General features: G+C 36.1%; 53 protein-coding genes and 3 pseudogenes (1 of these 56 running past the window's edge). 14 read left to right on the top strand and 42 right to left on the bottom strand.

Translation table 11 applies throughout. The features are described 5' to 3' along the window. On the top strand, window positions 1–218 hold the 3' portion of the coding sequence (locus IPM92_10060; protein MBK9108685.1) for a DinB family protein. It extends 295 nt beyond the left edge of the window; only the last 218 of its 513 coding nucleotides appear in the window; its start codon lies off the left edge, out of view; its stop codon occupies window positions 216–218. An 86-nt stretch (window positions 219–304) separates the two neighbouring features. Beyond that, window positions 305–673 carry a hypothetical protein gene (locus tag IPM92_10055; GenBank protein MBK9108684.1) on the top strand — a complete coding sequence of 123 codons (369 nt, stop codon included), beginning with the start codon at window positions 305–307 and terminating at the stop codon, window positions 671–673. Between the two features lie 65 nt (window positions 674–738). On the opposite strand, the gene IPM92_10050 is transcribed toward IPM92_10055, so the two are convergent. After that, window positions 739–1,416, bottom strand: coding sequence for a response regulator transcription factor (locus IPM92_10050; protein MBK9108683.1), 678 nt, complete (start codon window positions 1,414–1,416; stop codon window positions 739–741). Between the two features lie 7 nt (window positions 1,417–1,423). Next, the gene (locus IPM92_10045) at window positions 1,424–2,842 is read right to left on the bottom strand and encodes a HAMP domain-containing histidine kinase (protein ID MBK9108682.1); all 1,419 of its coding nucleotides are present in this window, start codon (window positions 2,840–2,842) and stop codon (window positions 1,424–1,426) included. 148 nt (window positions 2,843–2,990) lie between these two features. Here IPM92_10045 and IPM92_10040 point away from each other — a divergent pair, with 148 nt between their 5' ends. Both IPM92_10040 and IPM92_10035 read left to right on the top strand, forming a co-directional pair. Continuing rightward, window positions 2,991–3,743: a GLPGLI family protein gene (locus tag IPM92_10040; protein MBK9108681.1), complete on the top strand. Its 753-nt coding sequence runs from the start codon at window positions 2,991–2,993 to the stop codon at window positions 3,741–3,743. A 42-nt stretch (window positions 3,744–3,785) separates the two neighbouring features. Further along, window positions 3,786–6,557 carry a TonB-dependent receptor gene (locus IPM92_10035; GenBank protein ID MBK9108680.1) on the top strand — a complete coding sequence of 924 codons (2,772 nt, stop codon included), beginning with the start codon at window positions 3,786–3,788 and terminating at the stop codon, window positions 6,555–6,557. 335 nt (window positions 6,558–6,892) lie between these two features. Here the strand turns inward: IPM92_10035 and IPM92_10030 are convergent, their stop codons facing one another. From IPM92_10030 to serC, 3 genes are all read right to left on the bottom strand, one after another. After that, window positions 6,893–8,005, bottom strand: a complete 1,113-nt coding sequence (locus tag IPM92_10030; protein ID MBK9108679.1) for a hypothetical protein — start codon at window positions 8,003–8,005, stop codon at window positions 6,893–6,895. A gap of 305 nt (window positions 8,006–8,310) precedes the next feature. After that, window positions 8,311–9,006, bottom strand: a complete 696-nt coding sequence (locus IPM92_10025; protein ID MBK9108678.1) for a M48 family metallopeptidase — start codon at window positions 9,004–9,006, stop codon at window positions 8,311–8,313. 48 nt (window positions 9,007–9,054) lie between these two features. Then, window positions 9,055–10,122 carry a 3-phosphoserine/phosphohydroxythreonine transaminase gene (serC, locus tag IPM92_10020; GenBank protein MBK9108677.1) on the bottom strand — a complete coding sequence of 356 codons (1,068 nt, stop codon included), beginning with the start codon at window positions 10,120–10,122 and terminating at the stop codon, window positions 9,055–9,057. Window positions 10,123–10,536: 414 nt separating this feature from the next. Here serC and IPM92_10015 point away from each other — a divergent pair, with 414 nt between their 5' ends. Further along, the gene (locus IPM92_10015; GenBank protein MBK9108676.1) at window positions 10,537–11,430 is read left to right on the top strand and encodes a hypothetical protein; all 894 of its coding nucleotides are present in this window, start codon (window positions 10,537–10,539) and stop codon (window positions 11,428–11,430) included. 3 nt (window positions 11,431–11,433) lie between these two features. Next, entirely contained in the window at window positions 11,434–11,970 is a 537-nt protein-coding gene (locus tag IPM92_10010) for a dCTP deaminase (protein MBK9108675.1), read from the top strand. A gap of 96 nt (window positions 11,971–12,066) precedes the next feature. Here IPM92_10010 and IPM92_10005 read toward each other — a convergent pair whose 3' ends face one another. From IPM92_10005 to IPM92_09985, 5 genes are all read right to left on the bottom strand, one after another. After that, entirely contained in the window at window positions 12,067–12,432 is a 366-nt protein-coding gene (locus IPM92_10005; protein ID MBK9108674.1) for a four helix bundle protein, read from the bottom strand. Between the two features lie 335 nt (window positions 12,433–12,767). Next, window positions 12,768–13,262: a hypothetical protein gene (locus tag IPM92_10000; protein MBK9108673.1), complete on the bottom strand. Its 495-nt coding sequence runs from the start codon at window positions 13,260–13,262 to the stop codon at window positions 12,768–12,770. 89 nt (window positions 13,263–13,351) lie between these two features. Beyond that, on the bottom strand, window positions 13,352–16,771 hold the full coding sequence (locus tag IPM92_09995) for a T9SS type A sorting domain-containing protein (GenBank protein ID MBK9108672.1): 3,420 nt from the start codon (window positions 16,769–16,771) through the stop codon (window positions 13,352–13,354). A gap of 105 nt (window positions 16,772–16,876) precedes the next feature. Further along, window positions 16,877–17,959, bottom strand: coding sequence for a flippase-like domain-containing protein (locus IPM92_09990; GenBank protein ID MBK9108671.1), 1,083 nt, complete (start codon window positions 17,957–17,959; stop codon window positions 16,877–16,879). Beyond that, entirely contained in the window at window positions 17,952–19,337 is a 1,386-nt protein-coding gene (locus IPM92_09985) for an alkaline phosphatase family protein (protein MBK9108670.1), read from the bottom strand. Before IPM92_09985 ends, IPM92_09990 begins: the two co-directional genes overlap by 8 nt. A gap of 1,675 nt (window positions 19,338–21,012) precedes the next feature. Here IPM92_09985 and IPM92_09980 point away from each other — a divergent pair. Next, entirely contained in the window at window positions 21,013–21,348 is a 336-nt protein-coding gene (locus tag IPM92_09980; GenBank protein MBK9108669.1) for a T9SS type A sorting domain-containing protein, read from the top strand. 109 nt (window positions 21,349–21,457) lie between these two features. Here IPM92_09980 and uvrA read toward each other — a convergent pair whose 3' ends face one another. Further along, window positions 21,458–24,274, bottom strand: coding sequence for an excinuclease ABC subunit UvrA (gene uvrA / locus IPM92_09975; protein ID MBK9108668.1), 2,817 nt, complete (start codon window positions 24,272–24,274; stop codon window positions 21,458–21,460). Between the two features lie 259 nt (window positions 24,275–24,533). Here uvrA and IPM92_09970 point away from each other — a divergent pair, with 259 nt between their 5' ends. After that, window positions 24,534–25,115 carry a sigma-70 family RNA polymerase sigma factor gene (locus tag IPM92_09970; protein MBK9108667.1) on the top strand — a complete coding sequence of 194 codons (582 nt, stop codon included), beginning with the start codon at window positions 24,534–24,536 and terminating at the stop codon, window positions 25,113–25,115. Window positions 25,116–25,864: 749 nt separating this feature from the next. Here the strand turns inward: IPM92_09970 and IPM92_09965 are convergent. After that, window positions 25,865–27,277 carry a VWA domain-containing protein gene (locus IPM92_09965; protein MBK9108666.1) on the bottom strand — a complete coding sequence of 471 codons (1,413 nt, stop codon included), beginning with the start codon at window positions 27,275–27,277 and terminating at the stop codon, window positions 25,865–25,867. Window positions 27,278–27,769: 492 nt separating this feature from the next. Between IPM92_09965 and IPM92_09960 the strand changes: the two genes are divergently transcribed. Then, complete coding sequence (locus IPM92_09960) at window positions 27,770–30,103, top strand: TonB-dependent receptor (GenBank protein MBK9108665.1); 2,334 nt, start codon at window positions 27,770–27,772, stop codon at window positions 30,101–30,103. Between the two features lie 829 nt (window positions 30,104–30,932). On the opposite strand, the gene IPM92_09955 is transcribed toward IPM92_09960, so the two are convergent. The 13 genes from IPM92_09955 to IPM92_09895 all read right to left on the bottom strand — a co-directional run bounded on the left by IPM92_09955 (window position 30,933) and on the right by IPM92_09895 (window position 42,811). Next, complete coding sequence (locus tag IPM92_09955; GenBank protein ID MBK9108664.1) at window positions 30,933–31,382, bottom strand: DUF4348 domain-containing protein; 450 nt, start codon at window positions 31,380–31,382, stop codon at window positions 30,933–30,935. Further along, window positions 31,354–31,995, bottom strand: a complete 642-nt coding sequence (locus tag IPM92_09950) for a 4'-phosphopantetheinyl transferase superfamily protein (GenBank protein ID MBK9108663.1) — start codon at window positions 31,993–31,995, stop codon at window positions 31,354–31,356. The genes IPM92_09955 and IPM92_09950 overlap by 29 nt, the downstream gene beginning before the upstream one ends. A gap of 12 nt (window positions 31,996–32,007) precedes the next feature. Further along, window positions 32,008–32,616 (bottom strand): UbiX family flavin prenyltransferase, encoded by a 609-nt coding sequence (locus IPM92_09945; protein ID MBK9108662.1) that lies wholly within the window; start codon window positions 32,614–32,616, stop codon window positions 32,008–32,010. Between the two features lie 86 nt (window positions 32,617–32,702). Continuing rightward, window positions 32,703–34,022 carry a bifunctional folylpolyglutamate synthase/dihydrofolate synthase gene (locus tag IPM92_09940; protein MBK9108661.1) on the bottom strand — a complete coding sequence of 440 codons (1,320 nt, stop codon included), beginning with the start codon at window positions 34,020–34,022 and terminating at the stop codon, window positions 32,703–32,705. Window positions 34,023–34,057: 35 nt separating this feature from the next. After that, a complete protein-coding gene (locus IPM92_09935) occupies window positions 34,058–36,007 on the bottom strand; it encodes a T9SS type A sorting domain-containing protein (protein MBK9108660.1) in 1,950 nt (649 codons plus the stop codon). Beyond that, on the bottom strand, window positions 36,004–38,058 hold the full coding sequence (locus IPM92_09930) for a hypothetical protein (protein MBK9108659.1): 2,055 nt from the start codon (window positions 38,056–38,058) through the stop codon (window positions 36,004–36,006). Before IPM92_09930 ends, IPM92_09935 begins: the two co-directional genes overlap by 4 nt. A gap of 30 nt (window positions 38,059–38,088) precedes the next feature. Continuing rightward, window positions 38,089–38,814 (bottom strand): leucyl/phenylalanyl-tRNA--protein transferase, encoded by a 726-nt coding sequence (locus tag IPM92_09925; protein MBK9108658.1) that lies wholly within the window; start codon window positions 38,812–38,814, stop codon window positions 38,089–38,091. A 154-nt stretch (window positions 38,815–38,968) separates the two neighbouring features. Beyond that, on the bottom strand, window positions 38,969–39,289 hold the full coding sequence (locus IPM92_09920) for a T9SS type A sorting domain-containing protein (GenBank protein ID MBK9108657.1): 321 nt from the start codon (window positions 39,287–39,289) through the stop codon (window positions 38,969–38,971). Between the two features lie 446 nt (window positions 39,290–39,735). Next, complete coding sequence (locus IPM92_09915) at window positions 39,736–40,380, bottom strand: hypothetical protein (protein MBK9108656.1); 645 nt, start codon at window positions 40,378–40,380, stop codon at window positions 39,736–39,738. A 231-nt stretch (window positions 40,381–40,611) separates the two neighbouring features. Further along, the gene (locus IPM92_09910) at window positions 40,612–41,481 is read right to left on the bottom strand and encodes an IS66 family transposase (GenBank protein ID MBK9108655.1); all 870 of its coding nucleotides are present in this window, start codon (window positions 41,479–41,481) and stop codon (window positions 40,612–40,614) included. A 39-nt stretch (window positions 41,482–41,520) separates the two neighbouring features. Beyond that, window positions 41,521–42,150 (bottom strand): IS66 family transposase zinc-finger binding domain-containing protein, encoded by a 630-nt coding sequence (locus IPM92_09905; GenBank protein MBK9108654.1) that lies wholly within the window; start codon window positions 42,148–42,150, stop codon window positions 41,521–41,523. Continuing rightward, window positions 42,147–42,527, bottom strand: coding sequence for an IS66 family insertion sequence element accessory protein TnpB (gene tnpB, locus IPM92_09900; GenBank protein ID MBK9108653.1), 381 nt, complete (start codon window positions 42,525–42,527; stop codon window positions 42,147–42,149). The genes IPM92_09905 and tnpB (IPM92_09900) overlap by 4 nt, the downstream gene beginning before the upstream one ends. After that, a complete protein-coding gene (locus tag IPM92_09895; protein MBK9108652.1) occupies window positions 42,524–42,811 on the bottom strand; it encodes a hypothetical protein in 288 nt (95 codons plus the stop codon). The genes tnpB (IPM92_09900) and IPM92_09895 overlap by 4 nt, the downstream gene beginning before the upstream one ends. A gap of 215 nt (window positions 42,812–43,026) precedes the next feature. Here IPM92_09895 and IPM92_09890 point away from each other — a divergent pair, with 215 nt between their 5' ends. Continuing rightward, a complete protein-coding gene (locus IPM92_09890) occupies window positions 43,027–43,953 on the top strand; it encodes a hypothetical protein (protein MBK9108651.1) in 927 nt (308 codons plus the stop codon). Between the two features lie 321 nt (window positions 43,954–44,274). Here the strand turns inward: IPM92_09890 and IPM92_09885 are convergent, their stop codons facing one another. The 9 genes from IPM92_09885 to IPM92_09845 all read right to left on the bottom strand — a co-directional run bounded on the left by IPM92_09885 (window position 44,275) and on the right by IPM92_09845 (window position 50,167). Next, the gene (locus tag IPM92_09885; GenBank protein MBK9108650.1) at window positions 44,275–44,988 is read right to left on the bottom strand and encodes a thiopeptide-type bacteriocin biosynthesis protein; all 714 of its coding nucleotides are present in this window, start codon (window positions 44,986–44,988) and stop codon (window positions 44,275–44,277) included. A 1-nt stretch (window position 44,989) separates the two neighbouring features. Next, window positions 44,990–46,666, bottom strand: coding sequence for a lantibiotic dehydratase (locus IPM92_09880; protein ID MBK9108649.1), 1,677 nt, complete (start codon window positions 46,664–46,666; stop codon window positions 44,990–44,992). 65 nt (window positions 46,667–46,731) lie between these two features. Then, a complete protein-coding gene (locus IPM92_09875) occupies window positions 46,732–47,388 on the bottom strand; it encodes a lantibiotic dehydratase (protein MBK9108648.1) in 657 nt (218 codons plus the stop codon). Between the two features lie 76 nt (window positions 47,389–47,464). Beyond that, window positions 47,465–48,142, bottom strand: a complete 678-nt coding sequence (locus tag IPM92_09870) for a hypothetical protein (protein ID MBK9108647.1) — start codon at window positions 48,140–48,142, stop codon at window positions 47,465–47,467. Beyond that, window positions 48,135–48,428 carry a hypothetical protein gene (locus IPM92_09865; GenBank protein ID MBK9108646.1) on the bottom strand — a complete coding sequence of 98 codons (294 nt, stop codon included), beginning with the start codon at window positions 48,426–48,428 and terminating at the stop codon, window positions 48,135–48,137. Before IPM92_09865 ends, IPM92_09870 begins: the two co-directional genes overlap by 8 nt. Window positions 48,429–48,785: 357 nt before the next feature. Further along, window positions 48,786–49,034 (bottom strand): hypothetical protein, encoded by a 249-nt coding sequence (locus IPM92_09860; GenBank protein MBK9108645.1) that lies wholly within the window; start codon window positions 49,032–49,034, stop codon window positions 48,786–48,788. A 42-nt stretch (window positions 49,035–49,076) separates the two neighbouring features. Beyond that, entirely contained in the window at window positions 49,077–49,310 is a 234-nt protein-coding gene (locus IPM92_09855; protein ID MBK9108644.1) for a hypothetical protein, read from the bottom strand. 241 nt (window positions 49,311–49,551) lie between these two features. Then, window positions 49,552–49,881 carry a hypothetical protein gene (locus IPM92_09850; GenBank protein MBK9108643.1) on the bottom strand — a complete coding sequence of 110 codons (330 nt, stop codon included), beginning with the start codon at window positions 49,879–49,881 and terminating at the stop codon, window positions 49,552–49,554. A gap of 67 nt (window positions 49,882–49,948) precedes the next feature. Further along, the gene (locus tag IPM92_09845; protein ID MBK9108642.1) at window positions 49,949–50,167 is read right to left on the bottom strand and encodes a helix-turn-helix transcriptional regulator; all 219 of its coding nucleotides are present in this window, start codon (window positions 50,165–50,167) and stop codon (window positions 49,949–49,951) included. A 509-nt stretch (window positions 50,168–50,676) separates the two neighbouring features. On the opposite strand from IPM92_09845, the gene IPM92_09840 reads away from it, so the two are divergent. Continuing rightward, window positions 50,677–50,955, top strand: coding sequence for a hypothetical protein (locus tag IPM92_09840; GenBank protein ID MBK9108641.1), 279 nt, complete (start codon window positions 50,677–50,679; stop codon window positions 50,953–50,955). On the opposite strand, the gene IPM92_09835 is transcribed toward IPM92_09840, so the two are convergent. From IPM92_09835 to IPM92_09800, 8 genes and pseudogenes are all read right to left on the bottom strand, one after another. After that, the gene (locus IPM92_09835) at window positions 50,948–51,106 is read right to left on the bottom strand and encodes a transposase domain-containing protein (protein MBK9108640.1); all 159 of its coding nucleotides are present in this window, start codon (window positions 51,104–51,106) and stop codon (window positions 50,948–50,950) included. The two genes, IPM92_09840 and IPM92_09835, sit on opposite strands and share 8 nt — an antisense overlap. Window positions 51,107–51,121: 15 nt before the next feature. Further along, window positions 51,122–51,481, bottom strand: coding sequence for a transposase (locus IPM92_09830; protein ID MBK9108639.1), 360 nt, complete (start codon window positions 51,479–51,481; stop codon window positions 51,122–51,124). After that, the gene (gene tnpB, locus IPM92_09825; protein MBK9108638.1) at window positions 51,457–51,714 is read right to left on the bottom strand and encodes an IS66 family insertion sequence element accessory protein TnpB; all 258 of its coding nucleotides are present in this window, start codon (window positions 51,712–51,714) and stop codon (window positions 51,457–51,459) included. The genes IPM92_09830 and tnpB (IPM92_09825) overlap by 25 nt, the downstream gene beginning before the upstream one ends. An 899-nt stretch (window positions 51,715–52,613) precedes the next feature. Next, the gene (locus IPM92_09820; protein ID MBK9108637.1) at window positions 52,614–53,003 is read right to left on the bottom strand and encodes a T9SS type A sorting domain-containing protein; all 390 of its coding nucleotides are present in this window, start codon (window positions 53,001–53,003) and stop codon (window positions 52,614–52,616) included. Window positions 53,004–53,425: 422 nt separating this feature from the next. Next, window positions 53,426–54,043: a hypothetical protein gene (locus IPM92_09815; protein ID MBK9108636.1), complete on the bottom strand. Its 618-nt coding sequence runs from the start codon at window positions 54,041–54,043 to the stop codon at window positions 53,426–53,428. A 917-nt stretch (window positions 54,044–54,960) separates the two neighbouring features. Continuing rightward, window positions 54,961–55,264, bottom strand: a pseudogene (locus IPM92_09810) (ATP-dependent Clp protease adaptor ClpS). 7 nt (window positions 55,265–55,271) lie between these two features. Continuing rightward, window positions 55,272–55,739, bottom strand: a pseudogene (locus IPM92_09805) (redoxin domain-containing protein). 367 nt (window positions 55,740–56,106) lie between these two features. After that, window positions 56,107–56,271: a hypothetical protein gene (locus IPM92_09800; protein ID MBK9108635.1), complete on the bottom strand. Its 165-nt coding sequence runs from the start codon at window positions 56,269–56,271 to the stop codon at window positions 56,107–56,109. Between the two features lie 74 nt (window positions 56,272–56,345). On the opposite strand from IPM92_09800, the gene IPM92_09795 reads away from it, so the two are divergent. The 3 genes and pseudogenes from IPM92_09795 (at window position 56,346) to IPM92_09785 (ending at window position 57,552) form a co-directional block, all read left to right on the top strand. After that, on the top strand, window positions 56,346–56,690 hold the full coding sequence (locus IPM92_09795) for an EamA family transporter (GenBank protein ID MBK9108634.1): 345 nt from the start codon (window positions 56,346–56,348) through the stop codon (window positions 56,688–56,690). Window positions 56,691–56,765: 75 nt separating this feature from the next. Continuing rightward, window positions 56,766–57,369: pseudogene (locus tag IPM92_09790) on the top strand (superoxide dismutase). Window positions 57,370–57,384: 15 nt separating this feature from the next. Next, window positions 57,385–57,552 carry a hypothetical protein gene (locus tag IPM92_09785; protein MBK9108633.1) on the top strand — a complete coding sequence of 56 codons (168 nt, stop codon included), beginning with the start codon at window positions 57,385–57,387 and terminating at the stop codon, window positions 57,550–57,552. Window positions 57,553–57,671: the final 119 nt, after the last annotated feature.

Here is a 57,671-nt window from a genome sequence, read left to right as displayed (position 1 = left end):
ATAATTCAAATTCAATACCTGAATTGATCGAAAACTTCAATAATACCCGAAAAGTATTTATTCAAAGTCTCAGAAAATTGGATGACGTTAGAATGTCGTTTCACTCCAGACATCCACGTTTAAAAGTTCCAATGAAACCCGTTGATATGGCCTATTTTGTGGCGGAACACGACGACCATCATCTTGCCAGTATGCGCGAAATATTAAATAATTTATGAAGCTTATCATTATGCCTTTAATAATAAACATATTACTATTCATTTTTAGCCTTTACACTTCAGTTTGTTTCTCGCAAATAAGTTTGATGATCGAATGGCCCCCTACTCATCCCTCCGGATGCATGCAACGCATTATTGCCAAAGATGATTCCTTAGGTACTATTCGCAATCATGCTTGCGAAAAAATTTCACTTGATCAAACGATTTCCAATTATACCAGTGCTCTTGCAATTATGGATTTCAAATATTGTCCGGAAAATTTTACAAATGCCTTTACCACTCACCGCAAAGCCTGGGAGGCACTTATTCCCGTCGTCAAAAAATATGAACATCAACGCGGAGAAATGCATGACTTATTTAAAATACTCGAACAAAGCGAAGACTCTAGTCTTTTTAAACAGAAGTTAAAATTAGTTTGGGATACCTGGACTGATGTGGAAAAAGCTACTCAATAATGAAGTTTAATTTATCCCTCAAACACAATAGTTTTTATATTAAATCAAAACTCAGCTCCGAATACCTAGCTGTCTACCAATCTATATCCAACCGCTTTAAGTGTAATGATCTGCACCTTTTCATCCTGCCGGAAGTATTGCCGCAATTTGGTGATATAAACATCTAAATTGCGCGAATTAAAAAAATTATCATCTCCCCACAAACTATCGAGGATGTGTTTTCTATTGACTACTTCATTTTTATTCCGGACCAATTCATGAAGCAGCTGTCCTTCCCGATAGGAGATTCGGCGAACTTCACCATTAAAATTTAACTCCAATTTTTCAGGCCAAAACTCATATTTTCCAATCTTAAAAACTTTAAGATCCGTTGCATTGAGATTGCTGGTCAATTTATAAAGATTATTGATTCTGACAATGAGCTCTTCGAGACTGAATGGTTTTTTAATATAGTCATTTCCCCCCACACCAAAACCCTTCAGCACATCGTTGGTTTGCACCTTAGAAGTAATGAAGATGATAGGAATTTCAGGATTGATCGCCCGAATTTCCTTAGCCAGAACAAATCCATCTTTTACGGGCAACATAACATCAAAAAGACAGATATCAGGTTTGAATTGTAAATAGTGTTCCAATAGACCAACACCATCCTGAAGGTGCAACACCTCATACGTTCTGCTCTGCAAAGACTCTCTCACTACTTTGGCCAGGGACATTTCATCTTCAACATAGAGTATCTTCATCGCGCAACTAAGTCTTTGGAAGTTTGAGCACAAATTCGTTACCTGATGGTGTTACATTCAAGGAGATTTCAGCTTTTAGCGTTTTAACAAGCTGCCCAACGATATAAAGCCCCAAACCATGACCTTTGACATCGTGAACATCTCCGCTTGGTATCCGATAAAATTTATCAAATATCTTTTCTCTAAACTCAGCTTCAATCGGACTACCATTATCTCTAATTGAAATTTGAATTTTCGAATCGTACTCAGCCAATAAGACAGCAACAACTGCTGCATCACTTTTCACATATTTTATGGCATTATCTAAGAGATTGTGTAAAACCATCACGAGGATTTGCTGGTTTACCTGTATGGTTTCTGAATACATGGCGTTCTCCAAATTAAGCTGGACATTTTTTTGCGCTGCTCTCATTTTGAATGAATCCATAACGTCCGAAACTAGCATAGGTAAATTTAACTTTTGCTGAAAAGATTGCGACTCATCCATATGCTGAGCAATGGACAGGACTTTTTCAACCAAAGCATTTAATTTTTGATTTTCACTTTCTGCAATTCTGAAATATTCCTGCCGGACAGCTTCATCTTTTCCTGCAGGAAAATTTTGCAAAGCCTCCAAAGTCACTCCTATTGTAGCAATAGGAGTTTTTAATTCATGAGTCATGTTTCGCATAAAGTCCTCCTTCATATCAAATAATTCTTGTTCCTTCTGGTGAGAGGAGATGATATGATAAAATGCAAACAAAACCGTAAGAAATAACAAGATCGATAATACAATTTCAGGAAGCATCTGATTGATCAGGTAAGATTGGTTTTTGCCCTGAATCAAAAAATACTTTTTCCCTGAAAAATTGTCCCTATAAGCAGGCTTTTCCTTTTGATGAAATAAAGCAGAGTCAGATGATATTTCATAATTAATGCTGAGCTGCGAGTTCTTCAAATTCTCCTTAAATATACTGTCGACCAAAACTATTACGGCCGAAGGTGGGCCTATCATATTTGTATCTAAACAGAACGAATCACTTTGAAATTCAATTTTTAAACTTAGCGATTGATCGCCTGAGATTTCCTGGCCCAAGGTTTTCAACACCATCGTTTCAGATGCTTGCGCAACACCTAACATTTTTTTCTTTGTGAACACGGTATCCGAAGTTATAAAACTAGCATGGTGATTTACAATTCGTATATTTTTAACGACCGAATCTTGATGCATCCATGAAGCTCCACTCATTTCAAAAATCATTTTATCCAGCATTTGATTTTCTGCTGTTTTAAATGCATTTTCCAGCAAATAATTGACCTCCCGCTTGAGATCATTTTTTTCTATTTGATAGACCGACCATAAATAGAAGCTGAGGAACACTGCAAGCAATATCAAGCTGATGGCCATTGGTGTATGATGATACCCGATTGTTTTTCTAATTCCCATTTTTATATTACAGCCACCAAAGTACTAAGTTTATAAGAATACCAAATACTCTTTTAACCATAATTAACTTTAGATAAACCTTGTTTAACCTGGAATTTCAATTGGCCATCATACTTTTGTGACCTTATTCACCATAAATTATACGATTATGAAAATTTACTTTAGTCTTATTTGTTTAATGTTTATCTCCATTGGAAATAGCCAACCCATGACCTCCGGAAAGATCACTTACAAAGAAACCATTAAATTAAATATCGATATCGGCGATAACAATCCGGAGATGGCTAAAATGATCCCATCATCCCAGTCAGCAGAAAAGGTATTGTATTTTACGGCAAATGAGTCCTTATACAAAAATGAGGAAAAACCTAAAGATGTCGAAGTGAAACATGAAGAAGATGGAAATGATTTCCAATTAGTCATTAAAATGCCTGAAACGATTATTTATTCAAATAAAAAAGAAGATCAGTATCTGCAGTCACAAGACTTGATGGGCAAAGAATTTTTAATTTCAGATAAAATTGACAAACTGCAATGGAAAGTTACACCTGAACAAAAGAAAATTCTGAATTATGTCTGTCAAAAAGCTGTATTATCAGATACTTCAAAAAATTTAGCTGTTTGGTTTACAAATCAGCTTCCCGTATCAATTGGACCTAACGGACTTTCAGGATTACCAGGATTGATTCTGGCTATAGAACAGGATAACGGTGATCGTATGACCATCGCAACGGCTGTTGATGCACTACCTGAAGCCTTTGTTTTTACAAAACCATCCAAAGGTAAAGTGGTAAAGAGGGTTGAATACGAACAAATCAGAGAAGATAAAATGAAAGAAATGGGAGCTATCAATGGGAAAGGATCTGGTATAAAAATGATCATCCGCGAGGAACGCAATTAAGATTTTCCCTGATAAACTCTTTTACGCTTATCAACTTCAACTATGAATACAAAAGTAGTCTTTGTTTTAATATTACTAACGTTTGTTAGCCGAACATATACACAAAGAATATCCGGCATCATCCTCGATGAAAATAAAACTCCAATCGAATATGCCACAGTTATCCTTATGCTGACTTCAGATTCAAGTATGGTTGAATTTACCAATTCTGCCCGGAATGGTTCGTTTGAGGTAAATCTTCCCAAATCAGACCAATACTTCCTTCAGATAAATTATCTTGGATACGAGAATTACTATAAACTCATAGGTAATCCTGAAAAAGACCTTTTATTGGAAACGATTCAACTCAAGCCGGGAAATCAACTCCTCGATGTCATTGAAGTAAAAGATTATGCTAGTCCGATGACTTTTGGCAAAGATACAATTCAATATAATGCAGCAGCATTTAAAACACAGCCCGGCGACATGGCAGAAGATCTTTTGAAAAAATTGCCGGGTATTGAAGTTGAAAGAGATGGTTCCGTGAAAGCGTTAGGCGAAAAAGTTCAGAATGTATTGGTGGATGGCAAAGAATTTTTTGGCAAGGATACCAAAATTGCAACCAAGAATCTCGATGCAGATGCGATAGACAAAGTTCAGGTATTTGATAAAAGATCTGACAGAACGGAATTTACAGGAATAGACGACGGACAAAGAGAAAGGTCGATAAATCTAAAGCTGAAAGAAGATAAAAAAATAGGCTACTTTGGTACCATAGAGGCTGCCGGAGGAACAGAAGAAAGATTTAAAGGAAGAGCCAATATCAACAGATTTACGCCCAACTTCAGAACATCATTTATTGGACTTGCCAATAATATCAATGAACAAAATTTTTCAATCAGCGACTATATCGATTTTATGGGTGGCATAGGGGCCATGATGAGCGGAAGCGGAGGTGGAAGTTTTGCAATAAATCTTGATCAATCCTCCGGTTTACCGCTGGGCCTCAGCAACAATCAAGGCATACAAAAATCATTTGCTGGCGGACTGAATTTGAATACTTATTTTTCTGCAACAACATCTTTAGAAGCATCCGTTTTTGGAAATCACTTCAACAATAAATTGTTGCGAAATTCCATACGCGAAAATCTTCTCCCGGAAAGCAAGTTCTTTTCCAATACAATTGAAGACCAATTGTCTGAAAATACTTCCGGAAGTTTCACCCTTAAGTTTAAAACGAAGTTGGATTCAACACAAAATCTGGTGATCAGGGCAAATGGTTCCGCAGGAAAGAACCAATTGTTATCGCAAGAAATGAATCAGGTTTTTGATAAAAATCGCCAAAGCCTAAATGACAACGTCAACCGTTATGACATGCAGGGAAATCAATTAAAATTATCGACTGATTTATTATGGCAGAAAAAGACGAGAAAACCCGGAAGAATTTTTACCCTAAACACAGGACTGAATGTTTCCGATCAAAATTCTGATGTCGATTTAAATTCATACTACCAAATATTTCAACCATTAGCCGATTCAAGCAAGCTCTTTCAAAATCAATTAGGCCAACAAGATGGATGGTACTATAGAGTTCTTGGATCCTGGACTGAGCCCCTTAAGAAAAAGCGATATCTTGAATTGATGAGTTCCATTTCGAATCAAAATTATAAAGCAGGTACAGATTATTTTGACATCATCAATGATATTCCAATTCCAAATATGCTGCTCTCACATTTGTATCAAAACGATTATACACAGCACCATACCGGATTGAATTTTATTGTTAACAGGGAAAAATACAATTTAACAATAGGGAGCAAATACCAGTTCTCCACTTTGAGCGGAAAAACGAATCAAGACCAGAATGGCATCAAAGATCACTATCAGGCCTTACTTCCAAGTGCATTTTTTACTTATCGCTTCGGACTCTCTGAACATTTGAATTTTAATTATTTCAGTGAGTTACGCGAACCCTCGATCAACCAACTTCAGCCTAATATCAACAACAGCAACCCACTGGCTGTTTATACCGGTAACCCCAACTTAAACCCGGAAAGAAATCACAACGCCAGTTTTTCTTATATGCGTTACAATGCATTCGACTTTACCATGTTGTACCTGAGTTTACAAAGCAATTTTACATTTGATAAAATAACAGAAGCCTTGTATATCGACAGTGCATTGGTCAGATATTATACCCCAGTGAATATCAAACATGAATCTACGAGTTCTGGCAGAATTGAATATGAGACCCCGATCAGACCATTGAAATTAAAAGCAAGAGCTGTATTGAAAGGAAATTATAACAAAGGTCTTACCGTCATTAATGAGCGCAATAATACCGTCTCCAGAATGGGCCATGGATATAATTTCTCATTAGAAAACAGAAATAAAGATTTCATTGATTTATTAGTGGGCTACAAAACAAACAAAACAGAATCTGACTTCAAGGATAACAACTCCTTAAACCAGTCCTATACACAAAGCAGCTGGTACACTGCGTTGGAAATGAATTTTGGAGAGAGGCTGCACTTTAAATCAAGTTTTGATTATTTGCAAGTCGAATCATCTTTCTCACCTGAAAAGACGAATATACCACTATGGACTGCAAGTATAACAACATTTATCACGCAGGATAAAAAATGGCGTATGAGTTTATCATGTTTTGATATTCTGAATAAAAATAAAAACGTGATGACCTCATCACAGAACAACTACTCAGATGTCACTGTAACAAATGTGCTTAACAGGTACTTGATGTTAGGTCTTTCGTACAATATTAAGGGTTTCAAGAAAAAGGGCGGAATTGAAATCAATATGGGAGGGAGGGAATGAGAGGGAGGAATGTAGGTATGTAGGCATTTAGGTATTTAGGTATTTAGGTATGTAGGTATTTAGGTATTTAGGCTTTTAAAATGCATCATGTACTAACATATGTTAGTACAAATAATAATGTAAATTTTTTCAATTATTTTTCTTAGCAGCTCTGCGTAGTCTCTGACTACGCTGGGGCGACAGGAAAACTCCGTTTTCCGGACGGATGATGAATTGGAGGTATTTTTTTTGTTCAACGAAGAGCAACCAAACAACTGTTATTGCTTTACAAACCTCCAATTTGTACCTCAACTAACAACTAACAACTAACAACCAGCAACTAAAAACTGACTCCCTTAGTTCCCTCTTTCCAACTGCTTCCAATTGCCGATCCACATTTGATTTGGATCGAATGCATTAGTTTCACCTAATAAATATTCTCCGCGATCGTTGATCCAGGCGTTGGAGTAACCGGCAGGTAATTGGATCTGGATCGTACCATCCTGATAAGTATCGACGCCTCGGATGTGATTGCTGAATTGTTGATTACTGCGATCATAACTACGCTGAGTTTGCCAGTAGCTGTCGGAAATGGATTTGGAGATCTGGTCATTGGTTTGACTGATGATCCTGCTGATTTGTCCGGCGGCATAAATGCGTTGATACACTTGATCAGAAAGCAGTTGCACAACTTGTGTGAACTTGTTATAGAACGGTAGCGTCATTCTTGCTGAAGATTTGAGCGTCAAAGCAATTTTACGACAAGCCTCCAGTTTGCCGGCAGGCGCTTTGCAACTGTACATTCCGGAAGCCGACCAGATAACGCTCGTTAGTGTGACAGCTCCTTGTGAAATAGAATGCGTAATTTCCAATTGCCCGTAAAATTCCTCTTCTACCGCTTGTTGATTTTCTGTATATGCTATTCGGAGCAAGGCTGTTTCACCAGCTGTTTGAAACGCAGTACCCTGGATATAGTTTTGAGTAGGTCCGCTTCGCATCAGGGATTTCGCTTCCAGAATTTTAAAGCCGTATTGGCCCCGTTGCTGTTGCACAAAATCCCGAAGTCCGCTGACGGCATCTCTGGGTGGAGGATAACCGCTACTTCCCATAGGCCCAGTACTATATACCGCCCGGACATCCGGATAAATTTCAATAACCAGATCGCCATTGCCAGAGGTATATTGCCCTTTATAGCGAATTGGCAAAGTTGCATCGTTATATTCCCAATATAATTGATCTCTGACTTTCCAATCTTCCGGAATCAGTCCGGTCATCGCCACCATCTGCGACCCCTCGCGATCGATGACCTCGTGTTTGCGGAGTTTGAGATAAGATCCAGACTTTGTTTTTCCCGAAGGCTTTGAATTTTTATCCGATTGTTGCCCAGAATGGTCGGAAGAACTGTTCTGGCAACTGATCGAAAAACACAGACAACATAAAATCGTGAATGAAATACAGCGGGGATGCATACGAAATGTTTTTATAAAAATAGGGAATTTGATTGAAACATTGAAATTAAAGACAAGAAAATTGACACGACATTATTTTACTTACTAAATAATATCCATTATTTTAATTCTAAGGCTCGACAATCCGATGATGTGTCAGCTAAGTTTGTTTAACTAAAAGAATAAGAAGAATTATGATGTATTTAAAACGGGGTTTTTCAATCAGAATATAGCATCCAGTTTAAAGACATCCATTGTTTTAAAAGACATCAAATAATGTAAGTGGAAGCTAAGCTAGTTCTGTCAAATGAAAAATTAAGAACTTTTCAAAACGTACACTCATCGCCATTTTTCTTTAACCATTCTTCGGCCTTTCTGTATTCTGGCATGACACTTTCTACAAGTTTCCAAAACCGATCTGAATGATCCATGTGTGTAAGATGTGAAAGTTCGTGTATGATGATGTAATCGGTAATAAAATCAGGAGTGAGGAGGAGTTTTGTTGAAAGGTTGATATTTTTTTTAGAACTGCAACTTCCCCAATTGCTGGCATTGTGTTTAAGGCGAATGCCTGAGATTTCTTTTTGAAAAAATCTTTGATTCAGTTCGTGCACACGCCCAGATAGTTCTTTGTGAAAAAAGTTACCCAGGATTCTGCTGATGATCGTACTGCATAATTGTTGTTTCTGAAACGCATCGATTCCTAAGGGCAGTCTGATGTGAATCACATAATTTTTAAGTTGACCAGCTGCAGATTTCTGTTCAAGCCCTTCCTGAACATTTAGTACAAATTCCCTGCCGCGAAGTTGAATGATCTGACCGGTACGGTAATCTTTGGGCAGATACTTGCTTCGAAGTTTGGTATCTGTTTTGAGTTTATTGTGGATCCATTCATACGCCCATTTCAGCAATTCCTCTTTCTGTGTTGCATTCGTGAGCAAAGGCATTCTCAAAATAGCTTTGTGCTTGGCAAAAGAAACTCTAGCACTCCGGCGATGCTCATAAACGATTTCCAATTGCAAATCGAGCCCGGAAAAATTTACTTTTTAAATTCTGTAAATGCTACTGCTTTAGCCATGCTTCTTTTCAAACTCCTGCATTAATCCGGTAAGCACTTCTACACTTTCCAATTCCAATGCATTGTATAGAGATGCTCTGAATCCGCCAACAGATCTGTGTCCTGCCAGTCCGACACATTCAGCAGTTTTGCACATCTCCAGGAATAAACTTTCGTGCGCAGGATTTTTAGGAGTAAATATTACGTTCATCCAACTTCTGTCTTCTTTAACTACTGGACATTCAAAACAACTATTGCGGTCAATTTCGCGATAGAGCGTTTCTGCTTTTTTGGAATTATGTGCTTCCATTTTATCAAGGCCCATTTCTTTTAGCCAACGGAGTGTGAGCATGGTGACATAAATTGGAAATACCGGCGGTGTATTGTACATACTTCCATTTTCAGCATGTGTTTTGTATAACAACATGGCTGGCAATTTTCGCTTCACAGTATCCAGTAATGATTTTTTCAAAACGACCAAAGTCACTCCTGCGGGTCCCAGATTTTTTTGGGCACCGGCATAGATGAAAGAAAATTTTGAGAAATCCAGTTGTCGGCTGAAGATATCACTGGACATATCGCAAAATAGTGGAATGGGAGAATCCGGCCACTGATGGTATTGAGTTCCGTAAATGGTATTATTAGACGTGATGTGCAAATAGTTGGCATCTTGAGGGATCTCAAATGTTTTTGGGATATGTGTAAATTTATCCTGCTCAGAGCTGGCCAGGACATTAACATTGCCAAACAATTTCGCTTCTTTGATTGCCTTACTGGCCCAAACTCCGGAATTTACATAACAAGCAGTTTCTCCTTCATTTAAGAAATTCATGGGAACCATATAAAATTGACTGCTCGCACCTCCCGACAAAAAAAGTACTGTGTAATCATCACCGAGGCCCATCAATTCGAGTGTCAATTTGCTGGCTTCGTCAATAACAGCTTCAAATTGTTTACTGCGGTGGGATATTTCCAATAAGGACAAACCCATTCCCGCAAATTCATGAATGGCATTAGCTGCTTGTTCCAAAACAATCTTTGGTAAAATGGCAGGTCCGGCGTAAAAATTGTGTTTTTTCAATGGATGAATGTTTGTAGCGTAAAGTTAAGGATTGGATTGCAAATGGGGTTTGTGTACTTAATTGTTATTTCATTTATAAGCATCTGAATTACATAAAGGGATGTATAGCCACAAAGGCACGAAGACACGAAGTTGCACAAAGAAATTCTTCGTGGTCCTTTGTGTCTTTGAGCCTTCGTAGCAGCATAACGGAATGCCCTTTTTTTGAAAAGGTAAATAAGGAGTAGGATTGCAACTTAACTAAATGCTTGTAGGGACGTATAGCCACCAAGGCACGAAGGCACGAAGCTGCACAAAGAAATTCTTCGTGGTACTTTGTGTCTTTAAGCCTTCGTGGCAGCATAACGGAATGCCCTTTTTTTAAAAGTAAAGTAAGTTGGAGGTTTTCAATCAAATTAAGCTATATTGCTATCGATGAATATTCAAGCCATTCACATTCTTGAAGGTCACACATCAGCCATTTATGCGATGACGACCGGTGCAAATAAGCAACTTCTTAGTGCAGGAGGTGATGGTTGGATCGCAGCGTGGGATCCCAGCATTTCCGGAAATGGCCGGCTGATTGCTAAAACGGAATCGAGGATATTTTCACTTTTATTTCTGGAAGCTGAAAATATTTTAATAACCGGAAGTATGGAAGGAGAATTGTTTTTCATTCCAATGGGAATTCCGGACTCAGTGCGCCGATTGAAAGCACATCAGGGGTCTATATATAAAATCATTGCCATCGGAGAATCCATTGTTAGCATTGGTGGAGATGGAATCATTAGCATTTGGGATCCGGTGCAAGTAAAATTATTGCATCAGTATCAACTCAGTCAAACACGGCTGCGATCTATGAGTTATGATGGAGCGCTTTCAAAACTATATGTTGGAGACCATTTAGGCGATGTGTATGCTATGGATGTACCCGGTTTTGATCATATTGAAAAAATGGCATCAAGACATAAGTCGGCTGTTTTTTCAATGTGCCTGGATCATTCAAATAGAAGGCTCATCACAGGTGGCCTTGATGCGCAATTGAAAATTTCCACTGGTTTTACAGAAGCATTTCAATCACTGGAAGCCCATTGGTTTTGTGTGAATGAAATTTGTTTACTCACCGGAACGCCCTGGTTAGCAACGGCAAGCAGGGATAAATCCATCAGGATTTGGGATTCTGAAAAATATGATTTGGTCAAAGAACTTTCCAGACCTAATTTTGCGGCCCATCAGCACTCGGTAAATGCCTTAGTTTGGTATCCACAACTTCAAATATTGTGTTCCGGAAGTGATGACCAAAAAATTATTTGTTGGAAAATTGAATAAACCATGATCCTAAGCGATAATAAAATACTAGAAGCCATAGAAACCGGCGACATCGTCATTGAGCCCTACCGTCAAGAAAACCTGGGTACCAATTCATATGATGTACATCTTGGCGATACCCTGGCAGTCTATGATGCCCGAGAATTGGATGCTAAAGTTCACAATACCATTACTTATATCAAAATACCTGACGAAGGATTTGTAATACAACCTGGAACACTTTATTTGGGTGTCACAGAGGAATATACTGAAACTCACCATGCTGTGCCTTTCCTCGAAGGCAAATCCAGCGTGGGCAGACTTGGCATCGACATTCATGCAACTGCGGGTAAAGGTGATGTGGGTTTTTGCAACAACTGGACATTGGAGATCAGCTGCGTACAGCCGGTTCGCATTTATGCAGGCATGCCCATCGGACAATTGATTTATTTTGCGGTAGAAGGAGATATTTCAAATTATTACAATAAAAAGTCGAATGCCAAATACAATCACCGCACTCGGCTTCCGGTGGAGAGTATGATGTGGAAGAATCAGTTTTAGGCGTTTAGGCTGGTAGGCATATAGGCTGGTAGGCATATAGGCGTTTAGGAATGTAGGTGTAAAGGAAAGTAGGAATGTGGTGGTGGGGGGATTGATTCATAATTGCTTGTCATTTTTATGGAATTTGTAATAAGAAGCTAATACTTTTTCTGCTTCATTCATTTTTTTGTCTATCAGCTGAAAAGTAATTGAATCGATATACCCTAATCTATTGGAAATATTTATTTGATAATGGGATTCCTTAAGTGATGCAAAAGCTATTTCAAGAAATCTAATAAATTCATTTTGACTTTGTCGATAGCATCCTTCTACAATATTGGAAGCGACCGAAATTATAGCGCGCCTTATTTGTTGTACAAGTCCAAATTTTTCTTCGGTTGGAAAATTCTTTGTGACCCGATAAACAAGAATAACCAGATCATCAACTAATAAAAATGCTTTAATTTTAGTATAATCTCTCATAGTATAATATTGAATTTATTCAAAATACAATATTACAGTTTTAAAATACATTTAACCGAAAATATACTTCAAGATATTTGAGTCATTTATTCAATAACTCTATACTTTGATTGAATGCGCCAAAGTACTTCATGGTTGTTGGTTTTGACGTACAGACTGGGGCAATAGTCAAGGGTCAGGGATCAAGGCTAAGGAGTCAAAGAAACAATTTTTCTTACTTCCACTAAATACACACTCACAACCTTCTTCCTACATGCCTAAACCCCTATATGCCTACATGCCTTCCTCCTACATGCCTAAACCCCTAAATGCCTACAGGCCTAAAAGCCTAATCCTCAATCCCCAGCCTGGTACCATCGATATCCCTTTCCATCCCAGTACACAATCGCACTTGCCGATTCCGATTTTTCAATCCATATTCCTGCACCTGAAAGGACAATTGGTTTTAATTTTTTCCCAATTTGTTTTTGACGATACACTTTCCAGATATCCATCCATGCAAAATCATCTCCACCATTACCCAATTCTTTCCCTGCACCAAGAATGTGATACGATTTGCTGCCACCGTGGATGATCATGATTCCAATTTTGCGATTTGTTTTTTCCTGAACCACAATGGCTGCATCTATTTTTTGATCGCCGTTAAAATCTGCTTCCAAATAAAATGGATTGAGATGATCTGATATCTGATATTGATTGGAAACATTTGATGATTGCAGAATTTCCCGACAGACATCGGGCAGTGATTGCTCGAGAAGGTATTTTTTGTTGGCGTCCATTTGCGCAATCAATGGTCGGATAAAAATAAATAAACACACGATTGTTTTCAACAAATGTGAATTTCTGATTCTTAAAAAGCCATTTACATTTCAATATTCTGATGAACAATATACTTGTTTGCAATAGGTTTATTGAATAATTAATCGAGGATCAGTTTTCTTATTAAGATTTTATCATTCAACTGAATATGCATAAAATACATTCCTTTAGCCAAACCCGCTAATGAAAATTGTTTTTGAACACTGTTCCCATCTTGTGGAATGCTGTGCATTAAAACCTTTTGACCTGCTGCATTCAATAAATAAATAATGGCTTCCTGGCCTTCTGCCCCCAAAACTTCCAGATTCACCAAATCGTTGACCGGATTGGGATACAGACTTACGACATAAGAAGTCGACTCGTCATCAGTTGCCGTTACTTTATTCACAATAAAATCATACTTGAAACCGGCACCAAAATCGGGTTTAAAACTGACCATGGGTATTACGTTGTTATTCACTCTGCGTTTGATACTTGAATTTCCGCTCCCATAGTTGGGGTAATACCAAAAAGACAATCCGTCTTGTGCCTGATCATCGACTTCGAGGGTATAACAACCGTTAGGAACATTCAAATTTTCCTGTGTAGTTGTAGCTGCAGGTAAATTTTTCTTCTCAATCAGTATATTTCCATTCATGTCTTTGATGCGATAACTATTATCACCGGCAATATTATTGGTCCTTATTTCAAAAATGGGATCAAAATCAAAAATGCGTACCAATTTAAAATTGCTGGACATTTTATTATTTCTAGAATTTTCATCATTTATATCATTTACTTTCAATATTTCTACCTCAAATAAAGTAGTAGTTGCGTTGGTCCAAAAATCAAAATGATCTACCGGAAGATCGATCGTTTTAATTTCAAGAGGTTTGATCTCTCCCTGATAAAGAAACTCCAGCGTTCTTCCTCCTAAAACATTGTACCTGATCAATAGACTTCGAATATCTTCGGAACCAAAATTTTTGACTTGAATTGCAGGTCTGCTGCACGCCGGATTGAATCTTTCGAATTCCACGCGACCCACATTCGGCCGAATGACAGCTTCAATGCCGGCGTCCTTTGCATAGGCTGCAGCGCCGTAACTTACCAATTGACAACTGACCAAATAATTTGCAGCATCCATATTGGCGCCATTCAATCCATAATCAATCCTCACTGGACTACCGGGGTCACCCAATGAAGTAATATCAAACTGATGCACATCAGATGCAGCACCCGGACACCAACCTGCACGATCAAAGATCCATGTACCTCCCTGAGGAAATATGGGATTGTCGGCACATTCTTTCCAAACTGTAAAATCAAATTTCCTAAAAGATTTATTACCATCAACGCGCACAAAATGACTGCGGCTGACAAACTCCCCGTTTTGTTCGTGACCCGTCACTGTTGTTCTGATTTTATAAGAATTCGCATCCGGATGTAATTTCAAATTACGAGGTTCAAAAACTTCATTGTTGAGGATGTTGCCAATATATCCTCGCTGGAAAGCATATATATTTTGAATTTCTTTTACTTCGCGTGCCGGTTTCCCCTTTATAAATTGAAACTTAAGATCCATTTCTTCCTGCCATGCACCAAATTCTACGCTGATCTTTTTTGATCCCCGCAATACCGGCGCATAATCGGTAATATCAAATACAAACGTTTTTCCGTCTTTGGTAAGATCCAATCCATTGCCATATGGAGTTACCAGAGAAAGTATTTCGAATTTTGCCGGATCGTAACGCTGATATTTTAGATCCTCCATCACAAAAATTCCATCTTCAGGAACAACTTTAAAATCAACAGGAGTTCCGTTTTCGTCTTTGATGATAAAATCGCCGGCAGGATAAACAAGGAATTTGTTTTTTACAACAGGTTTGCCATTCAGAATTTCGTATTCGGTAACCGGAGTTTTTACAGTACTAAATTCTTCCAAGGCAGAAATCGTTTCCAAGTTGAAGGTATTTATGGTTCCTTGAATAAAAGTAGTAACAGGCCTGGCTTGTAAATTCTGAAATCCACTTACTATATTTCGACCTTTCTCTTCATACCAGTTTAATTCAGTAGCAACCGGAATAGTTGCCGGATTTGGTGACAAATCATTTAACTTATTTTGATCGCCATCGTTGAGCGGTAAATAATAAAGTAAAGAATTGTAAGCAGGATGTGCATTATTACCCGGATCGAACATAAAATTTCTAATGGTAAGGGAATCCAATTCCTTATTCCAGATCGCAAAATGTGAAATTCTTCCGAAGTAGGATAGTTGATTGTTGATGTCAGACGCCAGTTTCATTTTATCCACTGTGATAGCTTTTCTTTTTCCGCTACCAGAATGCCAAAGAATTCCATTTTTATAAATTTGCATCACACCAGTACCCACATTTTTAGTAAAGGCCCAATGCGTCCATTGCCCCTCATAATCTTTTGCTTGTGCTGCTTTTTCAATGCGGTCGTAACCAGTGCCATCATTCCCGCAATCCCAATACACTGAGCCATTGCTCCAGGGTAGGTGAACATTAAGTTGTCTGTTATTCTGCGCATCAGAAGCCTCCAATATAGAAGAATTGACAGGCATGATATCCGGATCACCATAAGCCCAAAAACCAATGGAAACTTCATTTGAAATCTGTTTTAATTTCTGAGGTTCTAATTCAAATCCCGCAGCTCCAAATTGATAGAGACTGTATGATTTTTCATTTGCTCCCACAGAAACATTTTGAATGGTTTGTGAACCGAGTTCAATTTCACCTGCTGTTGGATTTGCATTATAACTCATTTCCACCAGTATTTGAGATGTTCCATCCCAGTTAAAACTATTGTAAAACATCAGTGTTTGCAATCCATTTGCCGGTACAGGCGTGTTTAAAAAATAGACTTCCGTCAAATTATCTAAATCAAAACCTGTTGACTGTATTGAAGTTGCCCGGGTATTCTTCATTTTAATTTTCAAAAATGACAATTCACCCGGCGATTTTACAATATTCCATCTTAAGCCATGAATTTTACCTGCTTTCAAATTTGCATTACTTAGTTCAGCAGCTGTAAATAGAAAATAAAATTTTCCTGTTTCGCTTTTTAATTTCAAGTTCTGGTCAAGAGTACCAATGGTGCCATTGATCTCATTAGATAAGCCACTATAAATTCCCCTTTTCTGAAAATAGGAAATACAGTTGCTGGTTGGATTGTTCGAATAATAAAATTCCGAACCTGTAAAATTAGGTATTACAAATTTGCGCTGTATCTGCAAAACGGAATCCTTTCGAAAAGTATCTGTAACAAATGTATTGCAGCTATAATCCCACTCGCCGCAGCCAACGCCACCATTACCTACTTGTGCATTTTTACAGCGAATGTTATAGATCAGATTAATCCTTTCAATCTCCGAAGTCTGTAAATCCGGAAATGTGTACCAGCCTTCGCGACCGGCAGAATCCCATGTAATTGTTTGCACAGTGATGGTGTCTTGGGATTGCGCGTTAAAACTTAGCAATGAAATGGCAATTAAAAATAATTGTAAACTTAATTTCATATCTGAACTCTTTTAGTGAGGGGTCACAAATTTATAAAATTATCCCAAATCTTAACAGCTTTATCTTGAAGCTTAACGATGCCCTTTGGATTTTACATTTGTTACTTAAGCAGTTGCCTCCTGCTTCAATTGATGCAGCAATACATAGGCCCCCATCATTGCCGGAACAAATACAAGAAAACTTCTGTAAAGCAATGCAAACGAAGCCAAATACTCTTCATGTAAAATACTGGCCATTAAAACCCCAATACTGATCTCAGCAATTCCACTGCCGCCCGGGCTCGGACTAAAATACAAGAGCAGATACAATACAGCTTGAATGGAAATAACAGTCCAAAAATCTGCCTGAACTTCAAAGGCCAATAAAAGTATATATGCCAAAGCGTATTTATTAAAATAAAGGATAATGGTTAGTAAAAAACTGTACAAGAACAAATGAGGTTTTTGCCTAAAAAAAATGCGATATCTATTTTGATAATCCTTTAAGGTTGTGGCCGCTTTCATTCCCCACAAAGAAATCTTGTGTCCTGTGTTTCTAAAAACATATTTCAAACTTCTTCCAATGAACGAAATAAATGAGCCCAGAAAATTTGGAGCCAATAGTCCGATGAGAACCACAATAAATAATGTCGCAAAGACCCGAAATCCAAAGTGGGTGAGTTGCAGGACCAAACCATCAGGTATCGTATCTTCCAGGATGTAGATGGCCAAGGCTCCTGAAAGTGGAAAAAAAATCAGAGTGGAAATCCAGTTAAACAAACTATTTGAAATATTATCCGCCAGTGAAACCCCGTATTTATGAAAAATATAAATTTGTGCTGCTCCACCACCGGTCTGGGTTGGAGTTGCAGCCCCTAAAAAAATATTTGCGAGATTGGCTTTAACACTGGCTATTATGGAAATACCCGGTACGAATTCCCGGATAAAAATATGGTTTCGCAAGCCGCCTAAATACAGATCATTGAAAATAAAAACACAGCCAAGTGCCAGGTAATACCAATTGACTTCAGACCAAACTTCAACAATTTTTCCAGTATTGGTATAAAAAAATAAAGCAGCAAAAGAAATGACCGAAATGAATATAAAAATCAGAACGCCCCGCCGAATTAATGTTGTGTCAACATTAAGCTTATTCCAATTCTTCGGCGTATTGCCTTCGTCAATTTTATTTGAATTTTCCTTAGTCATTTATCATTCCTTTAATCCCGAGCCAGTTCTTAATGGTCGGGTGCAAATCACTCGTCCTACAATATTGTGGCAAGATCCCTTCTTTATTCGCAAATACAGGAACCAACATGTGTTCTTTATGTAAGGATCCGTGCGAACCTTTATGCTCGGGAATTTCCCAATAATCCCGCAGGTCATAGCCTGGTTTTGCACTCACGATAAAATCGCCGGCACGATGACTATTCATGATCTGTGAAATTTGAAACAAGCTATCCGGATAATTCGTCTGTATGGTAGTTTCTAAAGAATTTTCCCTGCTCAAGGTCAATGGTGAATTGCCGAGGCCCAGAACATCAAACGTTTCCTGTTGATAGAAAAATGAACCATCGGGATTGGCTTCCACCAAGGCATATCCAAATTTATTATGAACCACTAACGAACGTTCGTTATTTCTGTAAATAATAAAATCTATTGCATCATTCGCCAGCAGTCTTTCTATAACGGAGCCATGATTGCGCAACAATTGATCTTTCCAGTAAATCTCCTTTTGATCTAAAAAATGAATACTCGCAAAGGAATTTCCTGAAATAAAAACCGCTACATTTGGATAAAGGGTGGCAATCGCCGGATATTCCAGAACCCGATATCCCTGATTTTTAAAAAAACTTCCGAGATCAAAATGCGTATGTGTTGAGCTCAAGCCATGATCGGATGCAAGTATCATTAAAGTATCTTCATAGATTCCCTTTTCTTTCAAGCGATTAACGACTTCTGAAATGCTTTGATCGGCTATTTCATAAGCCCTAATAGTGCGTTCATCTGCATAGTGATAGGTATGTGAATCCCAGTCCACGCTGGGAAATACTGCAAAAATAAAATCGAACTCCTGATCCAGACTTTCCAAAAGTTTGCGGCTTCCCAATAGATCCACAGGATGATGCTCGTGATAAAAATGTGCCCTAAAATACAATCCCGTTTTTTCTTTTCTCGTCACATCAAATTTTGGATCGACGCCTTTAGTGATCATGTTGTAGATATTGAATCCATTGCTGACTTCTTCAAACAGCGAGGGATATTCAGGATTCATATCATCATTAAAGTATTTTGCCTCGTATCCACAATAAGAACGCATGGCATTTCTCGACCATCTGCTTTTTTCAAAATAGGCCTGCTTATCAAACCAACGGATACCTGTGATGTGATGAGCTGCCGGATGCTGGCCCGTTAAGAATGGCAAGTAGGCCGGACCAGTGGTTGAAGGCAAACAGGTCGTTGCCAAACACATCCCACAAACATCGTAAAAAAATTCTTTGATAGCAGGCAGTTTACCCTGATCAATTAGGATTTTCATGATATCCGGACGGGCACCGTCGATCAGATAGAAAATGACCTTTCGCAAGATGTTTGTTTTTAAGAATGATAAAGATAATCAGGATATTCAATTGGCTATAAAGTTGTTATTGTCTGGCTTTTGACAAAGCTTAAAGTTTTACAAAGGGGCACTGTTATTAATTGGGCATAGTCAAGAAAACGGTAGCCGTTTGTGTAGACTTTTGTAATAATGAATCAATTGAAAAAGAGGACTCTTCTTAGGGAAAGGTTTCCCTTTAGGCCCGAAGACCCGGCCGGGCCTGCGCTGTTCCTTTGGCCAGCACACAAAAACAACCACCGGGGTCTTGCTGTTTCCTTCCCCCCCCCGGGCGCCCCCCTTTTCCAATTTTAATTTGGAATTATGATTATTAAAAATACAAATACAAAGAGGGTGGGTGGGGGGGGAAAAAAAAAAAAATTTTTAATCCCCCCTCCCCCCCCCCCCCCCCCGGTCTTCATGCCGACACCAACTAACAAATTTTGTCCCTCGCCTCTCCTTTTAAATTTTTTTTATTTTTTTGGGAAAAATGCGTTTTTTAAAATTTTTTTTGTTTTTTTTTTTCCCCCTCCCCCCGGCGCCGCGGGCGGGGGTATAATTGGGGGGGGGGGACCCCTCAGGTTTTGCGGGTGATTTTCAGAGGGAAAAAGGGGGATATTTTTTGGGGGGGGGGCCCCCGAATCCGCAATTTTAACCAGCCAATCCCGTTTTTTCCCAAAAAAGGGGAAAATTTAATTTAAAAGGGAACCTTGGGAGTTCTTAACTGTGGCATTGGTATTATGATTTAGATCCAACAACACTTTAATTTAGATTGTTCCGTTTCAAAATTTATATAGCAAAATATAATAGTTTAGGAGCGTTAATTAAGCGCGTATAATCCCCTCTTATTCACCAACTCCATATAATTTATTTCATCATACTGATGTAAAATTAATAATTGATTTAGAAAATATGTATTTACTTATTCCAAAGATACTCTTTCAAAGTTTGATAATCATTTAAATTTACTTTGGGCTAAACCGATTGTCGGCAAACCTGAGATGGATATTAATGGAAATATTTATGCAATAAGTAAATTTAAAGGTCCATTGTTCTACACAGACTTTTCTCAATATGACTTAATATTGAATAAGTATGATAAAAATGGTAATATTTTACTTACTAATCATAGTGCCCATTCTTTGTTCGGTTTTGTTAATGGCGGATTTATAAAGAATATACAGAATGGTACAAATATTGTTTGTGGCAAATTTTATGGTAAGTTAGCTTTTTATGGCAAAAATGACACCTTAGTGATTGTAAACAACGAAATGCTGGTACTTATGGTGTTGTTTACCCAAAAGAACACGATTTCATTGCTGCGCTCGATTCATTAAACAACATTATTTGGGCAAAATCATTTTCATTAAGCAGTCCGACTCCAAGTATTATTGAATCTGATTATAACGGAAATATCTATACTCTTGGCTATATACATTCTTCTGCAAATTTTGATCCAGATGGGAAGGCAATAGTTAATAATTTTGGCAATGGACAATATATTGCAAAATATGATAGTGGTTTAAAATATAAAGCCATATCAACATTTGAAGGTGGAACTGCATACAACAATATTGGGAATTTTAAATTATATAACGATACTGCTTTGATTTGCGGGCATTTTTTTAATGCAATAGACCTGGATCTTACTGATACAAGATATAATTTGTCAACTAGTCTAGGCCCAGATATTTATGTCGCCAAGTACTCCGATTTTAATATAAATTCTAATACAGTAAAAAGTTTAGAGTTTGAAGGCAATACTTTTACAATTAAAGCATATCCCAATCCTTCCAACGGCGTTTACAATTTAAAACTAGATGAAATTACAAATAATTCATATATTACAATCTATAATAATATGGGAGAAAAAATTCTGCGTAAAAAACTAGACTCCAATTTATTTTCAATCGACATTTCGGAGAAAATGCCTGGTCTGTACTATTTAATTTTGTCACATGGCAAAAAGAAGTCTTCATTAAAACTATTAAAAACGAATTAAGAACTTCAAATATCAAGACTTGGACTCTTCATCAGCCAACAGATTCATAAGATGTGTGGCCAATTGTTCAAACACATTTACAAAATTTAGTCAATTTGAATTTTACCTTTCACTTCAACTTCACACTCAAATAACCAGCCGTCAAAGATTCCTTGTGCCCCACAATTCCTTCCGGTGGCCCTTGATACAATAATCTACCACCATGTTTGCCGCCACCCGGACCGAGATCGATGAGCCAATCTACGGTTTTAAGAACATCCATATTGTGTTCGATGACCAATACGGTATGCCCCTTTTCTACCAAAGCATGTAAGGCGAACAATAATTTTCGGATATCGTCAAAATGCAATCCCGTTGTGGGCTCATCAAAAATGAAAAATATATTTTCTGCCGTGTTTTCCAAACCCAGGTAATAAGCTAATTTGAGTCTTTGTGCTTCACCGCCAGATAAAGTTGATGACGACTGCCCTAGCTTCAAATAATTCAAGCCGACATCCTGCAGCGGTTTTAATTTTTTAACGATGTCTTTTTTATCGGAGAAAAATGCGAGCGCTTCTTCTACGCTGAGTTCGAGGATCTCGAAAATATTTTTGTCTTTGTATTTAACTTCTAAAATTTCATTCGTAAATCGCTTTCCATTGCAGTCTTCACATAACAATGCAACATCCGCAAGGAACTGCATTTCCACAACTATTTCACCTTCACCTTTACAAGCTTCACATCGACCGCCCTCTACGTTAAACGAAAAATGTTTTGGTTGATATCCACGCAATTTTGAGAGACTTTGCAGGCGATAAATATCTCTGATTTCGTCGTATGCCTTTACATAGGTAGCAGGATTGCTTCGAGATGACCTTCCCAAGGCTTGTTGATTCACGAGTTCGACTTGGGTGATTCTTTGCAGATCGCCTTCCAAAACTCCAATACTTTGTAAATCCTGTCCTTCAGCTTGCAGTGCTGCCTGTAACAAAGGAAATAAAACATGTTTGACCAGGGTTGTTTTTCCGGAACCTGAAACGCCCGAAACGCCAATCATGCTGCGAAGGGGAAATGTAACTTCGAGATCTTGCAAATTGTGCAACGAAACTTGCTTCAACATGATTTTATCAGGATGAATTTTTCTGCGAATAGGAATTGGTATGGTTTTTTTCCCAATCAGATATGCCGCAGTTAAATTTTCAGATCCCGATTTTAGAAATTGCTCAAAACTCCCATTAAACACGACATTCCCGCCGTGGATACCGGCTCCCGGGCCAATATCAAGGATCTCATCTGCTTTTCGAATAACTTCTTCCTCGTGCTCAATGACGATGACCGTATTGCCAAGATTGCGCAAATGGATCAAGGCTGCGACGAGTTTTGTTGTATCTCTGGGATGTAATCCAATACTTGGCTCGTCCAAAATATATAGAGATGAGGTTAAATTCGATCCGAGTGTTCGGGTCAAATGTATTCGTTGTGATTCGCCGCCACTCAGCGTTGAAGCAAGACGGTCGAGATTTAAATAACCAAGGCCAATATGATTGAGTACGTCTAGTCTGTTAGTGATTTCCAGTAATAACCTTTTTCCAACTTCCATTTCGTATTCAGTGAGTTCAATGTTCTTAAAAAAATGGAGCAGTTCTTCAACAGGCACAAACATTAAATCCACAAAACGCTTTCCTGCAAGTTTGACAAAATTTGTTTCATTCCTCAAACGGCTACCCCGGCAGGTACTGCAAGTCGTCTTCCCCCTATATCTCGCCAGGAAAATTCTGTTTTGAATTTTATAAAGTTGCGTTTCCAGTTCTTTGAAATATGCGTGAATTCCCAAGAATTCTCCTGAGCCATACCAGAGTATTTCTCTTTGTTGCTCTGAGAGCTTTTTGTAAGGAACATGCAATGGAAACTTGATCGATTCAGCTATTCTATACAAAGGCGTCAACCATTCACTGCTCTTCTCACCTTTCCAACAAACTATGGCTTCATCGTAAATCGTTTTGTTTTGATTAGGAATAACTTTATGTTCGTCGATCCCAATGATCCGTCCGTAACCTTCACAGACAGGACAGGCTCCATATGGATTGTTATAGTTAAAAAATTGAGGTGTGGGTTCTAAAAATAGCTGGCCATCCAATTCAAAACGATTGGAGAAATAAACGACTTCCTCGTCATTTACAATCAAACTACAATTGCCATGGCTTTCCGCAAAGGCCGTAAGAATGGAATCCGCAACTCGTTTTTGGAAATCTTCATCCATTTCTTGAGTTTTCAAACGATCCACGACTACATAACATTCTTTTAAAGCTTTGTCATCGACTTTTTTCTTCAGGAGCGCTGGTTTTAAATCTTTTAAAGCATCATCTATATGTAAAAGTTGCTTTTGAAAATAGATTCTGGTAAAACCCTTTTGTTGCAGAATTTGAAATTCCTGCTGCAAACTTCGTTCGGGATATTGTTGTTGTAGCGAAAATGCGACGTAAACTTTGATGTCCTTAGGTAGATTCAAAAGTTGATCTACAACATCCTTGACTTCATGTTTTTTGACTTCCATTCCGCTTTTTGGGGAATAAGTTTTTCCAAGGCGGGCATAAAGCAGTCTTAAAAAATCATAGATCTCGGTAAGTGATCCAACAGTAGATCTGGCATTTGAACTGCCCACCTTTTGTTCTATAGCAATGGCCGGACAGAGACCTTTGATATAATCGACATCGGGTTTTTTCATCCGATTGAGGAATTGCCTCGCATAGGCAGATAAGCTTTCAACATATCGCCTTTGGCCTTCTGCATACAAAGTATCTATGATCAGAGAAGATTTTCCGGAACCCGACACACCAGTAACAACGATGAGTTTGTTTTTAGATAGGCTTACATCTATATTCCTGAGATTGTTGGAGCGTGCTCCTTTAATTTCAATAAAGTGCTGAATTTTTTGTTGAGTGCTCATGTTATTAAGAGAGTGCAAAAAGAATAATTTTTCAAGATTTGGGGAAATAATTAGTAAAAATCATTGCATTTGGCACCTTATTTGATATTTTTGCCTTAGAAACAGCCATTTTTGCGGTTAAAATTTCGTTAAAACAGAAATTTCAATCGGCAAAATCGGTCTGTCATAGTATCTTTAAGCCGTTAATCAAATCTAACAACTAAACTAAGCCTATAGATTAAAACTTCTACACTTTATTTAAATTTTAAATAATAAGGGTATGCAAGTAACTAATCTAACTGATCAGGCCTTAATTGATCAGTATCTTCTGGGCGATGAAAAAGCTTTTGCAGAATTACTCAACAGACATCAGCAAAAGATTTACACATCCATTTATCTATTTGTAAAAGACCGCGAACAAGCTGAAGACTTGTTTCAGGATGTCTTTATCAAAATTATCGACACATTAAAGCGCGGAGGTTATAACCATGAGGGCAAATTCTCTCAATGGGCTATCCGGATTGCTTACAATATGTGCGTAGATCAGTTCCGCAGGAACAAACGTCGCACAAAAGTGAGTGGAAACGATGAATTTGACATTTTTGACGTTCTGGAACTTCCCGATGAAAACCGGGAAGATCAGATGATTCGTTCTGAAATGCATACAAGAATCAGAAATTTGGTGGACATGCTTCCGGAAGAACAACGCGAAGTGGTTATCCTAAGACACTATGCCGATCTGAGTTTCAAAGAAATTTCTCAGTTGACCCGAGTAAGTATCAATACGGCACTGGGAAGAATGCGATATGCCTTAATAAACATCCGCAAAATGATGGAGGAGCGTTCTGTCGTTTTACAGTAAAATCATTAGGAAAACCTTAACGAAAACCAAAAACCATTTGGCAATTCGTGGCGTTTAAGATATTAATGAGAGTTTTTTAGGCTTCGTTTAAAATCGGGATTTGTTTTCCCACAGGGATTAGGGGGGCCGCATCAACGATGCGGCCTTTTTTTATTTTACAAACTTCCAAAGTCTTCTAAATTTATACAACACATTAAATTTGTTCCTTATAACTGCAAGGAACAGCCTGCCACCATAGCTCAGCTGTTAGAGCAACGCATTTGTAATGAGTGGGTCCGCAGTTCGAGTCTGCAATGTGGCTCCAAAAGCACCCTTAAAAAATGAGAAATTTTTATTCAAACACACCCATATTCTCATGCATTGACTCTCGCAAGCACATCCCATACGCTGCTCTGCGTAGTCTTCATCCCGCTTTGAGAAACTCTAATTATTTAAAATAACTATATCAAAGCGGGATACGCTGGGGCGATAGGAAAACTCCGTTTTCCAGACGAAATGTTGATATTTAACGCATCGTTGTATGCTCTGGCTACATCAGTGATGTTCCTATTCCAATCAAATCCCGTTCGCAAAACTAAGTTTTGCTATCACTCGAACAGAGTCTGAAGACTCTGCTCAGCTTTCCTTTTATTAAATTATGAAGCTCTGCGTAGTCTCCGACTACGCTGGGGCGTTAGGAAAACTCCGTTTTCCAGACGGATGATAAATAGAAGACATATTCGTATAGCTCGCGCTCAGCAAGTAGCATACTACCAACTACCAGTCACCTCAACACTTCCACTTTCTGTTATTTTTGCCAACAGGGTTTTCTTTCCAAGTCCGGCAGGTTTGACGGCATTTAGCCGAATTTCGTATTCTCCGGGTTCGAGTATAAAAGTTTTCGGATTGGAATTAGCAGTTTGATAAGTTCTTCCATTGGCTAAATTAATTCCTGTTTTTTTAGAGTAAATTCCAACTGTTGCGTCTACTAATTCATTTCCTTTTCGTGCGCCTACCTTTAATTCACCGGATTTCCATGCATGCGAAAGAGAGACTTTTGCGCCACCTGCCAAGCTGTGTTTTTCCATTCTGATTTCCGGTTTTCCGTCGATCTCCACGGAGCTTATTTGCACATCGTATAAACCCGGCAAAACCTGAAATAAAACCGGATTGTTTTTAGCATCTTTATAAGATCTGGTTTGGGCTGCTACTTTTTTGGTACCGGAGTGATAAAGGATGACTACAGCATCTGACAACACAGAATTTCGGGTAACTAAGATTTCAAATTTTCCATTTGTAAAATCTACCACGCGTTGAAGCGTATCATTTGATGTAACTTTCAGATCGATGATGCGTTGGACCGGCCTCCCATCAAGTGTAATGGCGCAAACTTCCACTTCATAGTTGCCATCGGGCAACAAAAATATACGTGGATTTGTCTCGGCTCCGGTATATGTTCTTCCAAAAGCAGTTTCCTTTGCTTCCCCTTTTCTAAAAACCTTTACAGTAGCATCTACAGGTTTCCCATTGAGAGCCACATTAACAGAAAGGTAACCTCCATTGAGCACCGGAACTTCCACAGACTTTTTAAGCGCAGCAGCTAATTCCTCTTCATTGTTAGCGGGAAAATATTGCCCACCACCGGCTTGAGCAATGCACTCCAAAGGTGAAAGATCTTTTTCTTCCAAACCGAAACCAACTACATGCAAAGTGATTTTTGTTCCCTGTGCTTTCGCTTTTTTTACAAGTTCGCAAGCATTGCCCTCGCATGTTTCTAAACCGTCGCTGATGAGAATAATGTTGATTGGTTTGTTTAAGGATTTGATAAAGTCCAATGCTTTTGCGATGGAATTTGCAATCGGCGTTTTACCCTTGGGATTGATGCCATCCAATTTATTTATAAAGTCGGTACGATCCAACGGCCCCAGTGGGACGAGCATTTCGATATCATTACAATCGCTTTTGCTTTGATGGCCGTAAACAATAAGTCCAGTCTGAGCTCCATCGGGTAGAGACTGCACGATTTTTTTCATCATTCTTTTAGCAACGGCAATTTTATATTCTTCCCCGAGTTTTTGCCACATGGAGCCGGAAGCATCAAGAATGAATAGATTTTGCTGGCTTTGAGCAAACAAGCTGAAGTTTAATCCTAAATAGAATAAAAAGAAAAATATTTTTTTCATGGAGCATTTAGTTTTGATGGTGACTCTTCATCGAAAATTATTTGTTTAGTTTTAAAAGCATGGGATTCAATCTCTCTAAATCAAACATTTCTCAAAAATTTGTTAAAGATTAAAATATCTCATAAAATTAGGAAATTATCAAAGCCAATTTTAGTTTTATTTCAAAAAAATGATGGTGGTCAATTTTTAGTTTGCACAAAAAATTCTAAGAAAAAATTGATGCACAAAAAATATTCATTAACCGCTGAATTTAATATTTAGTCATTCCTTTAACAGGATCCCCAAATCAACGAAATGTTCACAATTCATTAAGTAACATTTCGTGCTATTATACGTTTAAAAAGGCAACAGTATAATCCCAATTTTATGCTGGACTTCTGCCTGTAAAATCCTGGATCCACATATAAAGTTAATCTAAAGAAATTGTCTATGCCTTATCCAAATAATAATTTCAGTTATTTCAAATTGCCATTTGCCCTTTTAGGGCTTTTAATGACCAATAGTGTTTCTTTGGCTCAAGATCGAGGAATTGAAATTTTTGGCAAAGTGCTTGAAAATGAAACTGAGTTATCTATTCCTTATGGAACTGTCGTTGTATACGACAAAAACACCAAAGAAATAATTACAGGAACGACTACAGATGATGCGGGCAATTTTAGCATTAATTCCCCTAAGGCTGATTTTTATGTTGTTGTGAGTTTTATGGGATACCAATCAAAAACAATTGAAAATTTTTTAGTTCACAATTTAAAAGCAGATTTAGGTAATATTATACTCTCTCCGGATAGGCAATCACTCGAAGAAGTGGTTGTAACCGGGGAAGTATCACGTACTATTTTTAAATTGGATAAACGAATATTCAAAGTGGGTAAGGATATCAGCAGCACAGGTGCCAGTGCCCTTGAAGTGCTCAACAATGTCCCATCTGTAAATGTCAGCATCGAAGGTGAAGTGAGCCTGCGCGGAAGTACTGGTGTACAAATTTTGATCAATGGAAAACCATCAGTACTTGCAGATCAATCCGGCAATGCATTGGGAACGATAACGGCAGATATGATTGAAAGCATAGAAGTGATCACCAATCCTTCAGCGAAATATGAAGCATCCGGGACAGCGGGTATTCTGAACATTGTGCTTAAAAAAGAAGAGAAACAAGGATTGAATGGTTCCATTTCGGTCAATACGGGATTGCCGGACAATCATAGTATTGGTGGGAGTCTAAATCGCAGAACAGAACACTTCAATTTATTTACTCAGTTTGGGGCTGGCTATAGATCCTTGCCAGATGATAAGGAATCGATCAACAGGAATCTGCTGAATGGCGAGACTATATTGAGCACAGGCGAAGAATTTAGAAATGAAAAATTTTACAACATCACTCTGGGTACTGATTACCACTTAAATGAATATAATGTATTTACACTTTCCGGCAATTTTGCCTATGAGGTAGAAGACCAGCCTTCTGAAATCGAATATCGTTTTTTAAACGCGAGTGATTTGATTTCCCGTTGGCAACGAAATGAAATCACAGAAGCTACCAATCCTAAATGGCAATATGAGTTCAACTGGAAAAAAACATTTCAGGATCATGAAGACCATAACTTTCAATTCAGCGCATTAGGAAGTTTTTTTGGTAAAGACCAAACGTCTTTATTCACCGATATCACACTCGAAGGAGAAAATAGGGATCTGCATCAGCGCACCGCTACTGATTTTAAACAAGAAAATTACAGTTTAATGGCAGATTATGTTAAGCCAATTTCAAAAGTATATACAATTGAAACCGGTGCTTTATACATCATCAATGATGTGGGTAATGATTTTAAAGTTGAGGATTATATAAATGGAGCATATCTGACCAATCAAAACCTTACCAATAATTTTGAATACAATCAAAAAGTCTTTGGTGCTTACGGTACTGCTGCTTATGAAAATGATAAATGGGGTATTAAGTTTGGTATGCGAATTGAAAATACGGACCTCGAAACATTTTTGACCAATACCAACGAAAAGAACAATAATAATTTCACAAATTTTTTTCCAACTCTTCATACAACTTATAAACTTGGAGAACGATTTTCGTTACAAGCGGGATACTCAAAACGCATTTTTAGACCCAGGTTATGGGATTTAAATCCTTTCTTTAATATCAGAAACAACTTCAGCATCAGCACAGGAAATCCAAATCTGCAAGCTGAATTTACAGATTCTTACGAGTTGACCGGAATCTATAAAATTGGCGAAGCAGCTATAAGTTCAAGCCTGTACCATAGATATATAGTAGATGTGGTTGAACGCGTCACGCGATTTGAAGATAATGTGAGTTATTCTACACCACAAAATATAGGAACAAATTCAACTATTGGATTTGAAACAAACGGAAAGTACAGTCCTACAAAATGGCTCAGCCTTACCGGTGATTTCAATTTTAATTATTTTGACCGGAATGGAAATTTTGAAAACCAGGTATTTGATTTTAAAGGTCAGCAATGGTCAGCTAAGCTGGGTTCGAAAATTGGCTTGCCCGCAGATATTGATATCGAGCTCAATGGAAATTTCCGTTCAGAATTTGAAACGCTGCAAGGCAAAGAAAGCGGATTTGCTTATTTAGACCTTGGAATTCGCAAGAAATTCTTCAAAGGGAAAATTGTTGCTGATCTTGGCATAAGAGATGTATTTGCATCAAGAATCCAGGAGCGTTTTGTAAACCAAAACAGTTATGAAACTTATAATTTAGGGAATCGCGGCCGCTTTGTTACTTTCGGTTTAAGTTATGGTTTTGGAAAAGGAGAGGCTATGACGTATAGTGGAAGGAGACACAGATAGGTCTGATAGTAAGATGCCTAGGAAATTGGAATATAATTAGAAATCATATTTGGAGTTATTGGATTTTAATTCGCTTTGCCGCTTGCTCCATAATCCAATCTCACTGCTTCGTGGTACTTCGTGCCTTTGTGTCTTTGTGGCCTCGCTTTTCGAAATCATGATTTTATTCGATATTCATTTCATGATCAGGAATACTATTGGCCCTTTTATTGCCTCTAAGGAGCGAAGACACTAAGGACCACAAAGTATTTCTAATTTCTTCTTCGTGCTACTTCGTGCCTTTATGTCTTTGTGGCCTCGCTTTTCGTAATCATGATTTTATTCGATAGTCATTTCCTGATCAGGAATACTATTGGCCCTTTTATTGCCTCTAAGGAGCGAAGACACTAAGGACCACAAAGTATTTCTAATTTCTTCTTCGTGCTACTTCGTGCCTTTGTGTCTTTGTGGCCTCGCTTTTCGAAATCATGATTTTATTCGATATTCATTTCATGATCAGGAATACTATTGGCCTTTTTATTGCCACTAAGGCGCGAAGACACTAAGGACCACAAAGTATTTCTAATTTCTTCTTCGTGGTACTTCGTGCCTTTGTGTCTTTGTGGCCTCGCTTTTCGAAATCATGATTTTATTCGATATTCATTTCATGATCAGGAATACTATTGGCCCTTTTATTGCCTCTAAGGAGCGAAGACACTAAGGACCACAAAGGAAAGTTGATGGATTATAGATTAAAATTTATGGAGAAAAGATTTTAAATCAAAGACAATTGATTGATGACCTCTGACTATTGATTAAAATTCTGTAAATTACTTTAATCCTGTATATCCTAGTTATCCGTCCATTTATTCAAGCCTGCATAATAAATCAAACGCCAACCCTGAGAGCCTTTTGCAAAGCGTCGGATGATCATAAGTTGATATTTTTTTTCAGTGATGCGCTCTTCGATCAGAATGTCTGCTAAGATTAAAAATTCGCTGTTAAACAATTGCGGATTGAAGGTTTTGTGCATGACCCAATTGTCGGATGTATAATAGAAATCATCAAAATTCTTTTCCTCAGGATCTGCTCCATCCGGTAGTCCTTTTAAGGGAAAATCGATGTGCTGCATCTGGAACAAACTATCCTTATGAAACTGTTCATAGAATGCCGTGAAATCTTCGGGAAGTCCTGAAATTGTATTTTCAACAGGAGCCTTTTTCTTTTGGCACGCGCTCACAAAACATAAGAGCAGTAATAGTTTACTTAATTTAATATTCAACTGCGACAGCACATGCATAGTGTTCGTTTTTTTCATGCCAAAGTTCGTAATCTTTTTGGTATTCGGAGGTGATCATTCGCGCTTTATGTCCCAGACCAGGTTTGGGTTCCGCTTCAAACTCCATGAGAATTTGTTCAGAGAATTGAATCCCCTTTTGCCCATGCACCTTATAAACAGCCTCTTTGATCGTCCAGGCGAGACTTAGATCCCAAATATTGTCCAATTTTAACTTAAGAATACTCTGCTTTTCATCTGCAGACAAAAACCTGTTACTTATATCCCTGATTTTTTCTTTATAAACTTGTAAATCAAATCCAATGGGTTTTTCAGATATTGCAACACCCGTCCATTCAGCAGAATGTGATACAGAAATAAACTTGTTACTTTCCCTGATGAATAATTTACCAGCTTCGTCTTTATACAAATGTGAATCGGTCTTATCTGTGCACTGATAAATTAAAAAACGGGAAGCGAGGTATTCTCTTCGCTTTACAGGATGAATTCCTTCGAGCCATTTTACTTGTTTTGCATCCCAATCCATCGAATTTAAAAAATAGGCATCTTCTTCTTCGATGAACCAAATATAAATTTCAACATTTGGAAGCGGCTTGATCAATTCAAATAATGGCATAATGCTCCATACTTATTTACGCCCCCATTGATACGATTGGGTATCTATACCCACCAACTCGAGAGCGCGGAGACTTACCGTTTTGGCAACATCATCCATCGTCTGCGGGTTGGAATAAAAAGAAGGTATCGCCGGACAAATAATCGCACCGGCCAAAGTGAGTTGCTTCATGTTTTCGATATGGATCAATTGGAGGGGAGTCTCTCTTAATACAATGACTAGTTTTTTTCGTTCTTTCAACATAACGTCGGCAGCGCGGGTCATCAGATCATCGGAAATTCCATTTGCAATGCGGCCCATCAATCCGGCCGAACAAGGACATATAATCATCGCATCAAATTTGCCGGAACCCGATGCAAATCCTGCCGTGAAATCTTTATTCTGATAAAATTGAAATGGGTAATGGGCGATATCATGTCCCGGATTTTCGAGCTTCCAGTTATACTCCGCATTTTCGCTCATGACCACATGTGTTTCGAGTTCCAATTTACTTTGCAGGAATTGGAGTAAAACTCTTGCATAAATGGAGCCGCTTGCGCCGCCGATTCCGATAACGAGTTTCATTTGTGGATTTATGGTTTTCTTATTCTTAACAACATCATGACTTTGAGATTGTTGCATCTATTTCTACAATCTAATATCAAATTCCATGTTTACGATTCTCCTTAAAAAATGAATTTATAGAATACTCCGTTAAATTTGAAGACCTATAATTGATTTCTCACACTTCCATTATACTTCTCCAACACCTCCGCCACAACAAATACACTACCCGTTACCAAAATGAGATCTTCAGGTTCTGCAGTCTTTATTGCTTGCGATAGACCTCTTCTAACAGATGTGTAGGCTTTTCCATCCAGTCCGAATTCACTTGCCTTTTCCTTCAAAATATCCGCATCCAATGCCCTCGGAATTTTAGCCTTTACAAAATAATACCGTGCATGTTTTGGAAAATAGGGAAAAACTTTACTCAGATCTTTTTCTTTTACAAATCCACAAACGATGTGCAACTTGTGGTAGCTCATGTTTTGCAATTGCTTTTCTAAAAACTTTATTCCGTCTTCATTGTGCGCACTTTCGCATACGAGCAAGGGCTTCATCGACACAATTTGCCAACGGCCCATGATGCGCGTCAATGAAGTGACTTGTTCAAAAGCTTTCCTTATGGCTTCCTGATTGATCTCAAACAATTTTATATCATGAAGTATTTTTACAGCAGCACATACCAATCTGATATTCTCCGCCTGATAAATTCCTTTGAGCTGAGGCCTTATGTCATAAGTTTTTCCATTTAATGTAGTGATTATTTCTTTTAAACCGAATGCATCAAATGTGGTTTCAAAATCCGGGATCACTTTTTCAGCAAGAAATAATTCAGAATCCATTTCTATTGCTTTCTTATGGAATACCGGCAAACATTCCTCTTGATTTCTTCCAATGAGCACCAGTGTATTCGATTTGATAATACCAGCTTTCTCAAATGCAATTTTTTCCAAAGTGTCTCCCAGCATATCGCTGTGATCCCAACTGATGTTGGTAATGATACTCAGTATTGGATTTATAATATTCGTTGAATCCAGGCGGCCACCAAGCCCTGTTTCAATAACAGCAAGATCTACTTTTTGATCTGCAAAATATTTAAATGCAAGGGCCACCGTCATTTCAAAAAACGAGGGTTTGATTATTTCCAATAATTCTTTGTTCGCTTCAATAAATCTGCTCACATAAGATCTCGGGATGTATTGTCCATTAATTTTAATACGCTCTCTGAAATCGATGTAATGGGGAGAAATGTACAAACCTGTTTTAAAACCATGCGTTTGCAATACTGCTGAAAGCATATGCGAAACACTTCCTTTGCCATTCGTACCGGCAATATGCAAACACTTGAAATGAGTTTGCGGATTGCCCAATGCCTCACACAATTTCTGAATATTGGTAAGGTCTTTCTTATATGCCGTGGCGCCTTGTCTGTGAAACATCGGCAATGCATCAAACATGTATTGAATGGCCTCCGAATATTTCATAAAATCGACTTTATCTTTCTTAAATAAAAGCTCAATTATTTAGTAACCATCAGTTTTAAAAAAGATAATTTTTGATCCGTTTCAAATATGCAATGATAGCTTCCAACCGGCAAATCCGTTAACTCAAACTCACTATGTCCGGAAAAAGTTTTTCTGATCAAAACTCTCCCGTTATTATCCAAAAGTTTAAAACGGACCGGCTGAGCTATATTAGAATGGAGTGTACACTTTTGATTTCCCAAACTTGGGTTGGGATAAATCATTATAAAGTATTCCTTCGATGGACTTCCCTTTTGTGTTGTGCTAACGATAACAGTATCATGTGCTGATTTTGTAAGCAAGAACTGACCTTCTTCCTGAACACGCGAGGGCTCAAAAACAACATTTCCATTAGACGATGGAAAGAGTAAACTGGCCTGACTTGAAAAATTCCAGGAAGCCGTATCCGCATTCGGATTTCTTTTATAAAGCGCATAGTCGGAGATTGGAGATGCATTTGAAATAAAACCGATGCTATCAAATTTCATACTTTTAAAAGATGAAAAACTTTTCTGCGCCCCATAATTATGTAAGATCCAATAAGAAGGCGAAGTTGGGTTTCCATTGGGATCAAAGTTGTTTTCCGGAATGTAGTTGATTCTGCTCAAACAAAGTTCACCATTTGGAAAAACTCCACCATCTTCAGTTGTGATTTCGACTCCCGTTTTATCAAATGTGTAGACTCCTCTGGACCGAATATCTAATCGCTGGCTCCGACCGGGTCCAACAGGCGCGGTAGAAGGAAGACGTTGTGCTGTTGCATTGAGGGACACGTGAGAAACTCCCTGTCGATCCAGTACCAGACCTTCGTTCTCATTAAATTGATAATAACGTTTGAGGCCACTTTCCTGGGTGTGCGTTCGCGTCAGGTGCATGATTTCTCTGATTTCACTTTGACTTAGGGCACGATCATAAAAACAAACTTCGTCTATTTGTCCATTGAAATAGCGATCTGTGCCATTTAAATCAGCACCGATTGCAAATGGACTAACGAACGTATGTTCGTTAACCGTTGTAACATGTTTGTACGCGGTTCCATTTTTGTATATCGTAACGGAACCCGGTTCAACCACCATCGCAACATGCGTCCATTCGTTTTGATCTAATCTGGCTTGCGAACTCCAATTGTATCCGCCTGAATTCCAATGATAGCGCAGTTCACCGTTACTCAACACACTTAATCCTGCGGCTTGACTATTGTCTCTCGAAAATAAAATACCGGCCCAGTTTTTTTGCACTGATGTAGACTTGACCCAGGCCATAAAACTGATGTTGTTTGTTGAAACATCCAATGCCGGAATTTGCGCATGTGCAGCGACTCCATCCAATTCCAATGCATATCCCGGCAAACTGTCTTTCTCACAAGCACTTCCGACTTCCACATATAAACTGTCTGTGAAAACTCCAGATGGATTGTCAATCTGCATCTTAATTTTTTTCAATCCCGGAGATTTAAAAACTACTTTCGGGGTTCGCGTGTCCATCCCTGATTGATATGCAACATCTTCAAAATTCCACATCCATTGGGTATTCGCATGATGCAATACCGAGTAATCGTCAAAATAAAACGTATCTCTCAGGCATGCAGAACGCAATTTATCAGCCATGATTTTAGGTAAAGTTCTTGAAGATTCGAATAAATCAATTTCCCAAACTCCAAATCCCCAACAACCATTGCGTAGTTTTCCCTCCTTATAAAAAGGCTTCAACCTGTTGGTCTCCGCACTGAAAGGCAATCCTTTTGAATACGGAAACCAATCGCTCATAACATTGTTCCGATAAAAAACACCGCGATGTGTACCGAGATAAATTCCGCCATCTGTACCATAAGCATGAAGTATATCTGAAATCCTTACATCATTTAAAACGGCTGTGGTCAGATTGATCCAGGACACACCTCCATCAATAGTTTTATATATTTTTTTACCATTGGACCCATACGTCACAGCAACCCATAAAACATTTGGATCTTCAGCACTAGAGACATTTTTACGCGATCATTATTATTGGGTAATGGCAATGAAGTTAATTTTTTCCAACTGCTTCCACCATTTTCGCTTTTCCACATCGAATCATCTGTTCCATCCCATTGACTGCAATACATCACTTCTGGATGTGAGCGCGAAATTTCAATTTCATAAACTTTATTATCGGCATTTCCTGGAAATGCATATAATAGATTGTAGGTGCCCCCGCCATCTTCACTTTTCCAAATTTTATTTTCATAACCCAAATAAATAATATTCCAACAATTCGGATGCCAGCTCATTTGGCTGTTTGCATAATAGGCATAAGATTCATTTGGAAATAAACCAATCGGAAAATATCGCACACCGTTGTTGAAATTTCCATTCAATGCATAACCACCAATATCTGAAAAATAGGTTTTGCGACCCGGACCCGGATTCACATATCCGGTTGGAGATTCTGCGCCACCCATTCTGAAAAATGTTTGAGATGGAAAATTTTCATGCCAGGCCATATTGCCATTGTGATACCTTCCGCCTACCAGTATGTCTTCATTCCAGCCCGAATCAAATCCCCATAAGTCTGCACCAGAAATTCCATCCATCCTTGCCTCCATGCTGGTGGCAAAATTGTTTGAATAATTGAGACCACCGTCGCTGCCAATCCACAAATCATTTCCATTGGCTTCCAGGCATTGAATGTCTGGATGACTCCAGGGCAATCCTCCTACATAGCTTCCCAATGCATTCCAGGTTTTTCCGCCATCATTACTCTTGAACCAAGAGGTTCCGCCGGCGATTAATTGATCTTCATTTTTTGGGTTGACGATAATAGCCATATCGTAAAATCCCTGATCAAATCCATCAGTACCATTGTGTGCCATCAGATTGGTATGGTTAGGTATACTGTATGTTCCCCCAATAGCATTGCCCGGATTGGTGTTGTTCCAGGTAAGTCCGCCATCATCACTTATAAAAACACCTATATATCCATTCAAGCTGCCTCCTTGTCCGCATAAGTAAGCATACAGTTTAAGAGCGTTGGTCTGACAAATGGCAAGGATGGCTCCGGTTACACTGTTGCCTGTTGCAGGAGTGTACCAATTGAAGGCATTTGAATTCCAATTCGTTCCCGAATTTTTTGTATTCATGAATTCAGAAGAATTTCCCTTTTGGCGAATGCAATAAAATTCACTGGAGATTTCAGTATTGGATTTTATTGTCCAACACAATTCGGTCCATTGTTTATTCCATGTTTTTCCTCCATCACTGCTTTGCAATAAACCTTTATTTCCTGCGGCAAAAATGATCTGGGGCTTGGTTCGGTGAATTTCAAAATCAAAAACATTCAAACCACTCTCTGAATATACGGTGGACCAGGACTGGCCACCGTTTACGGTTTTAATAATTTTGCCCGAAGTAGATGCAAATGCGGTATCGTGATTCGAAGGGTGGATGACAATGGCATCAAACGAACTGTGCAACACTTCTTTGGTTGTTAAGGTCCAGTTTATTCCTTTGTCGGTCGTTTTCCATAATCCACCTGATTCTCCACCCGCATAAAGCACATTCGGATCAGATTTTGAAATGTCGAGGCTATAAATATTGGTCTGCCAGGTCACCTTGGTTAGTCCATCGGTATGATAGGTCTTTGATGGGCCCAGAAAGCCCCATTCGAGTGCATTACGGATTTCGTTATTGTTTGAAGAACGCAATTCCCTGATTAAAATTTCTTCCCTATTCCATTCGTCTGCCGACATCTCCCGCACATAGCCCTGGTTATCCATAAATTTCCTGGCCCAAAGCATCCACCTCTTATAATATTGGCTGTAAGTATTCTTAGTAAACGGAAGGTTTTCATAGTATAACTTATAGGCGCGCTCCACTTCAAATACATTGGGAAGCTCTTTGTGCATAAGTTGTATGTAATGTGGAGCTTGGCGGTCATCCTTCAAAGCATCGGGTCTGAGCTGTGCGGTTAATTTGAAGGCGGCAACAAAAAAAATTAAGAAAACGAAGTATGCTTTCATAAGCTTATTCAATTGATATTGTGTACAAAATTAAGTGAATTGCATCAGATCATCTGAAGTAATAGGACGAGGGTCTTGTTTCCAGGATTGTCCGATAAGGGCATGCTTTTTATTCTGTTCCAGCAGATTTTGAAACTCTTCCAGTTCAAGGAGTTCAGCACCCATTGATTTCATATGTGGTGTATCCTGTTGACAATCGATAAACTTAAATTTCCGTCTGATGAGTTCGATACATAATGCAGCCAAAGCAATTTTGGAAGCATTACTTTCTTTGAAAAACATCGATTCGCCACAAAACATATTTCCAAGCGCCAGACCATACAAACCTCCAACCAAATCGCCGTCTTTCCATATTTCTAGGGAATGCGCCAAACCCTTTTCATGTAAATCTGAAAAAGCTTGAATGATATCGCCGTGGATCCAGCTTCCGTGTTCACCATGCCGGGCCACCGTTTTGCATTGAAGCATCACATCCAAAAAATTGCAATCCACACTGTATTGAAAAATATTTTTCTTCATCAATAATTTCAAACTCTTCGCGATCTTCAGTTTCTTTGGAAACAGCACCAGCCTGGGAATGGGAGCAAACCACATGATTTGCTGGCCTTCATTGTACCAGGGAAAAATTCCATTGAGATAAGCCACCAGCAATTGTTCAAACTCCAGACTCCCGCCTACCATGAGTAAGCCGTCGTAAATGCCATCTGCAAGGTCCGGAATTAAATAATGACTTTCGTTGAGTTTGTATTCCTGCATGTTGATTGCAAAGATGGGGTAACAAAGTGAATTTAGGGGGGTAGGGGGGTAGGGGGGTCCAATAGTCTGTAAGTCTGGGAGGCTTGTAAAACTTCAACCTTTGAAAATGTTGATTCTTGTCCAATAATTATTGATTTATTTTCAACAAGCAAGCTTATATCTTAATTACTCTTAATGAATTGACGAACCCGTTTTTATTACTGAATTGTATAAAATAAAATCCTGGAACCCAATTAGCCGTATGTATAATTGACTTACCATACTTGATTTTTGAATCATAAAGAACATGCCCATGTTGACTAATTATTTTACAGATTACATATTCCTTCAAATTTTTTATTAATTCTATAGTTATATAATCTTTAAAAGGAGAGGGATATAAAACTATGGCAAAACAATTTGAATTTATGTCATTGACTCTTGGAAAGTTAGGTATTGAATTTGAAATGAAGATATGTTCTTCAAATATACACAAAGGAACTTCAGGAATTATCTGTGCTGATTAAACAATATGCTTGGAGACTTGAAGACGAATGGTGGAAATTAAATAATCAACAATAGACTTAAATACAGTAATAATCCAATAAATAAAATTGTAAAAATAAAATTAAAATAAAATAAGTTTTTACTATTTGTAAAACCAAATTTTTTTAGCAGTTTATTTTCGTCTACTAATTCACTTTTCAAGTATAAATAATAGTTTGATGCGACAATGATTATGATAAACATTACTAATTCAACACCAATATTCCTAAAATATTCAAAATTCTTATATTTAACCACCCTTAAAAATAGTATAAAAACTAAAATAACGAATAATACTATTTTAATAAACTTTGCTCTATTTATATTCGTTAAAACTGACATATGTTGTTTATTTATGCTACATACATTTCGAAAAAGGTAAAATTTTATTGTTAGTTATTTCGGGCAGCAATCGGCATGATTTTTCTCAGCTTCACGAATACACCTGTTAGCATTATCCACTCCGTTCATAGCTATCCCAACTGAAGCTCCCCAACCCCACTCTGCCACCCAAGCTGAGGCTACAGCAAAAATTGCATTCATTAAACATTCTTTTAGGGCCTTTTTATAAGCAGGACAACAATCCTCTTCAGGTAGATCACCGTTTTCGTCCAATTCACCCATCAGAGCAATCAATTCAATTTTTTCTGACTGACTTAATTCTGCTATATCAGGGTATCTATTTTGTAATAATGCGCCAAGGGTATCGATTAGTGCTATGTTACCCATTATGGATGTAACATTTTCAAAACCATAAGAATTTAGCGTATTTTGAAGATCGGTTGACTCAATAATCGTATCAAAAAGGGTGGTATCGTTATGAAATATATCTCTGTTTTCATAAAACAGAGAATCGCAAAAATTTAACATAGCTTGCTTTTGGGCTATAAAATCAGCATCCGTTAATATAGGATGATCTTGAACATCAATTCCAGAAACAGGAATGTCATTATCATCTGAACTGCCATCTTGTAACTCTTGTTTTGAACAAAAGTAAAAACAAGTAGAAACGAGTATCAAAAAGAACAAGAAAAATTTCATATTCTTTTTTATTAATAAAAATTAAAAGTGTAGAAATTACAATTAAAATCTAATTTTCCAATATTTGAATGTGCTTTATAAAATGTCAATCTAACTAAAGTTAATTTAAAAAACAGCGGCAAAATGTAATGTTAACAAATAATTAACACAATTATTTTTTTTATATTGTAACACCCAGGATACACTGCTTAAATATTTGTAACAGTAATGTATCCGTCCCACGAAGTACACTTAGGCAACAATCTCAATGTTCTTCTTCGCGGTTGACCTGCACCAATTCTGCGGAAGTAGTTCTGAGATACGATTTATAGGATGATCCTTAATTCTGTGGAAGACATCGGTTAACCAATCATATGGGTTAATGTCATGGAGCTTGCAAGTAGCAAACAAGGAATAAACCATAGCTGATCTATGGGCTGATTCCTCAGAACCTGCAAACAAATAATTCTTTCTACCCAGAGCCAAAGGACGGATAGCATTTTCTATAAGGTTATTATCAATTTCTACTTCACTATGAACTGTATATGCCAGTAGCTTATCCCATCGTTTGATTGCATATACAAAGGCTTTTCCAATTGCACTGGCTGGAAGTATAGATTCTACATTTTTATCAAGAAATTCTTTAATAGTATTCAAAACCGGAATGGCATTTTCCTGTCGCCATTTTTGTCGTTCTTCTTTGGATAGTTTTTGTTCTTTGGCAGATTCCTCAATTTTATAAAGAATTTGAATTTGCCTTAACACGTAATCTGCGCGCTGTTTGTCATTATCAAGTGCTTGTTCAAAATATCTTCTGGCATGTGCCCAGCAACTGAACATATTAAAATCCGGATTTTTATCACAGGATTCATAAACGCTATAACCGTCTGTTTGTAACTTACCTTTAAATCCCTGGATATGATTATTAAAATATTCAGCTGACCTTCCTTTTTGATAAGTAAATAGGACTAAATTATTTTGTGGATCTCTGCTGACCCACATATATCCTAAATGACATTTTCCTTTTACTTCATCTGATTGCACTTTGATTGGGCTTTCATCCGTTTGTAAATAATTAGCGGATAGAACTTCTTTTTGATGAGCACCAAAAATGGGCTCCAATGCATTGACATATTGACTGCCCCAGCCTCCAAAAGTCGATCAAGGGATATCCACTTGATGCATTCTTTTGAGTTGTTGGAGGAATCTATAATATGGGTTATGATCCAAATACTTTCCAATAATAGCATAAGTCATAAAATCTGGACCAGCTATGCATTTATCAACTACTCTCGAAGGCATCGGAGCAATGATTATTTTTTCTGACTTTGGGTCTTTGTATTTAGGTCTTTCGTAGCGATTGACATAGATGACTCCTGGAATGTACTCCAATTCTTCAGTGACATTTTTGCCAATACATTTCATATCATCCGTTTTCCCCTCTGGCTCCAGTACAATGACTTCTCGCCTTAAGTGATCTGGCAGTTCTTTCCTTCCTCCGCGTTTGTGTACTGCCTTTTCTCTGGTGTGGGTTATTCTTTCAGTTAAATTTTCTAATGGTTGCTCCTCCTCGTTCACTTGTGTAAATAATGTATTCGGTGGGAGAGGTGGTTCGTTGCTTATGAATCGCTCCGATTTTGCTCCAAATATGAATCGTTTTAATTGCGCTAATTCTTGGCGTAAGTATTCGTTTTCCTTCTTGTATTCTGCAATTTGCGTAAGCAAATATTCATTTGTAATTTCTTTATTTGAATCTTGTATCACAACAACAAGATCGCAATTTATTTTCAATTTACATAATTATTTTTCAAATATTTTTCACCAATTATATGTCTCTTTCTATAACGAATACTGTTCAATTTAATGCCCTGCATGATACACATTAATTGCGTCCAACTGATGTTCAATTTTATATGATTAGTTTGCGATTCCATAATTTCAAAGGTACCTCTATCTAAACGCTTGCTCAATAATACTAATCCTCCGGTATCGTAAACCATCATCCGTATTTGATTACGCCGTTTATTAGTAAATAGATATACGTCACCGCTCAATGGATTACTTTGCATGATTGATTTAATAATTCCAAACAGTCCGTCATAACTTTTGCGGAAATCTGTAATACCGGTATATAGAAAATACCGGTGTCCGCTAGTAAACGGAATCAACTTTTGGAATTGATCAGTTTCAATAATGTTTCTGAACCGGGATTCGCCTGAAAGTTGATCGTCACTCCATTAGGATATACCAATCGAATTGTTGAATTTGGTGGTTGGATAGATCCAATTTGAATAAATTCATTTTTTGATTTTGATGGTTCCTTTAAACAGTACTTCTTTCTCCAATATTGAAATTGATGTATTGGGAACCCCTTTGTTGCCATAAAACTTTTAAGCGACATTCCGCTAGTTTCCAATTCAATTTTCAGCAGTTCAAATTCTTGCTTTGTCATATAAACTATTTTCTGGCAAAGCTATCGGGTGTTTGGGTCTCTCGCAAGATGTACTTCGTAGGACGGATACTCATAAACTAAATTTTCACAAAGCTATTTGGTGGCATTTGATTATGCAAGATTTACTTGATTATACGGATACTTTTTGTCTATAAAATATTTAAATTTCGTTATATGTTATAAATAATGTTTATCTTTATTTACATTATCTACTTATGGAAAAATATTTAAATAAATTTCTTTCAATCTTTGTATTCCTATTTATAATTCAATTTTGCATTAAAAACAATAGGGCGTTACCTTTTAATGGAATTATAAACAATTTAATTTGGGAGCCATTAAGCAAATTATTGCCATTTGATTTAATGAATAAATTATTTTTTAATGCAGTCATTTTTAACTCAGAGTCACCTTTTGGAGGTAGTGGTGATACAACTTCTGAATTCATTATTTTTTTTGCAATAATTTTGACTTCAATAATTTGCACAATTTTTTTATTTACTATACCTAAAATACGAGAAATAAAATTTGAAGTGCTTAATTACCTTATTCTAAGGTATTATCTAGCCTTTATTATGATTTACTATGGCTTTGCAAAAATGTTTTCATTGCAATTCTCACAATTTGATCTGCTAACTTTAACTACAACCTATGGTGAATCAAGCCCAATGGAACTAGCTTGGGCATATTTTGGGTACTCACATTCATATCAATTCTTTATTGGCTTTTTAGAAGTTCTTTCATTTTTTCTGCTCTTTAGAAGAACAGCGACTTTTGGCGCACTGATCACACTTGTAATGACAATAAATATTGTAGCTGTAAATTACTTTTTTGATATACCAGTAAAGTTATTTTCATCAATTTTATTATTTTTTACTATTGGCCTACTATCAAAAGATCTGAAGACTATTTTCATGTTCTTATTTTCCGGTAATTATGTTTCACTTAAAACAAAACCATACAATTTTGCAGATACAAATAGATTGCCTATATATTTAGTTGCAATAAAAACGGTTTTAATTGTTTTCTACTTTTTTTCAACAATTTCTGCCTTAAGCTCAAAAAAATTTAAATTTGATGCTATATCTAAAATACAACCAACAATGTATGGTTCATATACTATACTTAAACAAAATTTTTGATTCTTTAAAAAATGCAAATCAAGTCGATAATAATTGGAAACAATTAATTATTGAGAATGAAGGCTTTGCAACTGTTAAATACAATTGTGACATTACTTTAAATTATGTAACATCATTTGATTCTATAAGTAAAAGTCTAATATTTTATGATGAAATGATGAATATTAAGTATGCTTACTTAATTTCAATAATTGACACCAATTCTTATATATTGAAATGTCAAGATACATTTATTATAACTAAACAAATTGTTTCAAATAATATTAAATTAAAACATTTTCATTGGATAAATGATAACACAAACAATAAGTAAATCCGAGATTAATTTTTTAGTAAATTTAATTTATTATATCTAGATATATAATATTTATTTAATATGTAATATATTAAATTTTCATATTTTTTGTGATTATCAATAAATATTCTATTCAAGTTCATGTGTATATAGCTTCTCAAGTATTCCATTAATTTCTCAGGAGAAACATTTTTTATCAGTTGAGCAGTGATTAGTCTATTTTCATGAGATCTTAAATTAAGTGAAGCTAGTATTGCCATACTGCTATCATTATTTAGAATATTATGCTCTAGAATTTTGCTCATACTTTCCTTTATCTCTAAATAATACTTTTTTTGTAAAGACTTTATAGCAATGCTTGTCCCATCACTATTGTTTAATTGATTGATATAGAATGATGTAAAGTTGACACAATCATAATGATTTAAGTTAAAATCTTTTAAAAACATATCGACTGATTTTAATCCAACCAATAATTTTGTTTTTATATCAAAATTTAAAAATTGTTGATTAATAAGTGTTAAAACAGATCTACTATCATTGCTAAATAATTTTTCCGCTAATTCAATGCTATTAGTTCCATATTTCTCTACCTCTCTTTCATATGTCTCAATTTGAATTTTCCAAACTAATTTTTCAGATTCACATCTTAAAATAAAATTTGTAATTAATGTTTTTAATTCTGAGCAAATATTACCATTTTTGAAATGAAATCTAAATCGCAAGTGATATGATGGCACGTTATACCTTATAAAACCATTTATCAATATTGAGAAATAATTTACATTCTTTTATGTATAGGCTTTTAAATAGCAGAAGTATTTTATCTGAATTAAATTTATTACAAAAGATACAATAAAATAACCATTCACTATCTGGAAGAAATTTACGCGCTAAATAATTTCTTTTCTTATCATACTTATCAAACTTAATTTCTGAATAGTTTTCATTATTAACCGAATTATTATTACTATTTATGAATGAAAATAAATATTCATTTTCATAAGAACCATTGGAATCACTAACATTAGAGAACCCATACTGCATGAGGTTTTCATATAATGTCAATATTTCTAGATCTTTGAGCTTCTTAGCAACATTAAGCAATATTTCAATACATTGAATAGACTTTAAATTAAGAAATAATTCACCTTCGGTCGTTTTAATTAATACCATTTGAGGTATCTTATGTAGTTTTCTAAACTTGTTAAAATTACTTACTTTATCAATAACTATTCCTCTGAAAATATGATCAAATTCCTTTTTATTGAATCGCCACATAGCCCTGGAAATAATTACATTTTTATAAATTACCCTTGGCATAAAACCTATTTGCTTATCTAAAATACCCCAATTAAATTCCCACCCTTCAGATACATCTTGATATTGTAGTTCACATAGAAATTTAAATACAGGGAATTCAGTAATATTAAAATTATATGCGTTAGAAAGACTTGGTAAAACTTTCTTGTTAAGTTTTTTTGATCTTAATACAATTCTATTATTTTGAATAGATATAAATAAATCATTATAATTTATTTGAGTGTTTTTAAAATCCTTATTCCTGGTTATTAGAGAAATTTCATTTTGATAAAATATTTTTCTCTGCATAATATTTGCCACTTTTAAATTTGGCACATGTATAATTTCTGCTCTAATTGAATTATTTGATACATCAGATTCAATATTCGATAAATTTTCACAAATATCACTAATTTCTGAATTAAATAATGAAAATCTTGACAGCGAACGTATTGCAAATGAGGAAATATCTTTAAAATGAATCCAATATTTATTTAAAGTGTGATCAACATTTACAAAATTTACTAATATAGAAATAGTCTTAGATAAATTATTTTTTAATATTAATTTATCTTTAATATCATCTAAGGAAATTTCAATTTGATAACTACTATTTTTAACTGCTTTCACATACAATTCAATCAAATACAAATCAATATCACTACAACTATTAGATTTGATGTCTTTCTCTACTTTGTTGTTGTCTTCCAATAATAAATATTCTGCTATTAACTTTTCCACATACAAATTTGACTCGCTTAATATATAACCTATACCATTAATTGGATCAAGTACTTGAGCAAGGGGTAATTCTTGCTCTTGATATCTATTTTGATATTCTATTATAAATTTTTCAAGTGCTACATTTTGGCGCTGGTTTATAAAATAAGATACTATTTCTATAACTTCAGATATTTCTTCAACAATTTTTACATTCAAATTACTTTCTTTTAGGTCACAAATCGAATTAATATATAAAATTTTATTTCTTTCTATACTTATTGATAATGATCTAAATAAATTGTATAACTCTTCGTACATTAATATTCCATTTCCTAATTGCAAATTATTAAGAATCTTACTAGCATCTTTCAAGACTAATTCAGCTTTTAACAAACTTTCACACTTTGTTTCTATGCTGGCAATAATATCAAGACTGGCTTGTAAGAATAAACTTGTGTTTAAGTTTTTTCATAGTCACTAATTAGAAATTCCTTATCTATCAATCCATCTAGTATAGAGCTTGCATTTTGAACAGAAAATTTATTACGTATTAAACCTAAGAGTTCTTTATAAATAATTCCATCCTTGGACCAATTTAATATAGTATCTAATAAATCTGACTCTTCTATCCTAGAAATAGAATATTGAGAGTTACTCTCATCCAGATGACAACTAAAAAAACAAATTTCATTATTTACTCTATAAATGGTATTATTTGGATAGTAATTAAGTAATTCTCTAAATTGTGGGAAACTTTGTAAATATTTAGTCAACTTGTTAACTAATGAAGTGTCAAGTTGAACTATTCTTTGTACTTCGTCAGACAATATTTGTTTTCCAATCTTATTTTGGCTGATTCCACCAATTGAACTTTTAGAAAGTACTCCAAATGGTGTACATTTAGTAGCCATTCTTAAAAGATATTTTGTCACAGATAACAATATCTTATTCCTTTGCTTATTTGACTTTAAATTTCCGTTTAAGATTTTTACAAATTCAAAATACAAATCTGGAGATGATAAATAAATAGCCTCTAAATATTTCACATCTGATTTGCAAAACTTAATTACATCTAACTCTGAAAAAATAAATTTTGCTATGCTCTCAATTGGCAAAATTGGTGTTCTTAGAATGTATCTATTTAGTAAAGTGTAATTACTACCATATTTCTTGTGTATCATTATATTTACATTATCTTAGCAAAAGACAACTATCCCAACTGGGTTTAATTTTACTGATTGAACTTATTAAAGATAAACCAATTCCTGCAACTCCATTTAGTATCCCACAATTATTTGTCCATACTTCTATGTCATTATCATCAATTGACCATGTTTTATAGAAACCAGAATCATCAGTTAGAGTTTTCATTTCTAAAACAACTTTGTACCAGTTTATGGCAGCAGTTTTAATTTTTTTTAATTTGGTTATTTGATAGAAATTATTATAAATATGTGCAATTCCTGTAGCGCCATGGCAAAGGCAATTATCCATCACTAAAGTTTCCATTTTATGGGTTCGTGAAATAGACGAGTCTAGTATAATTAATGATTCTTCTAGCAATGACTTTTTACCAAGTGAATTACCAGCTTGCCATAAACAAATTGCGACTCCAAGATCCCCATTACACCAAGCTAATCTACTAAAGTTGTTGTTACTATTTTCATATACTACTTCAGGGTAAATTGAAACATTAGCTATATTGCATTTATGTTTTAAAAGCCAATTAACACTACCATCTAAAAGTTTCTTCGATAAACTTTTATTTATTCCTTTTGCATACGTTTTACTTAAAAAGCAGAGTATACTTGGTATACCGTGCGCTAAGCCTAGATTGTACTTCTTTTTGTTAAATGGTTCATCATCCATAGTGAAAAATTATCTGCCCAAGTAATATATCCCCATTTTTTTCTGCGGTCTGATCTAATAAGTTAACGATCCTTTCTAAGGATTTATAAGCAATAGCACTAGGAAGCCTTTCAAAATAATACAATCCACTTCCAAGTCCTCCGTATAGATAATCAAAATTATTCTCCGCAAATTTATTTTCTAAGAAAGTTAAAATAATAATATCAATTTCTTTAAAAAACTCATCTTTATTAATTTGAATTAATCCATTATTTTTTGATTTAATAAACACCAAGAAAGCCCACAAATTCCATTACTAAAAGAGAAATCTGGTTTATCAGTATTTATTGATCTAATACAATCTAAAAAGAAATGAATTAGCTATGGCTTTATATGAAGAATTTTTAGATAGAATGTTGAGGTAAAAGTAATATATAGCTAGACCAGCTTTTCCTCCAAATAGTGAATTATTATTTACATTATATAACTGAGAAGTTATTAATTCAATTCTTGACTTTACTAATTTTATCTCATTTTTATCTACGAAAATTGGCTCCCAATTTAGCATTAATTTTAATTAAACAAATTTTGAGGAAATATTGTATTAATTCATACTATCATTTTAAAAATCCAATTAATAAAGCAAATGAATATTTATTAACTTTTAGCAAATTCCTCTCCTTGGTAAGGGGTTGAGAATTCTAATAGTCCATACTTCTGGTTCATCAGGTTTCCCACACATAAAACGACTTGTCCAATCTAAACTGCAATTTCTCGGTACTTGAGGAATTCTATGTGAAAACATTTCAGGACCATTATCAGGCAATCCAATATAACTAGAATTAAAATTTATATTAGAATTTAAACCTAATGTTTCATTCGTATCTAAAATTAGTTGATTAAAGTTTTGCATAATTTAAATTTAATTCATTTTTAAGTGATAAATAATAAAACACTAAGCAGGCTCTTGAAGTCTCCAATTAGCTCCAGCAATAATAATACTAAAAGTTTCTGCAACTTGGGTCGATGCAAAAATTGTCAAATCTCCTCTTATTGCTATACTTCCTTGTGCCAATACTTGATGGGTAAAACTAGAATTAATGGAATTCTGTGTTCTAGCAGGTACTACAACTTCTGTAAATAAGGTCTTTGAAGAACCATCCGAAGCCGCTAAAAACAATCTTATCATACCTGGGGTCGTGGTTCCTTGGGCCTTAATAATTATTGAAGTAATTTCACAGCCGTTATAAGTTGTAGGGGAACCTGCCTGAAAAATCTGAACAGTCGTTCCTGTTCCATCTAAGTTTGAATTAGCCGAGAAACTATTTCAGCCCCGGAAGTTTCAATATAGACATTTAAATTTTCAGATGGTGCAGCATTTGTAGGGTTAACCCAATTGAGACCTTCAGCAATAACATTAAATGTTTCTGCTACTTGAGTAGAAACATAAATTTTATCCCAGCAAGCATTGAGTAATTAATGGGGATAACTACTTGAAAGCTACAATCCCTTGAAGATTTAGTAACAATAGGAATTGGCACTTCCAATATTATATTATAATTATTGTTGCTTGCATTTTTTAAAAAGAATCTTACCATACCTTGAGTGGTATTGGTTTGGGCTTTAATTATTAATGTTTTTAATAATGTCCCGTTGTTGCCAGCTGTCAAAAGTAATGTTGTAGTTCCAGTACCATCCAGATTAGAATTTGCAGTTGAGATTGTCACAAAACCTGTATTAGCAATATATTTTAGTTCCATCTAAGTAAATTTTAAACAAAATTAAGAGATTCAATCTTCTCACACAATACTCATTTATAATTATTAACTAAATAAGTCCTATTTTCACCAACTTATACAGGACTTCAGCCAAATTCTTGGCTCCAACTCTATTTATTATATTTCTCCTGTGAGTATTCACAGTATGAACTGAAAGATTTAAAATACTCGCAATTTGCTTGCTGGACTTACCGCTAACTACTAATTTAGAAATTTCTAATTCTCTTACTGAAAGATATAAATTACTTTTTATTCTAAAGTTTTTCATAGATTTAGGCATTTTCAATTTTATAAAAACAGAATCAATAAACTCTAATATTTTCTGAATATGTTAAGACAAAAAATGAAGATGGGTTTTATGTTAAAGCGATCAATTATCAAATTCATTTTAATGGCCTGTATCATATTTTTAGTGTAAAGTATCAAGGCTTACCCTGATACTTTTTCAATACAAAAATTCAATACAAAAACTCTGAAACTAATCTCTATCAATTTCATGTCAATCATTTTCAAAAGAACGACTTTACTTTATAAAAAGAAATCGGCGAAATGGGAGCTATCTATTCAAAAAAAAACTAATCAAAGTTACTGTAGTGAAGATCCGTTTGTCAAGAGGATTTTTCCTGTATTTTTAAGGTGTTTTCCTGTATTTCATTAATATATGCATAATCCGGACCATACTAGACCACTAAATCCGGAGTAAAGTGACCCACCCCTAAATCTTTATAAGAATTGATGCAAAAGAATTGGTATTTGGGATCTTAAACCAATTACCAAATGTCAGCTAAACCAAAACAAATGCATCAAGTAAAGAGTATTTTTCAAATGAAGCAAGCGGATATGAGCATCCGTAATATTTCAAAGCAAAGCGGTATATCACGAATCACCATTCGCGAATACCTTGGGCGTATCCAATCTGTAGGAATTGATTTACCAAGAGCTTTAGAGCTCTCGGATGAAGAATTATCAGTATTGATATTTAACTCTACAGAAACCCGAAATGGTGAAGCAAATCAACGGTATTACGTATCCGTCCCACGAAGTACACTTAGGTAACAATCTCAATGTTCTTCTTCGTGGTTGACCTGCACCAATTTTGCGGAAGTAGTTCTGAGATACGATTTATAGGATGGTCTTTAATTCTGTGGAAGAAATCGGTTAACCATTCATATGGGTTAATGTCATGGAGCTTGCAAGTTGCAAACAAGGAATAAACCTTAGCTCATCTTTGAGCAAATTCCTCAGAACCTGCAAACAAATAATTCTTTCTACCCAGAGCCAAAGGACGGATAGTATTTTCTATAAGGTTATTATCAATTTCTACTTCACCATGAACTGTATATGCCAGTAACTTATCCCATCGTTTGATTGCATATCCAAAGGCTTTTCCAATTGCACTGGCTGGTAGTATAGATTCTACATTTTTATCAAGAAATTCCTTAATGGTATTCATTACACTTAAATATTTGTCGCCGATTATATGTCGTTTTCTATAACGAATACTGCTCAGTTTAATGCCCTGCATACACATTAATTGCGTCCAACTAATGTTCAATTTTATAGGATTAGTTTGCGATTCCATAATTTCAAAAGTACTCTATCTAAACGCTTGCTCAATAATACTAATCCTCCGGTATCGTAAACCATCATCCGTATTTGATTACGTCGTTTATTAGTAAATAGATATACGTCACCGCTCAATGGATTACTTTGCATGATTGATTTTATAATTCCAAACAGTCCGTCATAGCTTTTGCGGAAATCTGCAATACCGGTATATAGAAAATACCGGTGTCCGCAAGTAAACGGAATCAACTTTTGGAATTGATCAGTTTCAATAATGTTTCTGATCCGGGATTCGCCTAAAAGTTGATCGTCACTCCATTAGGATATTCCAATCAAATTGTTGAATTTGGTGGTTGGATAGATCCAATTTGAATAAATTCATTTTTTGATTTTGATGGTTCCTTTAAACAGTACTTCTTTCTCCAATAATGAAATTGATGTATTGGGAACCCTTTGTTGCCATAAAACTTTTAAGCGACATTCCGCTAGTTTCCAATTCAATTTTCAGCAGTTCAAATTCTTGCTTTGTCATATAAACTATTTTCTGGCAAAGCTATCGGGTGTTTGGGTCTCTCGCAAGATGTACTTCGTAGGACGGATACACAGTAATGCAACTTAATAAAATTACTTCCAAATAATTTTTGTTAAATTTTACGTTTAAAGGTATCCGTCCCACGAAGTACACTTAGTTCCTTTAAACAGTACTTCTTTCTCCAATAATGAAATTGATGTATTGGGAACCCCTTTGTTGCCATAAAACTTTTAAGCGACATTCCGCTAGTTTCCAATTCAATTTTCAGCAGTTCAAATTCTTGCTTTGTCATAAACTAAATTTTCACAAAGCTATTTGGTGGCATTTGATTATGCAAGATGTACTTGGTTATACGGATACAAACAACTAAATCATTGCAATTCAGACAAGATGCAGTTGGTCGGTGGGATACGGTTTTTCCACAATATGTATAGGCTAGATTTTAAATAATGCATTTCTAAACTAATTTTATCAATGGATTCAGCATTGATTGCCAGTTTCTATTTTATTTTGGACAGGTGTGATAAATACATTTAATTTAAAACAAACTTGTTCAATTGTACTAGCTTATGATTCATATAAAACTTAATAAAATATAGACCAGATTCTAAATAAACTAAATCATAATCCCATTTATTTTGATGTGCAGACATTTGATTCTTTCGATAAGTTTACCTGAGATGTCATATATTTGAATTTCATAATAATTAGCGTTATTTAACTTTGTATTTTCGATCTTCAAATGTCCCTCAGATGGGTTGGGATAAATGATAAATTTATTGCTAGTAGAAAAATTATTTGTTGCAGTTAAGCTATCACAATTGCTCCCAATTTCAGTATCAAGATTAAAATTTGCAAAATTCGGAAGTCCTATCCCACAATTTACCGGTAATTCAATAGCACGATGATTAAAATCACAAGCTAGTCCACGTTCATTTGGAAAATTAATTACATGTAAATATATATTGCTTGAAATACAACTTATATATGTCCTTTTCTGGTGCATTTTGTATATCAAAATATTCTGTCGAGAAAGTATTTTTATATAGAAATCCATCCCAATTTGCAATTTGTATCACTGAATTTTCTATATTATTGGACTCCAAGTCATATTGATATATTTTAGTCGCAAGCACAACATACAAATATTTGTTATTTGGAGACAAACAACTATTAACTACCCCTGATGAATCCAAGTCTGGTAATAAGTATTGTTTAAAATTACTTATTAATCCTGTACATCTATCAAAATCCATAATTTGCAAATGATTGTTAATAGATGTTCTAATTAACTTGGTGCCATCGTAAGAAGCGATTAGGTTACCTGAATTTGACAAATCAATTAATGTAGAACCAATTTCTTGTGGTGTGAATTTTAAGAATCCATTATCAGTCAGTAAAACAATATAATAAATTGACTTGTTATAATCACGATTGATAATCCACCAAAATCTTCTTATTAGAATGTTTGCAAACAGCCATTTGGTTTGGAATAAATTTACCTTCCAGAATAATTTGATTTTTATTTAATACTTTACCTAAGCCACCATTATCATTTATTGAGATTAAAGTATAATACAATTTATCTGAATAAGAAGTGTTTAAATTTGAATCCCAAATCTTTCTTTTATGAATAAGATAGATAAGATTTTCCATACCGTTAATAGTTAAAAAACTGGACGCGTTTGTTATAGGGTAAAAAACTCCCTGATAATCATTCCAATAGTCCCCCGGATTCAATGTATCACCATTTTCAACAATTCCATGTTCTTTGTTCCCAAGGTTAAATCCATCAAAATAGAATAAAAGATTTCCATTTTTATCCGAAATACTTGCATTCTCAAAACCCAAATAAAATCTATGACCTCCTTTAGTTGGTAAAATATTAATTGAGTCTTTGGAAAAATTTAAAATTACTCTTCCAAATCTTGATGGTTGTGGAATATTATTATACCCAATTACCCAATTTAGGTTTTGGACTTGCGAAATTGATGAAAACTGTTGGATTACAAGGTAAAATATTATTTTAAAAATTCTATAATTCATGGAGTAAATATTTTTCTGCCTTCATTGAACCATCAAGAAACTGATATTTAATTAAATAGATTCCTGTAGGCAAATTTAAATTACTTTGAGGACTTTTTAAAGACTCTGATTTTGGATTTTTTAGTTAAAAGGATGTTTTACCAACTGAATCAAAGAAACAGTTTCTATGTCCTTGAAAAATGCTTAATATCCGCTAAAGAAAAAATATTCAAATATTTCTTCTTTGTTTTGAACGCTTAATCAGAATTGAAAACGGGTGACATGTAAATGAGATAACAATATTAAAACTTATAAAGATTCATACCAAATTTTTTTAGTTAAATTTTTAAACTCAATGAAAAATTCAGGGTTTAACCTGATACCCTATCAGTAGAAACCCTGAGAAGAAATGTCATTTACTGGGTTTATATAAAATTTATTTAATGCCAATCTGGAAAAATGTGCAGTCTTTGTTTTGATTACTAATACTTATACACAGGTTTAGAAATGTTCTTTAACAATCTAAATTAGTAATTATGAAAATCAAATGGCGAGAGCCAAACAACATCGTCTATGTTGCTTGTAGGCTTGTAGGCTTTTCGGATATAAATAAATTTCTTATTTGCAATAACTTTATAATGTTGGGATGTTTGTAGGTATGTAGGAGGGTGTGTGTTAGTCTGTTAGTCTGTTAGTCTGTTAGTCTGTTAGTCTGTTAGTCTGTTAGTCTGTTGGTCTGTAGTCTGTTAGTCTGTTAGTCTGTTAGTCTGTTAAAAAAACACGCCCTAACGAATGTTAGTTCAAATAAAATACAATTATTTTCAATTTATTTTCAAAACTTTACTTGCCTAAGTATTGCTTTTGGCTTTTGGCTTTCCTGACATGAACCAGCTTCTTCTTAAAATAATTTTTGATGTCGGGAGCTTTGAGCTTCCTCCTTAAACCTTTATCGTCTCAATCACCGCAGAGAGTCCGCGATCGCATAATGCATCTTTCATGGGGACCAGAATATTGAAACTTGCCGTTTTGACAACAGCTTTGCCTTTGAAATGCACGATCAGTGATAATTGCTCTGCCTGCTCAAAGCTGTGTTTACAAACATCCATCAGGCATTGAATGACCCAGTCAAAAAGTGTTGACATCATCATTAAACACGATCAGTTCAGATACTTCGCCGGTGGCTTCTTCCAACAGGACTTCATCTTCCAGGGCTTCCCAGGTTCCAGGATTTGTTTGTGGCATAATTGAATCAATTGAGATTATCCAATGTTCTGTTCACAGCGTCGAAGTTAGGTAAATTTCAGCATTCTCCAAAATTTCGATATACCGGAGCAGGCCTTCTTTGTCGATCACAAAAGCCGCCCGCTTGAGACTCCCCTTAAACCAAAATTAAATTCCTCATAAAGGCAGTCGTAAGATCTGGAAACCGACTTATTAAAATCAGACAACAAAGGATATGGCAAATTTAATTTTTCTTTGTATTTGTTCAGGCTATAGGGAGAATCTACGGAGATCCCAAGAATTTGTGCATTGATTTTTGCATAAAATCCATCTGGTCGCGTATGCTACAGAGTTCTTTGGTACAGGTACCCGTAAGCAAATGGAAAAACAACAAGACGACATTCCGGTTTGCAAAATCGGTAAGGCTTACTTCCTTCTTTTCATTGGAAATAAGGGTAAATCCGGGTGCTTTTTCGCCAATTTTTAAACTGTACATATCTTGCTGTTCAAGCGGGCACAAAATAGATATTTGTACCAATTTACAAAATGAATCTCACAGATCGTCAAAAAAGCCATTTTAAACCCTCCATCTCGCGGTCTTTTTGTTTGGCTTTACGGGAATTTTAGGTAAACTCATCTTATTGCCCGCATTGACCCTGGTTTGGTGGCGCGCACTGATGAGCTGGATTTTGATGTTGCCCAATTTTAAAACAGGCCGGCGGACTCAAAATCTGACGCCCTGAAGTATTTTTTATCTTTCTGGGCATTGGCGTTGTGGTTTGCTTTCATTGGATGTGTTTTATGGTTCCATCAAACTTTCAAATTCGTCGATAGCCATGATCTGTCTGGCTTTTATTCCCATTTTACCGCTTTTTTGAAAGTTTGTTCAATAAAAGGCCCTTAAACAGATTGGATGTGATCACTGGATTGGTCACCATTCCATCCATGTGGATGATTGTACAAAATATAGACCTGAGTTTCAGGCTGGGATTTGCAGCCGGAGTTCTTGCTTCCCTATTTTCTGCCATTTTTGCCAGTTTAAATAAAAAATATATCATGAAGCGACAGCCATTCAAATATCCTGGCTGGAACTCTTTTCTGTATGGCTGGTTTTATCTATCATCATTCCGTTTATGTATTTCTATCAACCCGAAATGAAATTTCTACCACAGGAATGGATTTTCTTTACCTGATCTTGTTATCATATGTATGCACTGTAGTGTCTTATGTTTTGGCACTCAAATCATTACACCACCTGAGCGCTTTTTCATCCATGCTGGCCTTTAATCTGGAACCCATTTACGGGATTATTTTGGCCATACTCGTCTTTAGTGAACATAAAGAATTTAATACCTATTTTTACATAGGTGCTACGATATTGATCTTAAGTGTTTTTCTCCACCGATTTTACAGAAAAATGGAATCCAAAACAATTCCCGGAAATTGAGCAATAAAAAAGGTCCTGGTCTGAACTCAAATAGTATATTTACGTTTACTATAAACCAACATTAAAACAAGTATTATGCCCTTTACACTCCCCGAACTTCCTTATCCTCATCAAGCGCTTGAACCTCATTTTGATACGCGCACCATGGAAATCCACCATGGCAAACATCATGCAGCCTATACTACAAATCTGAACAATGCCATCAAGGATACTCCACTGGAATCCATGACCATAGAAGAAATTCTCAAAAACCTTGACATGAACAATATGGCGCTTCGCAACGTCTGTGGAGGCTATTACAATCATTGTTTATTTTGGGAATGCCTTTCACCATGGCGGGGAGAACCCAAAGATGAGTTGGGAGCTGCCATTACTGAATCTTTCTGAAGTTTTGAAGCTTTTAAGGAAAATTTTCTCAAGCAGCTATGACCCGCTTCGGATCAGGTTGGGCCTGGCTATGCGTTCAACCGGGCGGGAAGCTCGAAATTTGTTCGACGCCCAATCAGGACAATCCTCTCATGCCTGCAACAGCTTGTGGAGGAACGCCTGTCATCGGTCTTGATGTATGGGAACATGCTTGTATTTACTCTATCAAAACAGAAGAGCCGAATTTATTTCAGCGTTTTTCAACGTCGTCGATTGGGAATTTGCTGAAAACGCTTACGCGCGTTTGCGTTAATTCACTACTCTATTTATGAACACATTAAACACAGTCATAGAATTATGCTGTGCAGATATCCATTCCGTTCAAGCAGCAGAGATTTATAAAATACCTGCTATTGAATTGTGTATAAATTTAAGTTGTGGTGGACTTACACCCGGTATGGCCATGGTTCTCAAACCCGTAAATTATTTAAGGTAGGTTGGGTATTGATTAGACCTCGCAAAGGAATTTTTCATTATAGTACTTTGGAAAAAGTCCTGATACTCGATGAAATTCCAGAATGCTTGATGCCAGGGCAAATGCCATCGTCATTGGCG

Source organism: Saprospiraceae bacterium (genome assembly GCA_016719615.1).
Taxonomy (GTDB): Bacteria; Bacteroidota; Bacteroidia; order Chitinophagales; family Saprospiraceae; genus Vicinibacter.
Note: the sequence above shows the minus strand (reverse complement) of the source record. Positions and strands in the feature narration are given on the sequence as shown.

Coding starts and splice junctions, on each gene's coding strand:
- IPM92_09855 (MBK9108644.1), bottom strand. CDS start 49,310: ATGATAAGATTGTTTTTAGCGGCTTCGGATGGTTCTTCAAAGACCTTA.
- IPM92_10010 (MBK9108675.1), top strand. CDS start 11,434: ATGATCCTAAGCGATAATAAAATACTAGAAGCCATAGAAACCGGCGAC.
- IPM92_09940 (MBK9108661.1), bottom strand. CDS start 34,022: ATGAAATATTCGGAGGCCATTCAATACATGTTTGATGCATTGCCGATG.
- IPM92_09990 (MBK9108671.1), bottom strand. CDS start 17,959: ATGACTAAGGAAAATTCAAATAAAATTGACGAAGGCAATACGCCGAAG.
- IPM92_10015 (MBK9108676.1), top strand. CDS start 10,537: ATGAATATTCAAGCCATTCACATTCTTGAAGGTCACACATCAGCCATT.
- IPM92_09815 (MBK9108636.1), bottom strand. CDS start 54,043: ATGAATTATAGAATTTTTAAAATAATATTTTACCTTGTAATCCAACAG.
- uvrA (MBK9108668.1), bottom strand. CDS start 24,274: ATGAGCACTCAACAAAAAATTCAGCACTTTATTGAAATTAAAGGAGCA.
- IPM92_09945 (MBK9108662.1), bottom strand. CDS start 32,616: ATGCAACAATCTCAAAGTCATGATGTTGTTAAGAATAAGAAAACCATA.
- IPM92_09995 (MBK9108672.1), bottom strand. CDS start 16,771: ATGAAATTAAGTTTACAATTATTTTTAATTGCCATTTCATTGCTAAGT.
- IPM92_09930 (MBK9108659.1), bottom strand. CDS start 38,058: ATGAAAGCATACTTCGTTTTCTTAATTTTTTTTGTTGCCGCCTTCAAA.
- IPM92_09840 (MBK9108641.1), top strand. CDS start 50,677: ATGTCAGCTAAACCAAAACAAATGCATCAAGTAAAGAGTATTTTTCAA.
- IPM92_09870 (MBK9108647.1), bottom strand. CDS start 48,142: ATGGATGATGAACCATTTAACAAAAAGAAGTACAATCTAGGCTTAGCG.
- IPM92_09820 (MBK9108637.1), bottom strand. CDS start 53,003: ATGCACCAGAAAAGGACATATATAAGTTGTATTTCAAGCAATATATAT.
- IPM92_09925 (MBK9108658.1), bottom strand. CDS start 38,814: ATGCAGGAATACAAACTCAACGAAAGTCATTATTTAATTCCGGACCTT.
- IPM92_09965 (MBK9108666.1), bottom strand. CDS start 27,277: ATGAAAAAAATATTTTTCTTTTTATTCTATTTAGGATTAAACTTCAGC.
- IPM92_10035 (MBK9108680.1), top strand. CDS start 3,786: ATGAATACAAAAGTAGTCTTTGTTTTAATATTACTAACGTTTGTTAGC.
- IPM92_09895 (MBK9108652.1), bottom strand. CDS start 42,811: ATGACAAAGCAAGAATTTGAACTGCTGAAAATTGAATTGGAAACTAGC.
- IPM92_09795 (MBK9108634.1), top strand. CDS start 56,346: ATGGCTGGTTTTATCTATCATCATTCCGTTTATGTATTTCTATCAACC.
- IPM92_09785 (MBK9108633.1), top strand. CDS start 57,385: ATGAACACATTAAACACAGTCATAGAATTATGCTGTGCAGATATCCAT.
- IPM92_09845 (MBK9108642.1), bottom strand. CDS start 50,167: ATGAAAAACTTTAGAATAAAAAGTAATTTATATCTTTCAGTAAGAGAA.
- IPM92_10050 (MBK9108683.1), bottom strand. CDS start 1,416: ATGAAGATACTCTATGTTGAAGATGAAATGTCCCTGGCCAAAGTAGTG.
- IPM92_09960 (MBK9108665.1), top strand. CDS start 27,770: ATGACCAATAGTGTTTCTTTGGCTCAAGATCGAGGAATTGAAATTTTT.
- IPM92_09950 (MBK9108663.1), bottom strand. CDS start 31,995: ATGCCATTATTTGAATTGATCAAGCCGCTTCCAAATGTTGAAATTTAT.
- IPM92_10045 (MBK9108682.1), bottom strand. CDS start 2,842: ATGGGAATTAGAAAAACAATCGGGTATCATCATACACCAATGGCCATC.
- IPM92_09800 (MBK9108635.1), bottom strand. CDS start 56,271: ATGGCAGAAAATAGGGAAGCAAGAACTCCGGCTGCAAATCCCAGCCTG.
- IPM92_09860 (MBK9108645.1), bottom strand. CDS start 49,034: ATGCAAAACTTTAATCAACTAATTTTAGATACGAATGAAACATTAGGT.
- IPM92_09850 (MBK9108643.1), bottom strand. CDS start 49,881: ATGGAACTAAAATATATTGCTAATACAGGTTTTGTGACAATCTCAACT.
- IPM92_09955 (MBK9108664.1), bottom strand. CDS start 31,382: ATGCATGTGCTGTCGCAGTTGAATATTAAATTAAGTAAACTATTACTG.
- IPM92_10005 (MBK9108674.1), bottom strand. CDS start 12,432: ATGAGAGATTATACTAAAATTAAAGCATTTTTATTAGTTGATGATCTG.
- IPM92_10030 (MBK9108679.1), bottom strand. CDS start 8,005: ATGCATCCCCGCTGTATTTCATTCACGATTTTATGTTGTCTGTGTTTT.
- IPM92_10040 (MBK9108681.1), top strand. CDS start 2,991: ATGAAAATTTACTTTAGTCTTATTTGTTTAATGTTTATCTCCATTGGA.
- IPM92_09915 (MBK9108656.1), bottom strand. CDS start 40,380: ATGAAATTTTTCTTGTTCTTTTTGATACTCGTTTCTACTTGTTTTTAC.
- IPM92_09970 (MBK9108667.1), top strand. CDS start 24,534: ATGCAAGTAACTAATCTAACTGATCAGGCCTTAATTGATCAGTATCTT.
- IPM92_10055 (MBK9108684.1), top strand. CDS start 305: ATGATCGAATGGCCCCCTACTCATCCCTCCGGATGCATGCAACGCATT.
- IPM92_09830 (MBK9108639.1), bottom strand. CDS start 51,481: ATGGAATCGCAAACTAATCCTATAAAATTGAACATTAGTTGGACGCAA.
- IPM92_09890 (MBK9108651.1), top strand. CDS start 43,027: ATGGAAAAATATTTAAATAAATTTCTTTCAATCTTTGTATTCCTATTT.